At 35.3% G+C, this 41,755-nt stretch carries 35 protein-coding genes and 4 tRNA genes; 21 read left to right on the forward strand and 18 right to left on the reverse strand.

Annotated features, from left to right (window positions below):
- Positions 1-43: 43 nt before the first annotated feature.
- Positions 44-1,777 (reverse strand): M61 family metallopeptidase, encoded by a 1,734-nt coding sequence (locus tag B3P23_RS16495; RefSeq protein WP_293928195.1) that lies wholly within the window; start codon positions 1,775-1,777, stop codon positions 44-46.
- 208 nt (positions 1,778-1,985) lie between these two features.
- Between B3P23_RS16495 and B3P23_RS16500 the strand changes: the two genes are divergently transcribed.
- A complete protein-coding gene (locus tag B3P23_RS16500) occupies positions 1,986-2,852 on the forward strand; it encodes an N-acetylglucosamine kinase (RefSeq protein ID WP_045753295.1) in 867 nt (288 codons plus the stop codon).
- Between the two features lie 9 nt (positions 2,853-2,861).
- Positions 2,862-3,380 carry a glutathione peroxidase gene (locus B3P23_RS16505; protein ID WP_094772876.1) on the forward strand — a complete coding sequence of 173 codons (519 nt, stop codon included), beginning with the start codon at positions 2,862-2,864 and terminating at the stop codon, positions 3,378-3,380.
- A 218-nt stretch (positions 3,381-3,598) separates the two neighbouring features.
- Here the strand turns inward: B3P23_RS16505 and B3P23_RS16510 are convergent, their stop codons facing one another.
- A complete protein-coding gene (locus B3P23_RS16510) occupies positions 3,599-4,183 on the reverse strand; it encodes a thymidine kinase (RefSeq protein WP_045756138.1) in 585 nt (194 codons plus the stop codon).
- 238 nt (positions 4,184-4,421) lie between these two features.
- Between B3P23_RS16510 and B3P23_RS16515 the strand changes: the two genes are divergently transcribed.
- Entirely contained in the window at positions 4,422-5,447 is a 1,026-nt protein-coding gene (locus B3P23_RS16515; protein WP_293928199.1) for a hypothetical protein, read from the forward strand.
- 35 nt (positions 5,448-5,482) lie between these two features.
- Here the strand turns inward: B3P23_RS16515 and B3P23_RS16520 are convergent, their stop codons facing one another.
- The gene (locus B3P23_RS16520; protein ID WP_045756140.1) at positions 5,483-6,109 is read right to left on the reverse strand and encodes a hypothetical protein; all 627 of its coding nucleotides are present in this window, start codon (positions 6,107-6,109) and stop codon (positions 5,483-5,485) included.
- A 126-nt stretch (positions 6,110-6,235) separates the two neighbouring features.
- Between B3P23_RS16520 and B3P23_RS16525 the strand changes: the two genes are divergently transcribed.
- Together B3P23_RS16525 and B3P23_RS16530 are read left to right on the forward strand one after the other, a co-directional pair.
- Entirely contained in the window at positions 6,236-6,541 is a 306-nt protein-coding gene (locus B3P23_RS16525; protein WP_045756141.1) for a YbaB/EbfC family nucleoid-associated protein, read from the forward strand.
- Between the two features lie 4 nt (positions 6,542-6,545).
- A complete protein-coding gene (locus B3P23_RS16530; protein ID WP_045756142.1) occupies positions 6,546-7,229 on the forward strand; it encodes a metal-dependent hydrolase in 684 nt (227 codons plus the stop codon).
- A gap of 38 nt (positions 7,230-7,267) precedes the next feature.
- Here the strand turns inward: B3P23_RS16530 and B3P23_RS16535 are convergent, their stop codons facing one another.
- The 3 genes from B3P23_RS16535 to B3P23_RS16545 form a co-directional block, all read right to left on the reverse strand.
- Positions 7,268-8,086: a UDP-2,3-diacylglucosamine diphosphatase gene (locus tag B3P23_RS16535; RefSeq protein ID WP_045756143.1), complete on the reverse strand. Its 819-nt coding sequence runs from the start codon at positions 8,084-8,086 to the stop codon at positions 7,268-7,270.
- Between the two features lie 135 nt (positions 8,087-8,221).
- Positions 8,222-9,076: an N-acetylglucosamine kinase gene (locus tag B3P23_RS16540; RefSeq protein WP_045756144.1), complete on the reverse strand. Its 855-nt coding sequence runs from the start codon at positions 9,074-9,076 to the stop codon at positions 8,222-8,224.
- Positions 9,077-9,320: 244 nt separating this feature from the next.
- Positions 9,321-11,048 (reverse strand): MFS transporter, encoded by a 1,728-nt coding sequence (locus B3P23_RS16545; RefSeq protein WP_094772860.1) that lies wholly within the window; start codon positions 11,046-11,048, stop codon positions 9,321-9,323.
- A 335-nt stretch (positions 11,049-11,383) separates the two neighbouring features.
- Here B3P23_RS16545 and rho point away from each other — a divergent pair, with 335 nt between their 5' ends.
- A complete protein-coding gene (gene rho, locus B3P23_RS16550) occupies positions 11,384-12,865 on the forward strand; it encodes a transcription termination factor Rho (RefSeq protein ID WP_248754597.1) in 1,482 nt (493 codons plus the stop codon).
- Between the two features lie 68 nt (positions 12,866-12,933).
- Positions 12,934-13,611 carry a CDP-diacylglycerol--serine O-phosphatidyltransferase gene (pssA, locus tag B3P23_RS16555; protein ID WP_094772859.1) on the forward strand — a complete coding sequence of 226 codons (678 nt, stop codon included), beginning with the start codon at positions 12,934-12,936 and terminating at the stop codon, positions 13,609-13,611.
- Between the two features lie 3 nt (positions 13,612-13,614).
- On the opposite strand, the gene B3P23_RS16560 is transcribed toward pssA, so the two are convergent.
- Together B3P23_RS16560 and folK are read right to left on the reverse strand one after the other, a co-directional pair.
- The gene (locus tag B3P23_RS16560; protein ID WP_293928208.1) at positions 13,615-13,968 is read right to left on the reverse strand and encodes an Hpt domain-containing protein; all 354 of its coding nucleotides are present in this window, start codon (positions 13,966-13,968) and stop codon (positions 13,615-13,617) included.
- A complete protein-coding gene (gene folK / locus B3P23_RS16565; protein WP_293928211.1) occupies positions 13,955-14,446 on the reverse strand; it encodes a 2-amino-4-hydroxy-6-hydroxymethyldihydropteridine diphosphokinase in 492 nt (163 codons plus the stop codon). Before folK ends, B3P23_RS16560 begins: the two co-directional genes overlap by 14 nt.
- A gap of 111 nt (positions 14,447-14,557) precedes the next feature.
- Here folK and sppA point away from each other — a divergent pair, with 111 nt between their 5' ends.
- Positions 14,558-16,321: a signal peptide peptidase SppA gene (sppA, locus tag B3P23_RS16570; protein ID WP_293928214.1), complete on the forward strand. Its 1,764-nt coding sequence runs from the start codon at positions 14,558-14,560 to the stop codon at positions 16,319-16,321.
- A gap of 112 nt (positions 16,322-16,433) precedes the next feature.
- Positions 16,434-17,624 carry a phosphoglycerate kinase gene (locus tag B3P23_RS16575; protein ID WP_045753398.1) on the forward strand — a complete coding sequence of 397 codons (1,191 nt, stop codon included), beginning with the start codon at positions 16,434-16,436 and terminating at the stop codon, positions 17,622-17,624.
- A gap of 51 nt (positions 17,625-17,675) precedes the next feature.
- On the opposite strand, the gene B3P23_RS16580 is transcribed toward B3P23_RS16575, so the two are convergent.
- Positions 17,676-20,348, reverse strand: coding sequence for a TolB family protein (locus B3P23_RS16580; RefSeq protein WP_293928217.1), 2,673 nt, complete (start codon positions 20,346-20,348; stop codon positions 17,676-17,678).
- An 832-nt stretch (positions 20,349-21,180) separates the two neighbouring features.
- Between B3P23_RS16580 and mgtE the strand changes: the two genes are divergently transcribed.
- From mgtE to B3P23_RS16600, 4 genes are all read left to right on the forward strand, one after another.
- Positions 21,181-22,563 (forward strand): magnesium transporter, encoded by a 1,383-nt coding sequence (gene mgtE, locus B3P23_RS16585; RefSeq protein ID WP_045753400.1) that lies wholly within the window; start codon positions 21,181-21,183, stop codon positions 22,561-22,563.
- A 133-nt stretch (positions 22,564-22,696) separates the two neighbouring features.
- Positions 22,697-22,770, forward strand: a tRNA-Asn gene (locus tag B3P23_RS16590).
- Between the two features lie 121 nt (positions 22,771-22,891).
- Positions 22,892-22,965, forward strand: a tRNA-Asn gene (locus tag B3P23_RS16595).
- Between the two features lie 257 nt (positions 22,966-23,222).
- A complete protein-coding gene (locus B3P23_RS16600) occupies positions 23,223-24,086 on the forward strand; it encodes an HD domain-containing protein (RefSeq protein ID WP_293928220.1) in 864 nt (287 codons plus the stop codon).
- 156 nt (positions 24,087-24,242) lie between these two features.
- On the opposite strand, the gene B3P23_RS16605 is transcribed toward B3P23_RS16600, so the two are convergent.
- Entirely contained in the window at positions 24,243-25,802 is a 1,560-nt protein-coding gene (locus B3P23_RS16605) for a S41 family peptidase (protein WP_094772852.1), read from the reverse strand.
- A gap of 207 nt (positions 25,803-26,009) precedes the next feature.
- On the opposite strand from B3P23_RS16605, the gene B3P23_RS16610 reads away from it, so the two are divergent.
- Together B3P23_RS16610 and B3P23_RS16615 are read left to right on the forward strand one after the other, a co-directional pair.
- Positions 26,010-26,083: transfer RNA gene (locus B3P23_RS16610), tRNA-Asn, on the forward strand.
- Positions 26,084-26,144: 61 nt separating this feature from the next.
- The gene (locus tag B3P23_RS16615; RefSeq protein WP_045754823.1) at positions 26,145-27,059 is read left to right on the forward strand and encodes a PfkB family carbohydrate kinase; all 915 of its coding nucleotides are present in this window, start codon (positions 26,145-26,147) and stop codon (positions 27,057-27,059) included.
- On the opposite strand, the gene B3P23_RS16620 is transcribed toward B3P23_RS16615, so the two are convergent.
- From B3P23_RS16620 to murB, 3 genes are all read right to left on the reverse strand, one after another.
- Positions 27,060-27,305 (reverse strand): cytochrome b5 domain-containing protein, encoded by a 246-nt coding sequence (locus B3P23_RS16620; protein WP_045754822.1) that lies wholly within the window; start codon positions 27,303-27,305, stop codon positions 27,060-27,062. It abuts the gene before it with no gap.
- A gap of 18 nt (positions 27,306-27,323) precedes the next feature.
- Complete coding sequence (locus tag B3P23_RS16625) at positions 27,324-27,836, reverse strand: RNA polymerase sigma factor (protein WP_045754821.1); 513 nt, start codon at positions 27,834-27,836, stop codon at positions 27,324-27,326.
- Positions 27,837-28,100: 264 nt separating this feature from the next.
- Complete coding sequence (gene murB, locus B3P23_RS16630; protein ID WP_045754820.1) at positions 28,101-29,117, reverse strand: UDP-N-acetylmuramate dehydrogenase; 1,017 nt, start codon at positions 29,115-29,117, stop codon at positions 28,101-28,103.
- A 104-nt stretch (positions 29,118-29,221) separates the two neighbouring features.
- On the opposite strand from murB, the gene B3P23_RS16635 reads away from it, so the two are divergent.
- Positions 29,222-29,827 carry a TetR/AcrR family transcriptional regulator gene (locus B3P23_RS16635; RefSeq protein WP_045754819.1) on the forward strand — a complete coding sequence of 202 codons (606 nt, stop codon included), beginning with the start codon at positions 29,222-29,224 and terminating at the stop codon, positions 29,825-29,827.
- Between the two features lie 11 nt (positions 29,828-29,838).
- Here B3P23_RS16635 and B3P23_RS16640 read toward each other — a convergent pair whose 3' ends face one another.
- The 3 genes from B3P23_RS16640 to B3P23_RS16650 form a co-directional block, all read right to left on the reverse strand.
- Positions 29,839-30,807: a YpdA family putative bacillithiol disulfide reductase gene (locus tag B3P23_RS16640; RefSeq protein ID WP_293928228.1), complete on the reverse strand. Its 969-nt coding sequence runs from the start codon at positions 30,805-30,807 to the stop codon at positions 29,839-29,841.
- A gap of 18 nt (positions 30,808-30,825) precedes the next feature.
- A complete protein-coding gene (locus B3P23_RS16645; protein WP_293928231.1) occupies positions 30,826-33,021 on the reverse strand; it encodes an FUSC family protein in 2,196 nt (731 codons plus the stop codon).
- 93 nt (positions 33,022-33,114) lie between these two features.
- On the reverse strand, positions 33,115-33,525 hold the full coding sequence (locus B3P23_RS16650; RefSeq protein WP_045754816.1) for an organic hydroperoxide resistance protein: 411 nt from the start codon (positions 33,523-33,525) through the stop codon (positions 33,115-33,117).
- A 202-nt stretch (positions 33,526-33,727) separates the two neighbouring features.
- On the opposite strand from B3P23_RS16650, the gene B3P23_RS16655 reads away from it, so the two are divergent.
- From B3P23_RS16655 to B3P23_RS16675, 5 genes are all read left to right on the forward strand, one after another.
- Positions 33,728-36,304 carry a phosphoenolpyruvate carboxylase gene (locus tag B3P23_RS16655; protein WP_045755650.1) on the forward strand — a complete coding sequence of 859 codons (2,577 nt, stop codon included), beginning with the start codon at positions 33,728-33,730 and terminating at the stop codon, positions 36,302-36,304.
- Between the two features lie 74 nt (positions 36,305-36,378).
- Positions 36,379-36,930, forward strand: a complete 552-nt coding sequence (locus B3P23_RS16660) for a hypothetical protein (RefSeq protein WP_293928238.1) — start codon at positions 36,379-36,381, stop codon at positions 36,928-36,930.
- 16 nt (positions 36,931-36,946) lie between these two features.
- A complete protein-coding gene (locus tag B3P23_RS16665; RefSeq protein ID WP_293928241.1) occupies positions 36,947-37,972 on the forward strand; it encodes a Gfo/Idh/MocA family oxidoreductase in 1,026 nt (341 codons plus the stop codon).
- Positions 37,973-38,131: 159 nt separating this feature from the next.
- Complete coding sequence (locus tag B3P23_RS16670; protein WP_045754813.1) at positions 38,132-39,019, forward strand: exopolyphosphatase; 888 nt, start codon at positions 38,132-38,134, stop codon at positions 39,017-39,019.
- 80 nt (positions 39,020-39,099) lie between these two features.
- A tRNA-Leu gene (locus tag B3P23_RS16675) sits at positions 39,100-39,183 on the forward strand.
- 49 nt (positions 39,184-39,232) lie between these two features.
- Here B3P23_RS16675 and B3P23_RS16680 read toward each other — a convergent pair.
- The gene (locus B3P23_RS16680; protein WP_293928244.1) at positions 39,233-40,027 is read right to left on the reverse strand and encodes a (Fe-S)-binding protein; all 795 of its coding nucleotides are present in this window, start codon (positions 40,025-40,027) and stop codon (positions 39,233-39,235) included.
- Positions 40,028-40,048: 21 nt separating this feature from the next.
- Positions 40,049-41,347, reverse strand: a complete 1,299-nt coding sequence (locus B3P23_RS16685) for a (Fe-S)-binding protein (protein ID WP_293928247.1) — start codon at positions 41,345-41,347, stop codon at positions 40,049-40,051.
- Positions 41,348-41,755 lie beyond the last annotated feature (408 nt).

A 41,755-nucleotide genomic window follows, 5' to 3' on the forward strand; every position in this document is an offset into this window, starting at 1 on the left:
AACTTTTTGGGGGCACTGCATCGGTAAGACAGCCTTTTATTTGTTATGATAGCCAGAATTGAGCTAATTTTTGCTGTTCTTCGGATTGATTTTTTAATGGCTGGATACGGAACATCTTTTTATTGTTGGCCCGTATCTGAATTTTAAGTTCTTTTATTATTCCGTCTCGTGCGATCAAGATATCTAAAATCTCGCCCTGAGTACTATGCTGCATAAAATAATCATACTCTTTATCTTTCATATCTAGGCGTATACCATTAATCGCAATTAATTCATCACGAACATTGAGACCTCCATCCCAAGCCCCTGATCCTTTTTCTACTGCGGTAATAATATGCATACCATCATTTTTTTGATAATTTATTCCAAGGCTTAGGTAATTGCTTTCGGCATTTATATCTATCATTTCATATCCCACTAAGTTGAAATAGTCGTTGTAAGGAAGTTCCCCATTTTCATGTGCTGCTTGGAAGATATCAGCGACTGAAATTCCAGAAACTTGCTCTACCAGTTGTTGAAATTCGTGCTCTTCAAATCCTCTATTTTCCTGTATATAGAAATAGTCGTAAGCTACTTTTAATACGTCATCTAATTTTTTTGTTCCTTTTGATGCTGCAATTATTTTTAAATCTAAAAACACGGTGAGCATAGCCCCTTTATTGTAATAGGAGATGCTAGAATTGGGTGAGTTTTCATCTTGTCTGTAATACTTGATCCAGGCATCAAAACTTGCTTCGGCCGCAGATTGTATGAGATGGCCAGGACGATTGAGTACAGTCGTAAAATCGTTTGCTAATAAATTGAGATACTCTTGCTCAGAAAAGAAACCACACCTTTTGATGATTAAATTGTCATAGTATGAGGTAAATCCTTCCATGATCCATAGACCGGTGGTGTAGTTTTCTTGATCATAATCAAATGGACCTAGCGCTTTAGGACGTAGACGTTTTACATTCCATAAATGAAAGTACTCATGTGCAATGAGACTTAAATATGTTTTGTAAGATCCTTCATTGCTATAGGCTGTTCTGGATGCTCCCAGTACTGTTGAATTGAGATGTTCTAATCCTCCTCCTCCTGACTGATAGTTATGGGTGATGAAGACATATCTTTTGTTGGGGTTGGAGCCCCAAATGCGGGTTTCTTCTTCTACTATTTTTTGAACATCTGCACTTAATCTTTCTTTATTGTATGTGCCGCCTCCTACCATGGCAAATTCATGTTCTACGTCCGACGCTTGGATCGTCCATATATCTTGATTGCCTATTTCAATGGGGGAATCGTATAGAATATCAAAGTCTGGTGCAAAAAATGTATGATGTTCAACTTTTTCAAGACCCGTTGAAATATATTTCCAATTTTCTGCAGGGAAAAATTTTACGGTTACAGATTCATCAATCATACCGTCTATATGTAGGAAAGTTGCGGTTGGTACAATGAAAGCATGTTCGTCATTAATGAAATTAGTCCGGACGGAGCTCTCAAAACCATAGACATGATAGTTGATCACTAATGAGTTTACATTTTTGCAGTAAATACGCCACGTGTTTTTACTAATTTTTTCATATTTTACATGATCTTCGACAGAGAATCGTTCTAATTGTTTTGAATATTCGCGTATTAAGTAGGATCCTGGAGACCAAACGGGCATTTTTAAGTCAATGAAATCTGTTTGAATTTCTTTGATAGACATTTTTATATCTGCGTAATGTGCTTGAGGCTCACTAAAGGAAACATCAAAATGTACTTTTGATGTACTATTACTTTTTTCGATCATTTTAAAGCGTTAAATAACTGATACGTATATCAGTTCAAAATTTATTTGTGGTTTACAAAAGTACAAGGTTATGTGTGTTATACAAAATTTATTGGTGAATGTTTTGGGTGTCGTTAGTAATTTTGCTTTGAGGGCAAATGTTAAGTTATTTTAAAACTTGAAAATTTTGTATATTTGATACGCTCCATGGAGCATAATCTTTTTATTTATGATTTTAGTTGTTGATAGTGGTTCATCCAAATCAGATTGGAAATTGGAACTTCCAGATAGTCCTCCTTTGTCTTTTTCTACAAATGGGCTCAATCCTTTTTTTGTAAATGATAAAGAAATTACTCGGGTGATCAAAGAGATACCTGAAATTATACCTTATGCTAACGAAATAACGGAGCTTTATTTTTATGGTGCCGGCTGCATCTCTCCTGATAGAAGGGAAATGGTTTCAAATGCCTTGACGCCATTGTTTGAAAATGCATTTATATCTGTTGAGAATGATCTGGTTGGAAGTGCATTAGCTACTTGTGGCAAGAACAAAGGTTATATAGCAACTTTAGGTACGGGATCTGATATCAGTTTTTTTGATGGTGAGGAGGTGCAACCTTCTAACTATGGCAATGGTTATGTGTTAGGTGATGAGGGCTCAGGAGCTTGGTTTGGGAAAAAGTTAATCACTTTATTTCTGTATGGAAGGCTTCCAAAAGATCTGGCTGAGAATTTTGCTGAACATTATCGGGTAACAAAGGAGATCGTTATTAAGAATGTTTATCAAAAGGAGAGACCAAATGCTTATTTGGCTTCATTTGCACCATTTTTATCGGCTAATATTACGCATCCTTTTATTGATGAAATTGTTCGGTCAGGTTTTGAAGAATATGTTCAGACATGTGTACTCACGTATCAGGATTATCAAGATTATGAATGTCATTTTGTGGGTTCTATCGCTTATTATCTTGATTTGATACTCCGTGATGTATGTAATGGTCATCATATTAAAATTGGTAAAATATTAAAATCGCCGATCAACGAATTGTTTGATTTTGTGATTGAAAGAGAAAAAAGTTCACTTATAAATTTTTAACACAACATGATGATTTTATCCACAATTATTGCTTGTTTTTCCATGATATTTGGAAATCCCAGCATCTATGATTATACCTTTAAAAGTCTAGATGGTCATGACGTCAAGATGTCTTCTTTTAAAGGAAAGAAAATTCTAATAGTCAATACGGCTTCTAAATGTGGCTTTACGAAGCAGTATAAGGATTTGCAAGAGCTGTATAAGCAGTATGGTAAAGATTTGGTGATTATCGGATTTCCAGCCAACAATTTTGGAAATCAGGAGCCTGGTACTAATGATGATATTCAGGAATTTTGTCAGCAAAATTTCGGTGTTGAATTTTTGATGGCTGAAAAGGTTGAGGTGAAAGGAGACCAAATTGATCCACTGTTTAAATATTTAACCAGTCAGGACAATCCAGATTTTAAAGGAGAAATTAAATGGAACTTTGAAAAGTTTCTAATTGATGAGCATGGTAAACTGGTGCACCGCTATCGTTCAGCTGTCAATCCATTGTCCGATGAAATTGTCAATTGGGTAAAAAAATAGAAATTGAAAGCCAACAGATTTATTTGTTGGTTTTTTTTTGATCGTATTTTCAATAGGTGTGCAAAAAGAAAGTCCACCTTGGGAGGGTGGACTTTAACTAACCAATTATAAACCTAAATTATGAAAAGTATTTTATAGCTACTAATAGCTGTTATTATCTTGTTTCATATAGATATACAAACCTAATGCCAAAAAATAGTTCGAATATTAAAATATTGTTAAGAGTTTGTTAAATTATAGTAACATCTTCTGCATCTTGCTTCATATGCTTCTTTTTCGCCTAAAAGTACAGTGGTTGTATCTGATGAAGTTCTAAAAGAATAATTTGCTGGGGCTCCGCATTGCATACAAACGGCATGTACTTTAGTGACATGTTCGGCAATAGCCATAATATTAGGAATGGGGCCAAAGGGTTGTGCTTTGAAATCCATATCCAATCCGGCTACTATGACACGAATTCCTTTATTTGCCAAATTGACACAGACCTCTGTCAAACCTTCATCAAAAAATTGTGCTTCATCTATACCAACTACTTGTGTATCGTTGCTGAGTAACAAAATTGATGATGAATGATCTACTGGCGTGGATGGAATACTGTTGCTATCGTGTGAAACTACCAAAAGATCATCATACCTTTTATCTACTGCTGGCTTGAAAATTTCAACATGGAGTTTGGCATATTGTGCTCGCTTAAGTCTTCTAATGAGTTCTTCGGTCTTACCCGAGAACATGGAACCACAAATAACTTCGATACTTCCATATGCAGGCCCTCGTTGGGTAAAATTATGTTCAGAAAAAAGCATTTAAATGAATTAAAATCAATAAATTGAGTATTATCTCTAATCAGTGCGAAATCTGATTTTTAAAGTAAAATAATACGGATTAAGTCCTGCTAATATCAGAATTTAATATTAAATTTGAGTCTATAATAACTAAAATACTGAACAATAAAGTATAAATCAGTAAGTTGGAAATAGCGTTTAATTCCATTTGTAAAATTTAAGCTTTTACTGGCATCAAGAACAAAGAAATGTATAATTTATGGCGACGAAACAAAATTTATTTGATAAGATAGGCGATGTATTGCAAGAGTTGGAAGTACAGTATTTAGCACTTTCAAAAAATGGTTTTGAAAATAAAAAAACTGATTTAGCTCTGTTAGAGGCTACTGCACAATATCTTGCTGCTCAAGTAGGGGTGTTAAAGGCACAGGATCTCCTCGATAAAGAACAGAAATTGGCTCGGGAAGATGAACCTGCTGCGCCAAAAGTAGTACATAGTCAAGTAGAAGAAGAAAAGGTGTCGTTTAATAATTACTTTACTCCACCTTCCAATTTGTTTCAAGGTAGTCTGCAGAAGAAAGAAGAGCAGCCTATTGCTCATGCTGATGTCGTCATTGAAAAAAATCATTTAACAGGTGGAAATGATATTTTGGATACGGATGCTGAACAAACGCATGCGGATGAAGTGAGTCCTGCCCAGGAATTCAATCCTACTGAATCGGTTAAAGCTACTGAAGAGGCTAACGTTGAACGTGAAGTAGTGGATAGCGAGCAGGTGTATGTTAGACCTGTGGTGCCTGAAGAGAAAGTTGAGATAAGCGATGCTCCATCAGCAATACCGGAAATGGAGCAAGAAAAAGTGATTGTTCATGAAGTAATCGAAGAATCAAAGGAAATTTTCATAGAAGAAGAAATCCGTGTGGAAGCTTCAAGCGAACCTGAAACTACTGCTCGACCTTTAACATTAAATGAAATTATTTCACAACAAAAGAAAGCTGGTGTTCAAAATCGTGTTTTTGAAATGAATAATCCAACAGGCAATTCAGGACAGGTGAAGGATATTAAGACGATCATCAATTTGAATGATAAGCTTTTGTTTATTAAAGATCTGTTCAACGGCTATAGTTTGGCTTATAGCGAAGCAATTGAGTTACTGAATCGTTGTAATGATTATGCAGAAGCAGACGCATTTTTACAAACCAATTATGCTGTAAAAAATAAATGGGTCGAAAAACCTAATAGTGTTGATAAGCTTTATGCTTTGATTAGAAAGAGATTTGCATAACTACAATAAAAAAGCTGACTACTAAGTCAGCTTTTTTATTGTAGTTGAAATTGAATCCAAGTGGTGCCTTCTAACCCATAAAAAAAGTATTTGGGTTGCAGTATCTCGGCTAATGTTTCTAATTCTAGGCAGTAGTTTTTCCCTGGAATTTTTCCGAATTTTTCTTTATTGATTAAGAAAACCTGATTTAGCTTAATGGCATTGGTATCATACCAGTTTGAATCCGATAGTAGATTAGGAATTTGTGCAATTGTTAATTCCTCATCATTGATGATCATGACTTTATCAGCTTCTGCAATATTATTGGTTGGTATGCCGCCCGCAATGGTCAGACATTCTTGCAAATAATTGCTGGAGTTTATTACTGTTGGGTTTAGTCCGTCTAAAACAACGACTTTAGGACGATCTGATGCTGTGATAAATTTCAGCTTATGGATGATGATATGGACTTCATCATCTAAAATTTCTAAAAGATCAGCTGTTTTTTCAGTTTTATTTAATACTTGACCTATACACTTGGTGTAATTTATGATATCGTTACTCGTCACCAAGTTACTGGGTATGGCATAGATTTCATCTAAAATTCCTTGTGGCAAATGAGCTTGATCAACTTCATATTGATTTAGGATAGCTTCAACTAAAATTTCTTGATTGCTTTGCATGTTGCAAATTTACGAAAGGATGATTTGATTTGCGAATTAAATTGAAAGGTAATTTTGACATCTATGTTTTGAATTCAAATGTGTAAATTGCCCTATATTTAGAATTGTAAATTTAGATCTTATATTATGTTTGATAAATTATTCCAAGCACAACAAAAGGCACAAGAAATTAAACAGCGATTAGATAATATTTCCGTATTTGGAGAAGCTGAGGGTGGACTGATAAAAGTTGTTGCGACCGCTAATAAGGAAATTAAGGAAATTACAATTGATCCGATTTTTTTGAGTAATGCGGACAAAGAGGAGCTGGAGGAACTACTTGTAGTGGCTTTAAATAAGGCGATGGTACAAGCGGAAAATGTGAGTCAATCCGAAATGTCTGCTGCTAGTCAGGATATGTTAGGTGGATTAGGTGGACTATTTAATCAATAAAATTATGAAAGCTACTTATTATGGACAATCTTGTGTTGCATTTAACTTTGATGGACATGAGGTATTAATGGATCCATTTATCAGTTATAATCCATTGGCAAAAGCGATTGATGTAAATGCGATCTTACCTGAATATATTTTTTTAAGTCATGGACATCAGGATCATGTAGCTGATATGGCTCAAATTCAAAAGAATAGCCAAGCTACAGTTGCTGCTATTGTGGAGACTGCTGCTTGGGTAAGAAAACAAGGTGTACCAGATGATAAGGTAATTGAATTTAACTTAGGAGGGACTATAAAAACTTCTTTTGGTACAGTCAAGATGGTATATGCTTTACATACTAACAGTACTCCAGATGGTGAATATGGTGGATTTCCTGTTGGATTTATCTTATATTCTGGGAATAAGAAAATTTACTTTGCTGGAGATACCGCGCTGACCATGGAAATGAAATTGTTGGCTGATATTGAACTAGATTGGGCTTTTTTACCTATCGGTGGACATTATACAATGGACGTTGATGATGCAGTAAGAGCTGCGGAATTTATCGATTGTGATAAAATAGTAGGAATTCATTATGACACATTTCCTCCAATTACTATTGACAAAGTCAATGCAGTAGAAAAATTTGCTAATTGCGGCAAGACATTGTACTTACCTGCAATCGGTGAATCGATCGAATTATAGCTATAAAAGGGGAATTATGTGTTAATTCCCCTTTTATATTATATAGTAACTAATTTTTTTAAATCTTCTAAAGTGAAAATGGGTGTATCCGCTAGCTTATTTTTCATGATAGACTCTTTATAGTCTTCGTAATGGAACAATGTCCATTTGCCGTTATGATATTCTAGACTACTCAGGTTTTCAACCCAATCGCCGGAGTTCATATAGGTTACGGTTCCTTTTCTTGTGATGACTTCCTTGATTTGTGGTTGGTGGATGTGTCCGCAGATTACGTAGTCATAGTTTTTCTCAATCGCTAATTCTGTAGCGGTTTCTTCGAAATCTGAAATATATTTGACTGCTTTCTTGACACTATTTTTTATTTTTTTAGATAGGGAATATTTTTCTCGCCCCATTTTGACTAGTATCCAATTGATGAAATGATTGAGCTGAATCAATTTATCATATCCCCAGCCACCTAGTTTGGCCAACCATTTGGAATGTTGAATGGAAGCATCAAATACGTCACCATGGAATATCCATGCTTTTTTATTATTGAGTGATAGCAGAAGTTTATTGGTTAATTTGATATTGCCCAGTTTGAGATCAGCAAATTTTCGGAGCATTTCGTCGTGGTTGCCTGTGATATAATAGACTTCTGTACCGTTAGCACTTAAATCAATGATTTTTTTGATCACATGCAAATGCTCTGATGGGAAGTAACTTTTTTTGAACTGCCAGATATCGATTATATCACCATTCAAAATGAGCATTTTTGGAGCGATGGATTCTAGGTAATACAACAACTCTTTTGCATGACTTCCATGGGTTCCGAGATGAATGTCTGATAGTACTACAATATCGAGGTTTCGTTTCATAACTTCGTTTTTTCAAAAGACGCATTTTAATATGATGTGTGTATAAATGCTTTGTTATGAAATTATTAACAAACATAAAGGGTGGAAATCATGATTTCCACCCTTTATGTTTGTTAGTATTAAAATAGGGCGTGCCTATTTTGAAGCTCTATTAATGTGAAACTGAACTAAATCATCAATCGGCGAGCGTAAGATCTTACCTACTTTCATTCCATATTGTAATGCCTTTTCTTCCAGTACATTGCGGAAATTGTAGCCTACAGATCCGATACAATTAAAGGTGTATTCTTGGTAATTAGGATATTTACTTACTAAGTTTTTGAAAAATGCTTCAAAAGCTTCGTCAACGATAGCACGAGTATATTCAATATTCACGTTGTTGTCGTAAACAAATTTACTAAAACTAGCGCAGAAACGATTTGCTAAAGGTTTTGTGTATACCGCATCCATGATCTCATCAGGTGTGATTTTGTAGGTATCGTAAAATACTTTACGAACATCTTGAGGCATTAAATCACGGATATAATCAGCTAATAATTTTTTACCAATATAACTGCCGCTACCTTCGTCTCCTAAAATGTATGCACAAGAATCGATGTTGTAGGTGATGTTTTGTCCATCATAGATACAAGAATTGGTTCCTGTACCTAAAATAGCTGCGAATCCAGCTTCTTTACCTAGTAAAGCTCTTGCTGCGGCAAGTAAATCATGGCCAACTTCAACTTGAGCTTGTGGGAAAACTTCTTGAATAGCTTTTACGACGATTTCTGCTTTTTCTTTATTGTGTACACCTGCCCCGTAGTAGTTAACCTCTTTAATATCATCAAATGGTAAATCATTGGGAAGGCCTTTTTTTAATGAATTAACGATATACTCGCTATCCACAAAATATGGGTTGTATCCTTCAGTGTTGAAGTAAATTTTTTTGTTTGAATCATCTAACAAACACCAGTTTGTTTTCGTTGATCCTCCGTCAGCAATAATAATCATTATTGAGTAGTTTTAATTGAGTTTTTCGTTTTAAAATGGGATTATTAGAATCCGATTTTCGAAAATACATTTTTTTATTTATAATTTATGTATCCCCAGCGTACTAAAATAAAAAATTATTTCGACCATAAAATTTCTTTTACATAAAAAACGCCTTAAAATTATATTTAAGGCGCTTTTTGTTGATTTCTATCAAATTAGTTTGATAGTGTATTTTTTACAATTAGTTGGGGTTTTGGAGAGCTTAATGTCCTCCTTCTGCTTCAATATCATCGATATTAATACCTTGTTTTTTCAATACTGATCTTACTGCGATTGCAAAGAATACAATGTAGACAAATCCAAGTAATGGAAGTAAGTAAGAATTATGTATACCGATGATGTCGGCCAATTTTCCTTGAATAGGAGGGATGATACCTCCACCTAAGATCATCATGACTAAGAATGCTGATCCTTGAGCAGTATACTTACCAAGGCCTACAATGGATAAACTGAAAATAGAAGACCACATAATCGAACATGCTAATCCACCTGCTAAAAATGAATAAATCGCTACTGTTCCAGAAGATAATAAGCCTACTGTCATCGCTATGATACCAAATAAGCCAAAAACGATCAATGTACGAGCAGGTTTTTCTTTACTTAAGTAGAATGCACCGATTTGGATGATAATACAGATCACATAATAATAAAGATGTGTCATTTCAAATCCAGCCATTGTATTAACGCCTATAATAATAGAAAAAGCGACTAGTGGCACAATGATCAATAGGATATTTTTAGTTGATTTTGTTAGATTGAAAGCTGTAATTGCTCCAGCCCAACGTCCGATCATCATACTTCCCCAATACATGGATACATATGGAGTGATTTGTGATGATTGAAGACTTCCAAATTCTTTTAAAGTAAGCAGTTCACCTAAGTTACTTCCTATGGCTACTTCAACACCTACATATAAAAATAAGGCAATCATACCCAAGACAAGTTGTGGATATTTCATTGCGCCCCATCCTTCGGCATTTTTTTGTGCTTTAACGTTGGCGAATATCAGTCCACCTACTACGACAATAAGAGCTCCTGCTAACCAAAGCATGCGTTGTATCTCCAGTGGATGAGCAAGTTCTTTGATTTGAAGTTTTAATTGGTCAATACTTGCTGGATCTGTTAGGGTCTTTAATTGTGCATTTAATTGCTCTAACTGTAATGCTATTTCACTTTTGTAACTTAAAAATACCGGTGTAAACATAGCAAAAAGCAAAATCGTCATGATAACCAAGGTATTTAACGCCTTGTTTGCTTTTTCCATAGGCTCATTGCTGATTCCAGCAGGAACTTTTTTACTAAAATAAAATAGACTTGCTGCTAATAGAAACAACAGACCAACACCTATGTAAAGATAGACTACTTTGTCTAAGGGTAAATTTGCAATTTCAGAATCTGATATTTTCTCAAATGTTCCAAATAAGGCAAAACCAATTACTAATGGGCCTATCGTTGTTCCAAAAGAATTGACACCGCCGCCCAAATTAACACGTGAGGCTCCAGTTTTAGGGTCGCCCAATAAAACAGCGAATGGATTGGCTGCTGTTTGTTGAAGTGAAAAACCTAGTGCTACGGTAAATAGACCTAAGAGCATACCTATATATACGTTGACTTCTACGGCTACGATCATCGCGCCGGCACCGAGTGCAGAGAAAAGTAAACCATATACAATACTTTTTTTGTACCCCCACTTACCTACTAAATCCTTTCCGGAAAATGTACTGAAAATGAAAAGAAGTAGTGCTCCTAAATAATAGGCGGTGTAGAAGGCAAAGTCAATCAATTGTGATTGAAATTGATCCAAGTGAAAGTAGTTTTTACAAAAAGGAATAAATACACTATTTCCTGCTGCAATAAAGCCCCAAAAGAAAAATACAATAATTAATGTATAAAGGGCTGGATAATTCGTTTTAATGAGTTTATTTTCCATCTAAATCGTTTGCTTTGTTTTTTTTGCACCGCTAACTTAAAAAAAAAATGTCATAATCAAATATAATATTGTCGTTAGGAAGTTCGTTTCCATTTTTAGTAAAACGATTTAACAAAAAATGTTTTGTTAAAAATTTGTTTTTTTTTGTAATTTATTTTGAATTGTCATATTTGTTTTTTTTCTTTGTGCAGGTTCTCATAATTTATTCCGCTTCAGGTATAAAAGAAATCACTTAGTTCTTAAATCCCTTGGTTTGTTAATCAAAATGATTAATGGAGCGCAATAAATAGATTTCATTTTAAAATAAAATCCTAATATATCATAATAAAAATTTAATGGATATTAATGAATTAAATGCAAAACTCGTGTCTGAATTACGCGAAATTGCAAAATTAATAGGTATCGGTGACGCTGATAAGCTTAGAAAGCAAGAACTTATAGAAAAAATTATCAGTACTGGTGATGACGCAGAAAATACTTCTGAAGTAAAGGAGGAGCATCATGATGAATCAACTGAGCGACCTAGAAAAAGAATAAGAACGGCAAAAACATCAGAACCGGTCCCTGTTCGCAAAAAAGAAAAAGAAGAAACAGATTCAACTACTGAAGTAGTAAACTCAGAATCTGAAGAAAATATAAAAGCTGCTCCAGCAATAAAACCAACTCCAACAAAAGCAGAATCAACTTCATCAAATGCTGATTTCGACAATGTGATTGTCAACGAAGGGGTGTTGGAGATTATGCCTGATGGTTATGGATTTTTACGCTCTTCTGACTATAATTATTTAACATCCCCGGATGATATTTATGTTTCTCAGTCTCAAATCAAATTATTTGGATTAAAAACTGGTGATACGGTAAGGGGAAGTATCAGACCTCCGAAAGAAGGCGAAAAATATTTTCCATTAGTGCGCGTAGAGGCGATCAATGGTCAAAATCCTGCTGAAATTCGTGATCGTGTTCCTTTTGATTTCTTAACGCCATTATTTCCTAATGAGCGTCTGAACTTGGATTTAGGAACAAGTAATTATTCGACACGTATCATGGATTTGTTTACACCGATTGGTAAAGGTCAACGTGGTCTAATCGTTGCTCAACCAAAAACGGGTAAAACAAATTTATTAAAAGAGGTTGCAAATGCAATCGCTAAAAACCACCCTGAGGTCTACTTAATTATTTTATTAATTGATGAAAGACCAGAAGAGGTAACGGATATGGCTAGAAGTGTACGTGCTGAAGTAGTTTCATCTACTTTTGATGAGCCTGCTGAGCGTCATGTGAAAATTGCTAATATCGTATTGGAAAAAGCAAAACGTATGGTCGAATGTGGTCACGATGTGGTGATCTTGTTAGATTCAATCACTCGTTTGGCCCGTGCTTATAATACGGTTGCTCCTGCTTCTGGTAAAATTTTATCTGGTGGTGTGGATGCTAATGCTTTACATAAACCAAAGCGTTTCTTCGGTGCTGCTCGTAATATTGAGCATGGCGGTTCATTGACTATTTTAGCGACTGCGCTGACAGAGACTGGATCTAAAATGGATGAAGTGATCTTTGAAGAGTTTAAAGGTACAGGTAACATGGAATTACAATTGGATCGTAAGTTGGCGAATAAACGTATTTTCCCTGCTATCGATTTGACTGCTTCTAGTACACGTCGTGATGATTTATTAATGGATAAAGAATCGATTCGTCGTCTTTGGATATTGCGTAATCATTTGGCAGATATGAATTCTAATGAAGCAATGGAATTTTTATTAGCGCAAATGCGTGGTACTAAGTCCAATGAAGAGTTTTTGATCAGTATGAATGGGTAATCCCATTTGATTTTAATAATTTAGCCATCATTTATTAAAATGATGGCTTTTTTATTTATACAGAAAACATGAAAAAACATATTCCTAATACCATAACCTGTTTAAATCTATTTAGTGGATGTATCGGAGTACTGATGGCGCTAAAGGGGGATTATATGTCAGCTGCCTATTGTGTGTTGGCGTCTGGTATATTTGATTTTTTTGATGGTATGGTTGCGCGCCTCTTGCACGTGAAATCGAATATTGGAAAAGAATTGGATTCGTTGGCTGATATGGTAAGTTTTGGCTTCTTACCAGGTGTCATTATGTATAAATTGCTGGGAGAGGTTTTTGTTGATCAACCTGCAGTAGCTTATTTGGGATTTGTCGTGACCATCTTTTCGGCATTGCGTCTCGCTAAATTTAATTTGGATGAACGTCAAACGACCGACTTTATTGGTTTAAATACACCAATGAATACCTTTTACGTGTTGTCGTTGCCTTTTATTGCAGAAAAATACCCACAGATCATCCTGAATCCTTTTTTTCTGTTAATAAGCGTTGCTATAACGAGCTATCTGTTGATCAGTGAGATTAAACTGTTTTCGATGAAATTGTCTTCGATGTCCTGGGAAGAAAATAAATTTAAATTTATTTTCGTGATTTTGGCAATTGCGCTTTTTGCTATTTTTCAGTTTATAGCCTTGCCTATGATATTGCTCATCTATATTATCCTTTCGTTGTTACATTTTCAACGTTTGAAATAATCGTTATAGTGATTTTTCATATTGCTCCAATTCATTAAATAGTTCATCGAACACTATTTTTAACGAATTGAATTGTGATTGAATGTGATCAATAGCGGCTATCTCTTTTGCTGATGTTTCCAGTAGTTGTAATTGATCTTTTAAATACGAGGCTCCAATATATTCCATTGTTGGTTTGATATGATGGGCGGCACTCATTATTTGTTGATGATCTGTTTGTTGGACTGCTTTTGTTAATTTTTCAAAATCTATTGGAGTCTGTGTCCGGTACAGTGCAATAAACTCTCTGATCATTTCTTCATTATTAAACATACTTTGTTCAATAATTTCGGGTTTAATGTGTTTATATATGGTCATTATAAATATGTACGTCTAAGGGGTCTGTGCATATGGCTAACAGCTCATCGTTAGTCTTATTTAAAACTGGATGTATGTAATCGGGCGCGATTTCAACCAATGGGATGAGCGTAAATTTACGGTCCTGGATGTAAGGGTGTGGAATTTGAAGATGTGGCAAGTTGACGCTTTCATTTTCATAATATAAGATATCAATATCTATGACACGTGCTCCCCATTTTTGAGAACGAACTCTTCCTAATTGATTTTCTATACGTTGACAGATTTCTAAGGTTTCAATAGGATTGAGGAATGTTTTAACCTGAATAACCTGATTGAGAAAACTAGGTTGTTCTTCTACGCCCCAAGCTGCGGTTTCGACGATCGTAGATACTCTTGTAATTTTTCCAATTGAACTTGCAATAGCGATTAACGCGTCATTTAATTGCGCTGTTCGATCGCCAAGATTTGCTCCTAATAAAATGTAGATGCTTTTCACCTTATAAATATAGAATTTTAGTTAATTATATGAAAGATTTAAAAATATATTTGTAACATTTGTACAGAATTGACAACTAATGAATCAATTGAACTTTAGATTTTTTATTATATGAGATCATTTTTTAAATATGTACTGGCTACTGTCACTGGAATTGTGATATCAACAGTAGTTTTATTTGTTATAGCACTCGGTATTATAGGTGCATTGGTGACTTCAGCTTCTTCGGAAAAGGAGGTTATCGTGAAAGATAATACGCTTTTATACCTTACTTTTAATCATGCGATTTCAGAGCGTTCGGTGGAAAATCCATTTGGCTCTCTGGATATCCCGGGCTATAACTTGAAGAATCTAGGTTTGGATGATATTCTTGCTAGAATTAGAAATGCAAAGGAGGATGGTAAAATTAAAGGCATCTATATGGATGCGAGCACAATCGCTACTGGATTTGCTAGTCTAAAAGAAATTAGAGATGCTTTGCTGGATTTTAAATCATCAGGTAAGTTTATCGTTGCTTATAATGAAAGCTATTCTCAAAAAGCATATTACCTAGCGAGTGTTGCTGATCAAATATATGTAAATCCAGAAGGAACGATTGATTTTAAAGGTTTGGCCAGTTCTACTATGTTTATGAAAGATGCTTTCGATAAATTTGGAGTTGATATGCAGGTGGTCAAAGTCGGGACTTTTAAAAGTGCGGTTGAACCGTATTTCTTAAATGAAATGAGTGCTGCAAACCGTTTGCAAGTAAATTCATATTTGGGAAGTATCTATGATTCTTTTATTCAGGAGATTTCAACTTCTAGAAAAATGAGTGCGGATTCATTGCGGAATATTGCTCATAATTATTTGGTTCGAAATGCAGATGATGCTGTGCGTTATAAATTGGCTGACGCTAAATTCTATAAAGATGAACTGATTTCAGAATTAAAGAAAAAACTGAACGTATCGGCAAAGGATGATCTATCCGTTGTATCTTTAATGGATTATAAATCGAAAACAAATACCAGTTCTGAGACATCTCAAGTCGCGGTTTTGTATGCTGAAGGTGCAATTGTAAGTGGTGAAGGATCTAAAGATGAAATAGGCTCGGATAAAATCTCTAGAGAGCTTCGGAAGTTGCGTGAGAATGAAGATGTGAAAGCTGTAGTTTTTCGCGTTAATTCACCTGGAGGATCTGCTTTAGCTTCTGATGTTATTTGGAGAGAGGTCGAATTGACAAAAAAGGTAAAACCGATCGTTGTTTCTATGGGTGATTATGCTGCTTCTGGTGGTTATTATATTTCTGCTGCCGCGGATTCTATCTTTGCGGAGAATAATACAATTACAGGTTCCATCGGCGTGTTTGGTGTGATTCCCAATTTTAAAAACTTGTTGAACAATAAAATTGGTGTACACTTTGATGGTGTTAAAACAGGTAAGTTTTCGGATTTGGGTATGGTTCCCGATAGACCTTTAACTGCTGAAGAACGTGATATCATCCAGATGGAAGTGAATCGTGTGTATCAAACATTTATGAAACGTGTTTCGGATGGAAGAAAAATAACTGTTGCTCAGGTTGATACTATTGGTCAAGGTCGTGTCTGGACGGGTAAACAAGCGCTTGAAATCGGTTTGGTAGATCGTATTGGTGGTATCGATGATGCTATAAAATCTGCTGCTAAAAAAGCTAAAATAGCTCAATATGCGGTCAAGCAATATCCGGCTAAAGATGATGCCTTATCTATGTTTTTAAATTCATCTAAGGAAAAGGTGCAGATCTGGATGGCTCAGCAACAAATGGGGGAGTTTTATAATTATTTTAATGTAATTAAAAATGTTTCCAGTCAAACGGGTATTATGGCAAAATTGCCATATTCGATTGAAATACATTAATTCTTTTCAAATTTATCAAAAAAAGCCTTTTATTATTCGGATAGTAAAAGGCTTTTTTTATATTTAGCTGTCCATTTGAATGGACTAGTAATACTTCACAAAAACAATAGAAATGAAAACAGTAGATAATTTAAACTTCGCTGACAAAAAAGCGCTGATACGTGTTGATTTTAACGTTCCCTTAGATGATAATTTTAATATTACAGACGATAATAGAATTCAAGGTGCAACTCCTACGATTAAAAAGATCTTAACTGATGGTGGATCGGTTATTTTGATGTCACACTTAGGTAGACCAAAAGACGGACCGACGGATAAATATTCATTAAAACACATTGTATCCCATTTATCTCAAGTTTTAGGTGTAGATGTTCAATTTGCAAATGATTGTATTGGTGAAGAGGCTGTAGATAAAGCGAAGAACTTGAAACCTGGTCAAGTATTACTTTTAGAAAATCTTCGTTTTTATAAAGAGGAAGAAAAGGGTGATGTCGCTTTTGCTGAGAAGTTAGCGAAATTGGGAGATGTGTATGTGAATGATGCTTTTGGTACAGCGCATCGTGCACATGCTTCTACTGCAGTGATTGCACAATTTTTTCCTGATGCCAAATATTTTGGTTATTTAATGGCTGCAGAACTTGGAAATGCAGAGAAAGTTTTAAATAAGGCTGAACGTCCATTCACTGCTATTATGGGCGGGGCTAAGGTTTCAGATAAATTAGAATTAATCGAAGCTTTATTGGACCGTGTTGATAATTTGATTATCGGTGGTGGTATGGCTTATACTTTTGTAAAGGCTCGTGGCGGTGAGATCGGAAAATCATTGGTAGAACTTGATAAGTTGGATTTGGCTACAGCATTGGTTAAGAAAGCTGCTGATAAAGGTGTGAAATTAATACTACCTACTGATGCTCAGATTGCAGATAAATTTGCTAATGATGCTCAAGTGTATGATGGTCCTAATGATGAGATCCCTGCAGAATTGCAAGGTCTTGATATCGGTAAGGAATCGGGTGCTGCTTTTGCGAAAGTAATCGAGGCGTCTAAAACGATTCTTTGGAATGGTCCTATGGGTGTTTTTGAATTTGATACTTTTGCTACTGGAACAAAAGCTGTTGCAGATGCAGTGGTGAGTGCAACTGAAAAGGGTGCTTTCTCCTTGATCGGTGGTGGAGATTCTGCTGCTGCGGTTTCTAAATTTGGCATGACTGAACAAGTAAGCTATGTATCGACAGGTGGTGGTGCTTTGCTAGAATATATGGAGGGTAAGGTATTACCTGGTGTAAAAGCTATAGAGGATTAATTAATCATAAAAATAATGAAGCAAAAGGCATCGATGTGATGCCTTTTGTCGTTAGTAAGTGTAGTTGAGACTAAATACGGGAACAACTTTCTGGCTAGCTGTGATATCATTGATATAAGTCAATTTGAGACTTGCTTCAAAATTTGGCAATGGAAATCTAAAGGCATTAAAATCTGCAGATACAGAGAGGCCAAAGGTTTTTGGACTGATATCGGATTGATGATGTATATTTTGGTAGTCGGCAAATACTCCGCCTTTGATCCGTTTGATATAGGTTAAACCGCCAATAGCCCAATCGGGATAGCTAATAGGAAATCTGTAATTTATTAATAGCGTATTCTTAATTTTTTCATATTTGTAATACCCATATCCGCTAATGGTTGGAATATCATTGCTGTACTGATAGCGGCCTGATGCTTTTTGATATCCAAACCGTACTTGGAAACCATGATTGGTAGCCAATCCTGGAATATAGAAACCGCTTCTGATTGAAAATAATGTGCCTTGTTGATTGTCAAAGGGGAGATGACGGTATGTGATGCTGAAGTTTTGTCCCCATCTTGGTGTTATATCCATTTTTGACATCATCGCATTTCTATTCCAGTAAAATTGATAGGTTAATGGGAATAATACCTTTGAGTTGAATTTTTTCAAACTATTCATACTTAAATCGTATCGTTGAAGGTAGGATGTTGCAAAATTAAATCCTGTGCTATAAACATAGTTTTTGCTGTAATAAGCCAGCGGTATGGATATTTGTCCGCTTACATCATGTTCTCTCCAATCAAAGTTGATGGTGCTATCTGTTTTATTATTAATGTTAGCTGTACCTATCTGCCCTCTATTCTCATATTTCAAAGTGAATTTTGGAAAGTACTTATTGTAATTTAGGGTAGCAGAATAGATAGATTTTTTAATATCTGTATCGTACTCATATCCGAGAACAATTTGTGTGGTATTGAGTATGTTGTTGGAGAGCCAAAATATACCTGGTTTAAAGTTGTCTAAGCTTTCGAAATTAGTATTGCTTAATGATAGGCTGTGAAAATTAAATGTTCTGGATAAACCTTTATAAGGAGATATTGTATGTTGTGCTGTGGTATCGGAATAATTGGAAAATTGTTTTTCTATACTTTGATCTATATCAGTCATCACTAGGGTAAAGGAATTTGCATTTAGTGAATCGTTATTCAGTAGCGCTGTTTTTGATATTTTATATCCGTTATATTGATAGTTATTAAATAGAATTTCCTTTTTATAGGGGTCATAAAAAGGATTGAATGCACCAAACGGGACATTCGTGAGCTTTGTCAATTTTTTTGATCGCTTATGGTATTGATATATATTATCTAGCCCCGAGTATTGCGCTTTAAATAAAATCTGATCTTCGTCTATATATTGAGGTCTTTCAAATTGTTCATTTCCCCATTTTTGCAGTAATGTGATCTGTCCAGAGTTTAATACTATTTCCGCTAAATTTGTTCCTTTATTTGAAATTGCAATAGCGACTATTTTTGATCCGTCAGCATTAAATGAGGGTTGTTGGAGAAATATAGCGGGGTCGATCGGGATTTTCTTTAGTACTTTTTTTGTTGTGATGTCGATTATGACAATTGCAGTTTGGTTACTTAGATCGACTTCAAGGGTGAGGATCTCTGGTTTATGTGGATGTATAATGGGGTAGAAATAGCGACTTTTAGAGCTGATTTGTTCTTGCTTTTTTGTTTCTAAATGATACAGATTGATAACATTATAGGATCTTTTTGTATATCGCAGATCTCTCCTTACTTCATCCCATACAATCATATTATTTCGCATATCATAATTTGGTACCGTTTGGTAACCTAATTTTATGAGTGTTGAAATATGATGATCAGGATCTGTCTTAATAATTTCAGAGGTGTTATGGGGAGTTTGCAAAATGGAAAAATAATTGCTGTGTTCATCACTTTTCGGTAGCAGCCAATCTTGATAGTTTTTATTGCTTTTAAATTCAATTATTGGGTATGCAGAGGATGCGTTTGTTTGTTCATTTTGTGTCCACTTATTATTCAGGGCGCTCATCGTGTTAGTGAACAAACCTGTTGTATTATATCCTGTTGTTTTCTTTAATGATCGACTGAAATTGTATGGGGTCAGTAGATTTTTGTTGATATTTTGATATAGTTCTGGTTCAAAATTTTCTTTAAAATTTCGTTTTAGATATTCAGTCATGAAATAGCCTATTGTATAATAGCTCGGAATTTTATCGCGATAGGATCCGAGTATGTATTTTTCAAATCTGTATTTTTTATCGCTTCTTTCATTCGCTTTTAAAGTCATTTCAAAAGATGGGATTCTGCCTCTTCCACCTTTTGAATAAAAGGTTTCTGTCCAGACAGCGTCGCCTTCGAAATACCACGACGGTAACGTTAATCCATAAATGGCGAGTGCTAATTGTTCTAAAAAAGGAGCTTTTAGTTTTCCTGTCAATTTGTCAAATTGTGCAACGTGCCTCAATTCATGTAATGCTAGATTGGATAGCCACTCTTGGTTATCTGGTTCGGGTGAGGGACTGCTATATAATTCGGATTTTCGAGGAGCTAACTGTACAAATCCATTAGGTCGCAGCTCTGTGTTTTGTAGAATGAGTGATATTTTTCGAGGTTTTATCTGTAAATCTTTACCATTTATCCTTAGATATTGTATAATTTGATCGGCTAGGGTAGAGGCTTTCTTTTCCATTTCAATTGGGAAAATAAGTCTAAATTCCTTACAGTCAGTCTGATGCCAATTTTGTGACGGAGGGGCTTGACTGTCTTCAAAAATTTGACAGTAACTAGTATGGAAAGTGAAAATAGAGAATATTAAAGATAACAGGTAGATTTTCATGTACTTACGGTAGTTTTATATCGTTGTTTTCATTGATTGCTAATTAGTTTAGTATTATTCCTGTTTGTTAATTTAATGATTTATTTACCATTTGGTTATTAAGTGGTTATGTTATAGTTTGTTATTATACTTGTGCTTTTTTATAAATCGATTACTAAATATAAGTTTTTTATTTTAATTTACTTATTTTGGTGTTTTTTTATTTCAATCAATTGATAATGAGTATTCTGTTTCTTTGTTTCTCTATTTTTACAACTTTTATTCTATCTATTTTAACTGCGTGATTGCTTGATTTTAAAGGAGTATCTGATTCAGGGATCGATTTGGAATACGATTAATCTAAATCGACCTATTAGGAGTTTCTTGATACGCTATAGTTGTGCACATGCGTGGATCTATTTTAATTTATCCTCAAATTCTATTTCAAAAATTTCACTTCTTTCGGATAGATGTGTGAGTGACAATATGTCTTGTTTTTTAATTGTTTTGAATTACCGCGTAGAGTTGCTTACCTTTCTCAAATGAAATGAAAATGAAGTTCATATTGTTTTTTGTCATCGATGCGTAAGTGAAAATAAGTATTTGGAATAGACTATAAATAAATTCTTATATTATTTTTAAAAAGACGATTTTTGCATAAAATTTTAAATACACCGATGTAGCATATTAGTAAAGAAAGGGAACTATGGAAGAATTGGAAATGCAAGTTGAACAAATTGAACAGTTCATTGAGTCGAAGGATACTGATGGATTACAAGCATATTTAAATGAACTAAATATTTCAGATGTGGAGGCACTGATCGATGAGCTTCCCGAGTATGCCCATATCTTCATCGAGACCTTAAATCTGAACCGTGCTGTTAATGTATTTCGTATCTTGGATTTCCCTACCCAGGAGCGTATTTTTAAGAAGCTTTCTGGTGGTAAAATTAGTGAACTGATTAATGAAATGCCCCCCGATGATCGAACTTCCTTTTTTAGTGAATTGAAGGATGGTGATGTCGTAAAACAATTAATTATTTTATTACCTCCAAAAGATCGGAAAGAAGCTCTTTCTTTATTAGGATATCCGGAAGATAGTGTTGGTCGTTTGATGACGCCTGATTATATCACTGTCAAACCTCACTGGAATATCATTCGAATTTTAGAACATATTCGTCAATATGGAAAAAATTCGGAAACTATTGATGTGTTATATGTTATTGATGCTGCCGGCAAATTGATCGATGATATTCGTATTAAAGATGTCCTGATGGCAGACCCCAATGTTGTCGTTGGTGATCTTATCGATAATAGATTGATTTCTTTAAATGCCAATGATCCTCAGGAGGAGGCTGTTAATATCTTTCGAATGAATAATCGTGTTGCATTGCCTGTTGTTGATAAAGCGGGAATCATGTTGGGGATTGTGACGATTGATGATATTTTATGGGTCGCAAATGAGGAGTATACTGAGGATATGCAGCGGTTTGGGGGAACGGAGGCTTTGGATGAACCTTATTTGGATGTGTCTATTGTCAATCTGGTCAAAAAGCGATCTGGATGGTTAGTGGTCTTGTTTTTTGGACAATTGTTGACAGCTACCGTCATCGAGCATTTTGAGCATCAATTAGCGAGTGCTATCATGCTTTTTGCTTTGATGCCACTCATTATATCGAGTGGTGGTAATAGTGGCTCACAAGCTTCGACATTAATTATTCAGGCCATGGCACTGGGTGAGGTTACACTAGGTGATTGGTGGAGAGTGATGAAGAGAGAATTAGTCTCTGGATTTATGTTGGGTCTTATACTTGGGATTTTAGGATTTATCCGAATTATGACTTGGCAGGGATTTTCGCATGCTTATGGTGAACATTGGGTTTTAGTCGGTCTTGTGGTCAGCTTTTCGTTGGTAGGTGTTGTGCTTTGGGGTTCGTTGATGGGATCAATGCTCCCTTTTATTTTAAGAAAACTTGGTGCAGATCCTGCCAGTTCGTCGGCTCCATTTGTATCCACTTTAGTTGACGTAACGGGTCTTCTGATTTACTTCACGTTTGCTGTTTTGCTCTTAAAGGGTGTTTTGATCTAAATGGGATAAAAATTATTCTTGTTGGAAGCGAGGGAGTTGCAAAAAATGTTTTTAAAAGATTTGTAGGATTGCAATAATCTTCCGATAATTGCATCACCGAAACGGAAATGACGCTTCGGAAAATTAACCGGATTCCTGAATAGCTCAGCTGGTTAGAGCATCTGACTGTTAATCAGAGGGTCGCTGGTTCGAGCCCAGCTTCAGGAGCAAAGCGATTTTAGATAGTAAAATCGTCATTCAATCGATAGTCTAGATTGAATTTATTTAAAAGATAAGAATGTAAATTCTTAAAACCAAAAAGAGCTATAGCAATATACTCTTGAATGATTCCTGAATAGCTCAGCTGGTTAGAGCATCTGACTGTTAATCAGAGGGTCGCTGGTTCGAGCCCAGCTTCAGGAGCAAAAGGGAAAGCACGGTAAAACGGTCGCTTTCCTTTTTTTTTATCCCATAGTCTGCTCTAAGCCGGAGGTGTAAGTTCATAAATAAAGCCGACATTGGCGCTTCGATCTTGCCCTCATTGTAGGTCAACTTTTCGGTGAATACCAATGAACAATCTCCATACAATTATAAAAACTGATTTTAAATTTCTAGATCATCAGAAAATCGTATTATTCCTTTTGTTTATCTCTACCATTATCTAAATCTATTATATTTGTATGATGACGTTAATGGATATTTTTTATGGCAATTTCGAACTTGAAGATATCCTCAGCGATCTCATAAGTTCGGCACCGGTTCAAAGATTAAAAAATATTCATCAGGGAGGTGCGGTTTTTTTGGTTTCACCACATGTTAGTCACAGCAGATATGAACATGCGATCGGAGTGATGCTTCTTGTGAAGAAACTTGGAGGTAGTCTGGAAGAGCAGATTGCTGCCCTTTTGCACGATGTCTCCCATACTGCTTTTTCACATGTTAGCGATTATGTCCTGCAAAAGTCAGGAGAAGATTATCATGAGCAAATTTTTAAAGAAGTAATTGCAAATTCCACTATACCATCTATTCTCACTAAACATGGATTCAGTACTTCTTTACTGGAAGATCCAAAATATACTTTGCTTGAGATGCCCCTTCCTGCCCTTTGTGCGGATAGGATTGATTATACGATGAGGGATTTATATCATTTTGGCTTAATCAATATTGTTGAGGTGCATCATTTTATAAATGAACTTGCTGTTCAGGATGGGAAGATTGGTGTTAAGAGTGAAAAGACCGCTTTATGGATTGCAGGTAAATATGTTCAGCTCAATAATGAGTATTTTAGAAAACCCGAACATGTATATGCCAATACGAAGTTTTCTGAATTGATTGCTCTTGGATTGGAAAAAGGTGTTATTATTCTGTCTGATTTCATGAAAGATGACCCTGCCGTTTTATCTACGATAAAATCTGATCCTGATCTCAATCTAGAACTGCAAAAAATAAAAAGCCTGGACGATTTTGAAAGATTTTCTGTTTCTGGATCCGGAAAGACCTTTAAGGAAAGGATTCTGAAACCGATGGTCATTGATCATGCGTGATCATTACTCTTTGCTAAATGTATCTTATATAGTGATCATTTCTTATATCGATTCTTATATCGATCAATTTAGGTGATGAAACAATCATCTGATTTGAGAATTGCGCATGAGAAGACAAAAATTAAAGCCTTTCCATTTTGGAAAGGCTTTCTGCGTTTATCTTGTTTTTAATCGATGTTCTACCATCCCTTTGAATTGATTGGGGGATAAATCCTTTAATTTTTTGATTTGGGTCGTTGATGTCCGTATACTTGAAATTGCAGATGAGCTATTGAGATAACTGCCCGTGGTAATGTAATTATAGGCTGCTTGTAATGATTGCTCTTTTAAGTCTCCCAATGCATAATCTGCATCATCTCTGCTAGCTTTATCAACGGACATGCCATCAAAGTAATCACTTTCATTCTTTGAATTCTTCGATGTAAACATGCTCATGTAGACATCATAACCTCCAATAGTCAAAGGAAAGAATCCGACCGGTTTTCCATAGGTTTTTTCACCTACTAATTTTACATTTAAATACGGCTTAAAGATGTTAATGAGTAGTTCACTGGCCGAAGCAGTATTATCTGTAACAATAAATACAATGGATTTGATATTTAAATTTCCGGTTGGGGCAAACTTAAATGTATTGCCAGAAACACTATAATCAATATTACCGTAATTACTCGTTACAGGATTTCCCATTCGATCCGTTGTCTGATAAGGCAGGTTCTTCAGATATTGCGTTTTGTTGTTTTGCATGGTACTATTATAATGTTCTGAAAACATCAGCTGCCCATTTAGAGAGGCTGGAGCAATTTTATTGGCAATAAACTGAGCAGTATTGATGTAGCCACCACCATTATAGCGTAAGTCGATAATCAGATCCGTAACACCTGCAGTTTGGAACTTATTAAAGGTGTTGGTCAGATCGGCTTGTGTATGTTCCAAGCTAGAAAATGAAGTGAATGCAAAATAGCCAATTTTATTGGCTCCACTGGTATACACACTATCTTTGACAACTGAACGAGTTTTATATCTTGCTTTATTTAATGTGAATTCAAATGATTTTCCATCAAGTTTTATCCCTTTGATTGTGGTTGATTCACTATCAAATAGGGCTTTGTTTAGTGCTGTTATTTCACTGTTGAAGTTGGATCCATATTTAATGCCATCGATATGTGTGATTACATCTCCACGATCTAACTGCTTTATAGCGGCTGGAGAACCAGTATAGGTTAATTGTATTTTAATGTCGTAGTCTGTATTGGTTCCATAAAGACCTACTTTCAAACCAAAGTCATTTCCATTTCCTTCTAAGTCGAGAGATGCTGATTCGTTCTTTCTAATAAAAGCGGTACTCCCATTATAACTTTCTTTGTCGATATAACTATATTTTGTTTCATTATCGGAACTATATTCATAAGGTCGTGTCGTCTTCGGATTTATACCGTAACGTGTAATGGCAAATAGTTCGGCGTTGAGGTTTTCATATTCATCAGTTCCTTTGCTGTATTGTCGTGGATTGAAAACGGTATACGTCGGAAGATCGGTGTTCCATAAATATGCATCTGTTGCATAATAGAAAAGAGAGTCTGTCAATCTTTCGATACGTGTGGTTTTTGTATCGGGCTCTTTTATCGGTTCATCATCTGTTACATTTTTTTTGCTACAACTCACAACAAGTGCGGCTAAGAGAAGAAGGGTGCTTGTTTTTACAGCAACTTTGTGCATAAGGGAATAAATTTAAATCAAATTATTAAAGTAATAGGATGATGTAATTGCTTTGTTTTCAATCGCTACTATTTTATAATCTAAATATGATCATAATTTCGATAAAAAAAAGTAAAAAATATTTAAAATAATTTGGAAATACGTTGAATTTAGCTATTTTTGTGGCATCAAAAGAGAAGGATATATAGTCATCTTTCTTGAGAAGATTCCTGAATAGCTCAGCTGGTTAGAGCATCTGACTGTTAATCAGAGGGTCGCTGGTTCGAGCCCAGCTTCAGGAGCATTAGGTTAAACCGGCTAAAAAGCCGGTTTTTTTTGTTTAAAGTTATTTATTTATACACTATGAGTTTAGTAGTAATGGGGACGGTGGCATTCGACGCTATCGAAACACCTTTTGGTAAGACAGATAAAATTGTTGGTGGAGCGGGAACTTTCGCAGCACTTTCAGCGTCTTTCTTATATGACCAAGTAAAATTAGTAGGCGTAATCGGTGAAGATTTTGGAGATGATAATCTCAATATCATTACGAGTAAAGGTGTAGATGTTGAGGGTATCCAGATCATAGAGGGGGGTAAATCATTTTTCTGGGCTGGTAAGTATCATAACGATATGAACAGTCGTGATACCATCACTACTGAATTGAATGTATTGGAAAATTTTGATCCGATTATTCCTGAGAGTTACCAAGATTGCGAATTTTTGTTATTGGGCAATGCGACTCCTCAAGTTCAGATGACGACTTTAAATCGCCTAAAAAACAAACCTAAATTGGTTGTTTTAGATACCATGAATTTCTGGATGGATATCGCTATGGATGATTTGAAAGCGGTATTGAAACATGTTGATGTATTAACTATTAATGATGGTGAGGCTCGTCAGCTATCTGGTGAGTATTCGTTGGTAAAAGCTGCTGCTGTTATTCTTGAAATGGGACCAAAATATTTGATCATTAAAAAAGGAGAGCATGGTGCTTTATTATTCGGTGAAGGACAGATTTTCTCAGCTCCAGCATTGCCTTTGGCTGAAGTATTTGATCCAACCGGTGCGGGTGATGCGTTTGCAGGTGGTTTTATCGGCTATTTGGCTAAAGTGAAAACAATTAACTTTACCAATATGAAAAATGCTGTGGTCTATGGATCCGCATTAGCATCATTCTGTGTTGAGAAATTTGGTACTGAACGCTTGCAGACTTTAACGCAGGAAGAAATCGAAGCTCGATTGAAGGCTTTCGTTTCTTTAGCTAAATTTGATATTTAATTATCCTATTTTTCCTATTATTGGAAACTTAAGAAATACTTGATCTGAGTGAGGAGCTTCTGAAAGCTCCTCAGTTAGGTCTTGACCCGCCCAATGCTCATAGTGTTTTCCGGATCTCCACAATCTACTTGCTGTGACATCGTATATTAATCCTTGAAAAGCCACCCATATTTCCGGCCGATCTTGACCATTTCTCAATGCAAGTTTCGATTTGGAATATACGGGAAGTGCTTCATGATGATCCATGAATCGAAGGTATAAAACTTAGTCGATAAGTTTATAAGTGGATAATGATTTTTTCATAACTTTTCGAGCGATATGTATTCGTGTTTTGACAGTACCAATAGGAATTGCTAAATATTCTGAAATTTCATGATACTTAAATCCTTCAAAATACATGCTAAAAGGGACATAGTAGTCTTCTGAAAGCTTAGAAAGCGCGGTATGTATATCTTCCATAACAAATTTATTTTCACCTTGATTTTTTGATGCTGACAAGATCAAGTTAGCACTTGAAATTTCTTCTTCTTTAGTTATGAAAGAATTCGTTTTAACAATTCTTCTGTAATTGTTAATGAATGTATTTTTCATAATAGTATATAACCAACCTTTTAAATTGGTTCCCTCTCTAAAGTTGTTGAAATAGGTAACAGCCTTTAACATTGTGTCTTGCACCAAATCATTTGCATCTTCGGTGTCATTTGTAAATTTCTTTGCATAGTGTTTTAGGGAGTCGGATTGCTCTACCACTAATGAGTTGAATTCATACTTAGTCATATCACTGAATTTATATTCACTTTAAAATGAATGGTTTGCAAAACACTGAGAGAGAAATAAAATGTAAATTCCTCAGCGATTTTAATACGGTTCAGTAAACTGATTGCAAATAGTATGCTAATTATTGAGAATTGATATTAAATTAATAAATATTTAACAGGAAGTTTCGTTTATAGAAAAGTTGTTTTTCTATAAACACTAATTCAAATACCTAATAGGGCGCTTTTTTATAAAAATTTTTATGAAATATTTTTTTATTAAAAATCAAAAAATATTTACTTCACGTTCTAATTTCACATTGAATTTTTGATACACATCGTTTATTATTTTAGACGATAATTCAAAAATTTCATTTCCTGTAGCTGATTGTATATTTATTAGTACAAGGGCTTGGTTCTTCCATACACCTGCTTGACCGATGACTCGACCTTTCCAGTTGCATTGCTCAATCAGCCAACCTGCGGCAAGTTTTACACGTCCATCTGGCATATCATAACTGATCATATCTGGAAATAATGATTTGATCTTCTTGAACTGCTCAGCCGATATAATTGGATTCTTGAAAAAACTTCCTGCATTTCCAACTGTGCTCGGGTCTGGTAATTTTTCGACACGAATAGTCGACACCACTTCTGCAATATCTCGTATCGTAGGATGTGTTATTTTGCGTTTTTCAAGCTCCGTGCTGATTGCTCCATATGAAGTGTTGATCGATGGAGTAGTTTTAAGTTTATACGTTACCTCTGTAATAATGTATCTACCTTTTTGTTCGGATTTGAAAATACTATCTCGATAAGAAAATTGACAATCTTCATTATAAAAAATCCTAAATACACCTTCAAGTGTATCAAATGCGACGCAGCTGTAAAAAATATCCATAAGTTCAGTGCCATAAGCTCCAATATTTTGGACTGGAGAGGCTCCGACTGTACCAGGGATAAGCGCCATGTTTTCTAATCCGTTATAATTATTATCAACACAGAACCATACGAGATCATTCCAGATTTCGCCGGCTGATGCGGTTAGGAATATTTCCTGATGAACTTGGTTTGCATTTATTCCTTTGATGTTAATTTTGATGATATAGCCTTCATAGGGATGGGTGAATAAAATATTACTTCCACCGCCTAATGTCAGAAAGTCTTTTTCGAATATACCAGACTCATAAGCATCCAATAATTGAGTTGCTTCAGTGATCTCAATGAAATGGTGTGCAACTTCCTCAATGCCGAATGTGTTGTATTTTTTTAAAGAAATATCTGATTGTATGTTTATACCCATTGTTGACTAGTTTTTTCAAAAAATCAAAAAAATAAATTATCTTTATATAATAGTTAGTAAAGATAGTACAAAGCAGTAATTAAGTGTAATTAATTTTTGAATTGATGGCAAATGCGGATTTAAAAAGAACGAGGATATTGGAGGCGGCAACACGTAGATTTGCGCATTTTGGTATGGCAAAAACAACCATGTCTGAAATTGCTACTGATTTGAATTTTTCAAAAGCACTGCTCTATTATTATTTCCCGGATAAGAATAGTTTATATTCTGCTGTATTTGAATACGTCATTGATAAAATGGTTCAAGATATTAAAGAAAAAATTAATACTTGTGATGATTTTGAAGAAATCATGATGTATACACTTGATAAAAGGGTTGAACAAATCAATAAGTACTATAATTTATTTGAATATACGATCAATATGGTCAAAGAGCTCCCTGAAGAATTGGAGCGTGTATTTAAAGAATCACATGTAAGGGAAGTCGAACTTTTTGTTGAAATATTAGTGATCGGCGTAGAGCACAATAAAATCGAGGTTGAAGATATTGAAGAGACAGCTCGAATTTTATTATATTCTTTATTTGGAATGCGCATGGGCATCTTGAAAGATATGAAAAACATGTTATTCCCGACCAAAGATGAGTTTGACGATATCTTGAGTTTACAAAAAAAGATGATGAAGATTTTCTTAAAGGGTTTAAGAAAATAGTTGTATATACATTATTTCTTCTTGATCGCTGTTATGATCTGTTGAGCATGAATTCTGGAATTTTCTATAAACCATAAATGAGTGTTTAGACCTCCGCATACAACACCTGCAAGATAAAGACCTTTAACGTTAGTTTCCATTGTTGTAGGGTCATGCTCAGGAATACATGGAGACTCTTCACCGATATGAATTCCGACAGATTTTAGGAATTTGAAATTTGGCTGATATCCGGTCAGAGCCAATACAAAATCATTTTCTAGTACAACTTCAGCATCTGGCGTATGGATATAGGCGTGAGATTGGGTTACCTTGCTCAGTGTACTATTATACAATACGCGAATCTCACCAGCAGCAATCCTATTCTCAATGTCAGGTTTGACCCAGTACTTGACTCTTGGACTTATTTCTTTTCCACGTATAACAAGGGTAACATCTGCCCCTTTTCTAAAGGTCTCTAAAGCTGCGTCAATAGAGGAATTACTGGCGCCTACTACAATCACTTTTTGATTGACATAATAATGTGGATCATCATAATAATGTTTGACCTTATCCAAATCTTCTCCAGGAATGTTTAGTTGCATAGGAATATCATAAAAGCCAGTCGCAATGATGACGTATCTGGATGTATAGCTGTCTTTAACCGTTTGCGTATGGAAGCCAAATTCCGTTTTGTCAATTGATGTGACTTCTTCAAATAAATTAATTTTTAATTTGAACTTTTGTTGAATGCGTCGGTAATACTCCAGCGCTTCGGATCGCTTAGGTTTGGGCAATGTCGTTACGAAAGGTATATCTCCAATTTCTAATCGGTCTGATGAAGAAAAGAAAGTCATATTTTGGGGATAATGATAAAGTGAGTTGACAAGACATCCTTTTTCCAATATAAGATAGCTGAGATTATTCAATGATGCTTCTAAAGCACAGGCAAGTCCTATTGGGCCCCCACCTACGATGATGATATCGAAATAATTATCTTGCATAATTGCCATTTATTTTAACTATTGTACCTTTTTGTTTAACATCGGGTCGATTTCCGCGCTTGTTTTTTCTTTTAATTGCTGTACCAACTTTGCAATATCTGCTGCGATTTTATTGATAAATTGTAGTTGCTCTGTTAGTAAAATACTGTTTTCGTCCCTGATGTCATCTATTGCTATGAGAGTTTCAGGTATCTGAAAATCGACTGGTGTAAATGGATTTTCTTCATTGGGATTACTTAAATCTCTGATTGCACTTTCTAAGGAGCTTAATATCTTACGAATCAATTTGATATGTTCTTTTGTGATGCTGTGATTAGCTCTTGATGAAGTAACCTGATTATGTAAGGTAACTGCAAATGATGCTAAAACATGATTAAAAATAACAAACTTATTGACATCTTTTGTGTATTTCTGTTTGTTTTTGGGTTCTGTAAGCATACGTTGAAATGTTGATCCCATGTTGGCTGTTTCTACATACAGCTTTTTTCTAACCAACTTATATTCTGTAACTGTTGGTTCATTTCCTGCAATCTCTTTGATGGTCAATGCAATATAGTGATAACTTGCTTGGAGTAGCTTTTGCATAGAGACTTTAACTTGTGTTGACTCCCAATTTGGGAAGATAACATAACTGGAAAGGAATGCAATCATACCTCCAATAAAGGTATCAAAAATTCGCTCTTTTGTTACTTCAATTGTATTTGTACTGACAAAACTCAGCATGATCAGTACATAAGGCGTCATGAATATAACTGCTACAATATAATTGACTCGAAAGAGACTATAAGCGCTTAGGAAGAAAAATATGAGTAGTACAAAGCGAATGGTTTCATCATGTACCATAAAAAGGATGAAAGCTCCGATCAGTCCTCCAATTATGGTCCCCATTAGGCGCTGGATATTTCTTGATTTTGTTAATCCAAATCCTGGTTTTAAAATGACCATTATCGTCAGCAATATCCAAAATATATTTTGGCTGATATGAAATGACTTGGCTATAAAATAAGATAATGACATGACGATGGCCATGCGCAACGCATGTCTAAAATAAGTTGAATCTAAGGTTAGATTTTCTCTTATTTTTTTAAAATCAATAATGGATGGTTCAATGAATTTTTTTGCCTCATCGATTTCTTGCTTATTAATTTCTGTCGATTTTATGTGCGAATAGCTATAAATATCATTGATATGACGGATGATGTCTCGAACATTGATTAAAATTTTTCGAAGCGCAATGGCATTATATTGAAGTTCTTTTTCCACTTGATCGATCCTTTTGTGCATTAAATTGATCTCTTGATCAAAGTTGTACATTGGGGTTGGTATTCGATTTGCATTTAATTGATAGGCGATATGATCTAATTCATTCGTTAATTTTAAGATGATATGTTTAAATTCATTTAAAATACCGGTATGTCCAAATTTTTCACTGACTGCATTATAATCATAATGAGTTGCCATACTTTGCTCAAAGAGATCAATAATATCATTGAATACGAATGTTAAATACCGTCCAGTTTTGGTGGTATCTTTGATGGATCTTTTGCTCTGAAAGAGTAGATTTCGTACGTTTTCTTGATGGTCGTTTACTTCGACTTGTTTGTCTATCAGTTTCAGATAATTTTTATCATTATCAACATTGATGTCGTAAAAATTAGCTTTTAAACGTAGGTAATCGGCAACATGACCAATGGATTCTGCAAGTTCCTGTTGCGTTAGTCTATAGGGTCTAATTTGCGTGATCGATAAGCTGATGATAATATACCAAAGGCAACCTATGGAGTAATAAAATAAATAGGTAAGTGCGCTGTCGAGTGTAAATGGTGTATCAACATGTATAAGCATCATCAACATGCACATCAACCCGACATTCGCTGCACGAGCATTGAACACAGCAAACATGGCAAAGATAAAGCACAAGGCAGCAATTAATATCGTTAGTAAATAAATGTTGGAATTTACAGCGACTGTCAGAATAAAAGTTATAATCGTTAGTATCGCTGCAAAATACATCCCTGTACGACGGTGGGAGGGAGCGCCTGGAGTATCTGACAATCCAACCAACAGTGCTCCTAAGGACACGAATGTTCCATTTATGAACTGGCCCATTGCCGCAAAAATAATGACTGGAATGATACATCCGATGGTGATCCTGATACCATCGGCGAAGTATTGGCTATAAAAAAAACTTTTTATCTCTTGTGTCTGCTTCATAATCTAGAATACAAACAAATATACAAGATTGAATAGGAAAAGCTATGCTTTTTATTGTAAAAGCATAGCGGGTTCGTATTTGATGATAGGTAATTAAATACCTGTTATTTTAGTTTCTACATTTCCTCTGGTAGCCTTTGAATAGGGGCATACATGATGTGCTTTTTCCGCAAGCTTTTGAGCTTGTTCGGCGCTAAGAGTCGGAACATGTAAATCAATTTCTGCAGAAATAAAGAAGGCATTGTTTTCTTCGTTAAATGATGCGCGTACCGTCACTGTAGCATCGGTCATATCGACGTTATCTTTTTCTCCTACTGCGGCAACGGCTCCTAAAAAACATGAACTCCATGCTGCTGCAAATAATTGCTCTGGATTGGTCGCGTTTCCATCACCGCCCATAGCTGTTGGTTTTTTTACAATTAAATCAATGATACCATCTGAAGATTTTACTTCACCATTACGTCCGCCAGTTGCAGTAACTTCTGCTGTATAAATTTTTCCCATTTTGTAACATTTAGTAATTTGTACTTGATCAAAAATAATATAACAAGTGAAAAACGTTTTTGTTCTTAATAATATTGTAATTTTAAGATGTTATTATTAGTTTTTTTTCATTTAAATGATTATTTGAATATAAATTTTATATATTTGAATGTTTGATCATATTCAAACGTTCTCCATTAACTACAACTGTTTTTTCTATAATATGAAATTAAGTACAAAAGAAGCCGTTTTTCAAAACGAAGTTTTGACGCGATTTGAACTTTTTAAAAGTCTATTTTTAACGCTACCCTTCCAACAGGTAAAGGATACGGGTACCTTATTACCTTTTTTTGCCAAACACTGTGAAAATGGAGTAGAGAAGCATCAAACTCCGGAAGATATCATCAATACTTTTTTTGAGCAGCATGAAATTTATTCGGATGAGGAAACTCAAGTCGATTTGTTATTTCGATTTGTACAATACATCGAAAGACAGGTGGTGCTTTTTGATGCAATTGAAGATTCTTCATTTAAAGCAATTGGTAAAACAGATCAATCTTCACAGCTTGGGTCTTTAATTAAATCTTCAGAAACAAATCCGGAACTTAAGCGAAAAATAGTTGCGAAACTAAAAGATTTCTCTGTCCGCCTTGTATTGACTGCTCACCCGACTCAGTTTTATCCTGGATCTGTATTGTCGATTATCAATGATCTGATCAGTGCAATCAAAGAGAATGATATTCATAATATTCATTTATTATTGCAACAACTTGGTAAAACACCTTTTATCAATAATAACAAGCCTACTCCGGTTGATGAAGCGATTAGCTTGGCTTGGTTTCTAGAAAATGTGTTCTACAAAGTAGCTTCTGAGATCCAAACTTATATTGATGATGAGCTGGGGATTGAGACAGAGGAAGTGAGGCAATTGATTGAGCTTGGTTTTTGGCCAGGGGGGGATCGCGATGGAAATCCAAATGTGAGTGCTGATAGTACTAAAAAAGTGGCAACACTTTTAAGAACTATTTTATTCCGTTGTTATTACAGAGATTTCAGAGTGGTGAAACGCCGTATTACTTTTAGAGGTGTTGAACAATATATGGACAATCTACAGGAGCTATTTTATGAAAATAGTTTTAATCCTGTTGAAAACCCTGTCGATGAGACTGCTCATATTATTGAAAATTTAAAAGCTATTCAGGAGGTACTGAAAGAAAAGCATAATAATCTTTTCGTGGAGATCGTCGATGATCTTTTGCGTAAGGTAATGACTTTTGGTTGCTTTTTTACAACATTGGACATTCGCCAAGATAGTAGTATCTTGACTCAAACTTTTGATTATATCATTAAAAAATACTCTAAAGAAACCGGTATTTCTGCTGATTTTGGATCATTGTCCGAGATAGATAAGCAAGAGGCCATCAATTTTAAGGAGTTGGATCTGAAATTTGATGATGAAGCTACAGCATTGGAAAAAGATACGCTAGAGGTGATCCGTTTGCTCAAAAATATTCAAAAATCAGGTTCTGAACGTGCTGCGCAGCGTTTTATCATTAGTAATTGTCAGCAAGCAAGTGATATTTTAGGTTTAAGACAACTTTTCTTATGGTCAGGATGGACCAAGGATGCCTTGACAATTGATTTTGTACCATTATTTGAAACTGTAGATGATTTGACCCGCGCTGCAGATGTGATGAAATCCCTTTATACGAATAAGGAATATGCAAAGCACCTTAAATTAAGAGGGAATAAGCAAACGATCATGCTGGGTTATTCGGATAGTACTAAAGATGGTGGATATCTAATGGCTAATTGGTCTATCTACAGTGCAAAAATTGAATTAACGGCTATTGCTAGAGAATATGATGTTGATCTTGTATTTTTCGATGGTCGTGGAGGCCCACCTGCAAGGGGAGGAGGTAAAACGCAAAGATTTTATGCTTCAATGGGACAGGAAATTGCGAATGATCATATTCAATTGACTATACAGGGACAGACTATCAGTAGCCAATATGGTTCTTTAGATACTGCCCGATTTAATATTGAACAGCTTTTACATGCTGGTATTATTTCCGATCTTAAACAGCGATCGAGTGATACGTTGACTCCACATCAAAAAGGTATTGTCGATAAATTGGCTGATCTGAGCTATAATAAATTTATGGATTTGCGTAAAAATCCTTTATTCTTGAGTTATTTAGAAAACCTATCACCATTAAAGGCGCTATCGTCTATCAATATCAGTAGTCGCCCAGTTAAACGGAATTCGGATAAGGAATTGAAACTTAAAGATCTGCGTGCGATCAGTTTCGTCACTGCGTGGAGCCAGTTAAAACAAAATATACCAGGTTTTTACGGTGTAGGTACTGCATTGAAATGGGCAGAGCAGAATAATCTTTGGAAGGATGTACAACAATTATATTTGTCTTCCGGGTTCTTCCAGACATTAATTGACAATTGTATGATGTCCATGACCAAATCCAATTTTGATATTACTTCTTACATGCAATTTGATGAGAAGTATGGTGCATTTTGGAAAATGCTTCATGAGGAATTTTTAGTGACTAAGGAGTACTTACTAAAATTAAGCAATACTTCTAAGTTGATGGAAAACTATCCTATTGATCGCGAGTCCATATTGGCTCGTGAAAATATTGTATTGCCCTTATTGATTATTCAGCATTATGCGATCAAAGTGATCAATGAAGGTAATTTGGATGAAAAGAAACGGGAGATATATGCTAAATTGATTGCTAGGACCATTTATGGTGTTGTCAATGCAGGTCGAAATGTGGCATAAAGTTTCAACTCTTTTTTAATAAGAGTTTTGAAGCCCGTTTATTTTATTATTTTTGTGCTGTTAATATAATTGATATGAAATTTAATAAGTTATTTATAGCGGTAGCAGTTTGTGGAAGTTCTTTATTGGCTTCTTGTAACTACCAAACAGGTTTGGATAACCAATATAAAAATTCACGTGCTTCTTTAGCTGATGGAGATGCTTATGCAATGTTTAAATATGTTGGAGAGCAAGGGAATTATTTAGTTAATTTGGCCAAGTTTGCTGAGTCAAAATCGACTTCTGCTGATACGAAAGCATTATCAGCAAAGATTCAGGAGGCATACACTACGATTCTTCCTCAGTTGGATTCTTTATCATTAAGTCTTCATGTGAATGATGCTATGAGAGGTGTTCCTGCTTTTGAAGCACCTGCTGCTTTAGGTACAGACAGTACTGCTGCATTTAATGATAAGGCTTACGCTGATGTGGTAGCTAAGATTCAGGCTGAAGTAAATAACAAATTGACGAAAGAGTCACATAATACTAATGCTGCTGTAAACCATTTTTCACATGAGAGTTTAGAAAAATTACAGGAAGTATATAAACTTGCTGGTGGAAAAGTAGATGAGCATGCACATCACTAAATAAAACTTTATTTTAATGACTGTAAATAAAATAGTTACAGGTGTTTTGTCGTATGGAATGTCCGGAAGGGTATTCCATACGCCATTTATAGCCAATAATGATCGCTTTGAATTGCGGGCAGTAGTGGAGCGATCTACTAAGAAAGCGCATATAGATTATCCCTCCATTATCAGTTATGATCGTGTTGAGGAACTTCTAGCCGATGAGGCAATTGAACTTGTTATTGTCAATACGCCCAATGATACACACGTAGCATTTGCAAAGCAAGCTCTACTAGCGGGAAAACATGTACTGATAGAAAAGCCATTTGCTCCAACGGTCGCAGAAGCGAAAGAATTGTTTGATCTAGGAAGAAAGGTTGGTAAATTTGTGCTGCCGTACCATAATAGACGATTTGATTCGGATTTTAATTCTTTGAAGTCTGTTTTAGAATCCAATAAGTTGGGCGAACCGGTTGAGCTGCATCTACGATTTGATCGATATCGTGCAGAAATAGGTCAAAAGGTCTTCAAAGAAACAAAACGTCCTGCTGCAGGTATCTTATTTGACCTAGGGTCGCATTTATTGGATCAGGTGATCTCATTATTTGGGAAACCCATCTCTGCTGTGAAAAGAACATCTATTCATCGTAAGGATTCGGAGGTGGATGATTTTGCAACATTATTGCTGACTTTTGATCAAGGGCTGACTGTATATATTACAGTGAGTATGTTGGTCTTGGAATCACAATATAGTTTTTTGCTACATGGTACAAACGGAACTTTTGTGAAGAACCGTACGGACGTTCAAGAAAATCAATTACTTGCTGGTGTCAGTCCAATTGATGATCACTACGGTGAGGAAAATGAAGATGCACTAGGCTTATTGACTTATCTGGAGCATGACAATTTGATTTCTGAGCAATTAAAGGCATTAAAGGGTGATTATATGCAATTATTTGATGCCGTATATGAGCAAATCAGAAATAATCGAGCATACTTTGTTACAGAAGAACAGATTTATTGGCAGCTGGAAATATTGGAGCAATCATCTTTGTGTTAAGTTATTATTTTGTTTATAATAATTTAACATAAAATGTACCTTGGCTTCATTTATTATTTATATTTTCGAAACAATTAAAGAGGTATTGTTGATAAGGAATAAGTTATTCCCTTTCAATAAGAAATCAATTTCATTTTTATTTACTTTAACTGTATTAATGTGAGGTATGCTGCGATCGATATCGGCTCAAATGCTGTCAGACTTTTAATTGCTGATATTATTCAAGAAAAGGATGGTTTTTCATTTAAAAAGAATACCCTGTTAAGGGTGCCACTTCGTCTTGGTGATGATGCTTTTATTCATCAAAAATTATCGCCTAAGAAAGCGGAGAATTTAGTGAAGACTATGCGCGCTTTCCGAGATCTGATGGATGTCTATAATGTGGAAGATTATATGGCTTGCGCCACATCTGCCATGCGCGACGTATCTAATGGCCCTGAAGTAGTAAAGAAAGTAAGTGAAATTGGTATAGACATCGCTATTATTGATGGCACTACAGAAGCTGAAATCATCTACAATAGCCACTTGGAGGCAAAGATGGATCTTGATAAGGTTTATTTGTATATAGATGTCGGTGGAGGCAGTACAGAGTTATCTTTATTTGCAAATGCTAAGCTTGTGAATTCTAAATCGTTTAATTTGGGTACGATCCGTATTCTCGATAATAAGGATGAGCAGGAAACTTGGGATGATCTTAAAGAATGGGTAACCAACAATACCAAAATGTACAAACAGGTATATGGTATTGGTACGGGTGGAAATATTAATAAACTATCCCGATTGGCTAGTGAAAAGGCTGATAAACCTATTTCTTATGCAAAATTGAAAGCGCTTTATCATTATTTAACATCGTATTCTTTAAAAGAGCGCATTACGTTATTGGGTTTAAATGATGATCGTGCTGATGTTATTATTCCTGCTACAGAGATTTTCATGACGATCATGAAGTATGGGCATTTGAAACAGATCATGGTACCACGTGTGGGCTTAGTTGATGGTGTGATCCATACTTTAATAAAAAAGAATTTATTAAATCAGGGCGTATAAAATAAAAATTAGGATCTAAGTAAAAAATACTTGCAGATTTTAAAAAAACGTTTAAATTTGCGTTACCATTTTGAAAATAGGCCCAGGTGGCGAAATTGGTAGACGCACCATCTTGAGGGGGTGGCGCCCGTATGGGTGTGGCAGTTCGAATCTGCTTCTGGGTACATCATATTGATGATATAAAAAAAGGTCTGGATACTTCCAGACCTTTTTTTATATGTTGTTGGCTCTTACCGTTATTTCTGCAATGTCTAAAACCTCTATTTCTGATTCTTTTTCTTTGATTTTGACACCATCTTTAAGCATTGTCATACAAAATGGACATGCAGCAGCTACAATTGTTGCCTGGCTGTCAATAACTTCTTCGATCCGTTCTATATTGACCTCTTTTGTCCCTTTCTCGGGCTCTTTGAACATCTGACCTCCACCAGCCCCACAGCAGAGACCATTGCTCTTACATCTTTTTAATTCTATCAATTGTGCATCTAAACTTTCCAATACTTTTCTTGGTGCCTCGTAAACTTCATTTGCACGGCCTAAATAACAAGGATCATGATAGGTGATCTTTTTACCCTGGAATACATTTCCATCTGCAGGTTTTAATTTCCCTTCATCAATTAACCCTTGGATCAATTGCGTATGATGGATGAGTTCATAATTGCCTCCTAAGGCCGGATACTCATTTTTAAGGGTATTGAAACAATGAGGACAGGCGGTCACTATTTTTTTTACATGGTATCCATCCAATACCTGGATGTTCATCATGGCTTGCATTTGAAATAAAAACTCGTTACCCGCACGTTTTGCTGGATCTCCTGTACAACTTTCTTCTGTGCCTAGTATGGCATATTTGATGCCTACATGTTGTAAAATGCGACAAATATCACGGGTTATTTTTTGTGCTCTTTCATCAAAACTTCCTGCGCAACCTACCCAAAATAGAATATCTGCGGTTTCACCTTTAGCCGTTAATTCGGCCATAGTTGGGACGTGTAATTCTTTTTCCATGATTCTAGTTTTATAAAAGTATTATTGTTGCGATGTCCAGTTTGCACGATCCATCTGTGAATATTTCCATGGAGCACCATTATTCTCTACATTTCCAAACATGGCATTGATGCTGGCTGGCGCTTTCGATTCTTCCATGACAGAATACCGTCTTAATTCAACAATAATTTCAAGGGGATTAATATTAACAGGGCATTGTTCTACGCATGCGTTACAGCTGGTACAGGCCCATATTTCTTCGCGTGTTATGTACGTGTCCAATAATGATTTTCCGTCGTCTACAAAGTTTCCATTTGCCTTTATATTTTTACCGACTTCATCTATACGATCACGGGTATCCATCATGATCTTTCTTGGTGATAATAACTTGCCTGTGATATTAGCTGGACAGGAGGCTGTACAGCGACCGCATTCGGTGCAGGTGTAGGCATCAAGTAGATTTTTCCATGTCAAGTCTTGGACATCTTTTGCTCCAAATCGAACTGGCTCATCTGTAGTAGGAGGGGTAAAGCTAGGATCGAGCATTGCTTTTACCTCATTTGTTACATTTTCCATATTCGTTAATTCTCCCTTAGGCCTTAAATTTGAAAAGTACGTGTTGGGGAATGCCAAAAGGATGTGTAAATGTTTTGAATAGGGTAAATAATTGAGGAAGGCAAATACACCTAAAATATGGAGCCACCAACAAATTCGCTCAATAACCATTAACGATGAAGGATCGGATGGTAAAAAGGAGATGATATATTGACTGATCGGAAATGATCCTGCAGTGATGTAATGTGACTCACCATAGAGCTGTAATTTTTGATCTGCTGCGTTCATGAGCAGGAACGCCATCATCAATAGAATTTCTGTTATCAGAATAAGATTGGCATCGGTTTTTGGCCAATTCTTTAATTCAGGACTATTGAGACGTTTCAGATGAATCACATTTCTACGAATGAAGAAAATGATACAACCAAGAAGTACGCCAAATGCTAACCATTCAAATGATGCTATCAGCAAATTATAGAAACTTCCTAAAAATGATAAAAATCGGTGTGTCCCAAATATTCCGTCAATGACGATTTCGATCATTTCAATATTAATGATGCAAAAACCGATATAGACAAAAAGATGTAAAATTGCAGGTACAACTCTTTTAAACATTTTCTTTTGACCGAAAGCGACTAGTAGCATGGTCTTAAGACGTTCTGCAGGTTTGTCGTTTCTATTGAGCGCTCTTCCTATTTTAATATTTTTATATATCTGTCTTGCATTTTTTGCAAACAGAATAATCGCGCTAACAAAGCATAATATAAATATAAGTTGGCTAATCATATCTTTTTATAACAGTATATACACAAATATAATATAAATAATATATTATGCTTGCATAATACATTATTTAGAATTTTTAAAAACAATTGGCTGATTTGGATAATTTGATTTGAAGACATATTCATATGAGGAGTCTATAAGTTTTTTATAACTGATAAGTCAATCTTCTGATTCTGTATACTTCAGCATAATAACGTTTAGTGATTTGAATCGAGCGTGCATTTGTAATGCCGGTAAAAATGTTCAAAGATGAAGATTAATCTCGCATTATGTGTTGTTCCAAGTAAATGATCTGATAACCAGGTAAGGTAAGGTAAGGTAAGGGAAGGTAAGGTAAGGTAAGGTAAGGTAAGGTAAGGTAAGGTAAGGAAAGGTAAGGTAAGGTAAGGTGAGGTAAGGAAAGGAAAG

Source organism: Sphingobacterium sp. UBA6320 (genome assembly GCF_002440335.1).
GTDB lineage: Bacteria > Bacteroidota > Bacteroidia > Sphingobacteriales > Sphingobacteriaceae > Sphingobacterium.

Excerpts from the sequence above, each read along its gene's own strand:
- B3P23_RS16525 (WP_045756141.1), top strand. The coding sequence starts at position 6,236 with ATGTTTGATAAATTATTCCAAGCACAACAAAAGGCACAAGAAATTAAA.
- rho (WP_248754597.1), top strand. The coding sequence starts at position 11,384 with ATGGATATTAATGAATTAAATGCAAAACTCGTGTCTGAATTACGCGAA.
- B3P23_RS16515 (WP_293928199.1), top strand. The coding sequence starts at position 4,422 with ATGGCGACGAAACAAAATTTATTTGATAAGATAGGCGATGTATTGCAA.
- B3P23_RS16580 (WP_293928217.1), bottom strand. The coding sequence starts at position 20,348 with ATGGAAAAGAAAGCCTCTACCCTAGCCGATCAAATTATACAATATCTA.
- B3P23_RS16605 (WP_094772852.1), bottom strand. The coding sequence starts at position 25,802 with ATGCACAAAGTTGCTGTAAAAACAAGCACCCTTCTTCTCTTAGCCGCA.
- B3P23_RS16640 (WP_293928228.1), bottom strand. The coding sequence starts at position 30,807 with ATGCAAGATAATTATTTCGATATCATCATCGTAGGTGGGGGCCCAATA.
- B3P23_RS16540 (WP_045756144.1), bottom strand. The coding sequence starts at position 9,076 with ATGATTATTATTGCTGACGGAGGATCAACGAAAACAAACTGGTGTTTG.
- B3P23_RS16575 (WP_045753398.1), top strand. The coding sequence starts at position 16,434 with ATGAAAACAGTAGATAATTTAAACTTCGCTGACAAAAAAGCGCTGATA.
- murB (WP_045754820.1), bottom strand. The coding sequence starts at position 29,117 with ATGGGTATAAACATACAATCAGATATTTCTTTAAAAAAATACAACACA.
- B3P23_RS16615 (WP_045754823.1), top strand. The coding sequence starts at position 26,145 with ATGAGTTTAGTAGTAATGGGGACGGTGGCATTCGACGCTATCGAAACA.
- B3P23_RS16530 (WP_045756142.1), top strand. The coding sequence starts at position 6,546 with ATGAAAGCTACTTATTATGGACAATCTTGTGTTGCATTTAACTTTGAT.
- B3P23_RS16500 (WP_045753295.1), top strand. The coding sequence starts at position 1,986 with ATGATTTTAGTTGTTGATAGTGGTTCATCCAAATCAGATTGGAAATTG.
- B3P23_RS16600 (WP_293928220.1), top strand. The coding sequence starts at position 23,223 with ATGATGACGTTAATGGATATTTTTTATGGCAATTTCGAACTTGAAGAT.
- B3P23_RS16655 (WP_045755650.1), top strand. The coding sequence starts at position 33,728 with ATGAAATTAAGTACAAAAGAAGCCGTTTTTCAAAACGAAGTTTTGACG.
- B3P23_RS16535 (WP_045756143.1), bottom strand. The coding sequence starts at position 8,086 with ATGAAACGAAACCTCGATATTGTAGTACTATCAGACATTCATCTCGGA.
- B3P23_RS16685 (WP_293928247.1), bottom strand. The coding sequence starts at position 41,347 with ATGATTAGCCAACTTATATTTATATTATGCTTTGTTAGCGCGATTATT.
- B3P23_RS16545 (WP_094772860.1), bottom strand. The coding sequence starts at position 11,048 with ATGGAAAATAAACTCATTAAAACGAATTATCCAGCCCTTTATACATTA.
- sppA (WP_293928214.1), top strand. The coding sequence starts at position 14,558 with ATGAGATCATTTTTTAAATATGTACTGGCTACTGTCACTGGAATTGTG.
- B3P23_RS16650 (WP_045754816.1), bottom strand. The coding sequence starts at position 33,525 with ATGGGAAAAATTTATACAGCAGAAGTTACTGCAACTGGCGGACGTAAT.
- B3P23_RS16520 (WP_045756140.1), bottom strand. The coding sequence starts at position 6,109 with ATGCAAAGCAATCAAGAAATTTTAGTTGAAGCTATCCTAAATCAATAT.
- B3P23_RS16620 (WP_045754822.1), bottom strand. The coding sequence starts at position 27,305 with ATGGATCATCATGAAGCACTTCCCGTATATTCCAAATCGAAACTTGCA.
- B3P23_RS16560 (WP_293928208.1), bottom strand. The coding sequence starts at position 13,968 with ATGACCATATATAAACACATTAAACCCGAAATTATTGAACAAAGTATG.
- B3P23_RS16635 (WP_045754819.1), top strand. The coding sequence starts at position 29,222 with ATGGCAAATGCGGATTTAAAAAGAACGAGGATATTGGAGGCGGCAACA.
- B3P23_RS16645 (WP_293928231.1), bottom strand. The coding sequence starts at position 33,021 with ATGAAGCAGACACAAGAGATAAAAAGTTTTTTTTATAGCCAATACTTC.
- pssA (WP_094772859.1), top strand. The coding sequence starts at position 12,934 with ATGAAAAAACATATTCCTAATACCATAACCTGTTTAAATCTATTTAGT.
- B3P23_RS16625 (WP_045754821.1), bottom strand. The coding sequence starts at position 27,836 with ATGACTAAGTATGAATTCAACTCATTAGTGGTAGAGCAATCCGACTCC.
- B3P23_RS16510 (WP_045756138.1), bottom strand. The coding sequence starts at position 4,183 with ATGCTTTTTTCTGAACATAATTTTACCCAACGAGGGCCTGCATATGGA.
- B3P23_RS16680 (WP_293928244.1), bottom strand. The coding sequence starts at position 40,027 with ATGGAAAAAGAATTACACGTCCCAACTATGGCCGAATTAACGGCTAAA.
- mgtE (WP_045753400.1), top strand. The coding sequence starts at position 21,181 with ATGGAAGAATTGGAAATGCAAGTTGAACAAATTGAACAGTTCATTGAG.
- B3P23_RS16665 (WP_293928241.1), top strand. The coding sequence starts at position 36,947 with ATGACTGTAAATAAAATAGTTACAGGTGTTTTGTCGTATGGAATGTCC.
- B3P23_RS16495 (WP_293928195.1), bottom strand. The coding sequence starts at position 1,777 with ATGATCGAAAAAAGTAATAGTACATCAAAAGTACATTTTGATGTTTCC.
- B3P23_RS16660 (WP_293928238.1), top strand. The coding sequence starts at position 36,379 with ATGAAATTTAATAAGTTATTTATAGCGGTAGCAGTTTGTGGAAGTTCT.
- B3P23_RS16505 (WP_094772876.1), top strand. The coding sequence starts at position 2,862 with ATGATTTTATCCACAATTATTGCTTGTTTTTCCATGATATTTGGAAAT.